This is a genomic window from Lysinibacillus sp. NPDC092081 (assembly GCF_044755845.1).
Lineage (GTDB): Bacteria > Bacillota > Bacilli > Bacillales_A > Planococcaceae > Lysinibacillus.
The window spans coordinates 1-57,671 of sequence record NZ_JBIVRU010000007.1 but is presented as its reverse complement, the minus strand read 5'-3'; the positions used below and the strand labels follow the sequence as shown (position 1 = coordinate 57,671).

53 protein-coding genes, 1 pseudogene and 2 riboswitches (1 of these 56 running past the window's edge) are annotated in these 57,671 nt (G+C 34.5%); of the genes and pseudogenes, 37 read left to right on the top strand and 17 right to left on the bottom strand.

Annotated features, from left to right (window positions below):
* From ACIQLB_RS12655 to ACIQLB_RS12635, 5 genes and pseudogenes are all read left to right on the top strand, one after another.
* Positions 1-869, top strand: the 3' portion of a protein-coding gene (locus ACIQLB_RS12655) for an Lsa family ABC-F type ribosomal protection protein (RefSeq protein WP_400726032.1). 610 nt of this gene lie to the left of the window's left edge; 869 of the gene's 1,479 nt are visible here — the last part of the coding sequence; the start codon falls outside the window, past its left edge; it ends in the stop codon at positions 867-869.
* A 546-nt stretch (positions 870-1,415) separates the two neighbouring features.
* Positions 1,416-3,395, top strand: coding sequence for a Na+/H+ antiporter (locus ACIQLB_RS12650; RefSeq protein WP_400726029.1), 1,980 nt, complete (start codon positions 1,416-1,418; stop codon positions 3,393-3,395).
* Between the two features lie 462 nt (positions 3,396-3,857).
* A pseudogene (locus ACIQLB_RS12645) lies at positions 3,858-5,284 on the top strand (ABC transporter permease).
* Positions 5,285-5,294: 10 nt separating this feature from the next.
* Positions 5,295-5,981, top strand: coding sequence for an ABC transporter ATP-binding protein (locus tag ACIQLB_RS12640; RefSeq protein WP_400726026.1), 687 nt, complete (start codon positions 5,295-5,297; stop codon positions 5,979-5,981).
* Positions 5,982-6,030: 49 nt separating this feature from the next.
* Positions 6,031-6,300 (top strand): hypothetical protein, encoded by a 270-nt coding sequence (locus ACIQLB_RS12635; protein ID WP_400726023.1) that lies wholly within the window; start codon positions 6,031-6,033, stop codon positions 6,298-6,300.
* Positions 6,301-6,704: 404 nt separating this feature from the next.
* Here ACIQLB_RS12635 and ACIQLB_RS12630 read toward each other — a convergent pair whose 3' ends face one another.
* Complete coding sequence (locus ACIQLB_RS12630; protein ID WP_400726020.1) at positions 6,705-6,866, bottom strand: hypothetical protein; 162 nt, start codon at positions 6,864-6,866, stop codon at positions 6,705-6,707.
* Positions 6,867-7,197: 331 nt separating this feature from the next.
* On the opposite strand from ACIQLB_RS12630, the gene ACIQLB_RS12625 reads away from it, so the two are divergent.
* Together ACIQLB_RS12625 and ACIQLB_RS12620 are read left to right on the top strand one after the other, a co-directional pair.
* Positions 7,198-7,860, top strand: coding sequence for a response regulator transcription factor (locus tag ACIQLB_RS12625; RefSeq protein ID WP_400726017.1), 663 nt, complete (start codon positions 7,198-7,200; stop codon positions 7,858-7,860).
* Positions 7,853-9,310 carry a HAMP domain-containing sensor histidine kinase gene (locus ACIQLB_RS12620; RefSeq protein WP_400726014.1) on the top strand — a complete coding sequence of 486 codons (1,458 nt, stop codon included), beginning with the start codon at positions 7,853-7,855 and terminating at the stop codon, positions 9,308-9,310. Before ACIQLB_RS12625 ends, ACIQLB_RS12620 begins: the two co-directional genes overlap by 8 nt.
* A gap of 164 nt (positions 9,311-9,474) precedes the next feature.
* Here ACIQLB_RS12620 and ACIQLB_RS12615 read toward each other — a convergent pair whose 3' ends face one another.
* A complete protein-coding gene (locus tag ACIQLB_RS12615; RefSeq protein ID WP_400726012.1) occupies positions 9,475-9,981 on the bottom strand; it encodes a MarR family transcriptional regulator in 507 nt (168 codons plus the stop codon).
* 158 nt (positions 9,982-10,139) lie between these two features.
* Here ACIQLB_RS12615 and ACIQLB_RS12610 point away from each other — a divergent pair, with 158 nt between their 5' ends.
* From ACIQLB_RS12610 to ACIQLB_RS12565, 10 genes are all read left to right on the top strand, one after another.
* Positions 10,140-11,150 carry a quinone oxidoreductase family protein gene (locus ACIQLB_RS12610; RefSeq protein WP_400726009.1) on the top strand — a complete coding sequence of 337 codons (1,011 nt, stop codon included), beginning with the start codon at positions 10,140-10,142 and terminating at the stop codon, positions 11,148-11,150.
* Positions 11,151-11,493: 343 nt separating this feature from the next.
* Positions 11,494-11,991 carry a S4 domain-containing protein gene (locus ACIQLB_RS12605; RefSeq protein WP_400726006.1) on the top strand — a complete coding sequence of 166 codons (498 nt, stop codon included), beginning with the start codon at positions 11,494-11,496 and terminating at the stop codon, positions 11,989-11,991.
* An 857-nt stretch (positions 11,992-12,848) separates the two neighbouring features.
* Complete coding sequence (locus ACIQLB_RS12600; protein ID WP_400726003.1) at positions 12,849-13,703, top strand: hypothetical protein; 855 nt, start codon at positions 12,849-12,851, stop codon at positions 13,701-13,703.
* Between the two features lie 675 nt (positions 13,704-14,378).
* Positions 14,379-15,041, top strand: a complete 663-nt coding sequence (locus ACIQLB_RS12595) for a lipoprotein BA_5634 family protein (protein ID WP_400726001.1) — start codon at positions 14,379-14,381, stop codon at positions 15,039-15,041.
* 22 nt (positions 15,042-15,063) lie between these two features.
* A complete protein-coding gene (locus tag ACIQLB_RS12590; protein WP_400725998.1) occupies positions 15,064-15,771 on the top strand; it encodes an ABC transporter ATP-binding protein in 708 nt (235 codons plus the stop codon).
* Between the two features lie 2 nt (positions 15,772-15,773).
* Entirely contained in the window at positions 15,774-17,753 is a 1,980-nt protein-coding gene (locus ACIQLB_RS12585) for an ABC transporter permease (protein ID WP_400725995.1), read from the top strand.
* 85 nt (positions 17,754-17,838) lie between these two features.
* On the top strand, positions 17,839-18,537 hold the full coding sequence (locus ACIQLB_RS12580) for a response regulator transcription factor (protein WP_400725992.1): 699 nt from the start codon (positions 17,839-17,841) through the stop codon (positions 18,535-18,537).
* A gap of 1 nt (position 18,538) precedes the next feature.
* Positions 18,539-19,777 carry a HAMP domain-containing sensor histidine kinase gene (locus ACIQLB_RS12575; RefSeq protein ID WP_400725989.1) on the top strand — a complete coding sequence of 413 codons (1,239 nt, stop codon included), beginning with the start codon at positions 18,539-18,541 and terminating at the stop codon, positions 19,775-19,777.
* A 201-nt stretch (positions 19,778-19,978) separates the two neighbouring features.
* Complete coding sequence (fic, locus tag ACIQLB_RS12570; RefSeq protein WP_400725985.1) at positions 19,979-20,581, top strand: protein adenylyltransferase Fic; 603 nt, start codon at positions 19,979-19,981, stop codon at positions 20,579-20,581.
* 452 nt (positions 20,582-21,033) lie between these two features.
* Positions 21,034-22,080 (top strand): DUF418 domain-containing protein, encoded by a 1,047-nt coding sequence (locus tag ACIQLB_RS12565; RefSeq protein ID WP_400725982.1) that lies wholly within the window; start codon positions 21,034-21,036, stop codon positions 22,078-22,080.
* Between the two features lie 82 nt (positions 22,081-22,162).
* Here the strand turns inward: ACIQLB_RS12565 and ACIQLB_RS12560 are convergent, their stop codons facing one another.
* From ACIQLB_RS12560 to ACIQLB_RS12550, 3 genes are all read right to left on the bottom strand, one after another.
* Positions 22,163-22,552, bottom strand: a complete 390-nt coding sequence (locus ACIQLB_RS12560) for a DUF3021 family protein (protein WP_400725980.1) — start codon at positions 22,550-22,552, stop codon at positions 22,163-22,165.
* Between the two features lie 15 nt (positions 22,553-22,567).
* The gene (locus tag ACIQLB_RS12555; protein ID WP_400725978.1) at positions 22,568-23,083 is read right to left on the bottom strand and encodes a hypothetical protein; all 516 of its coding nucleotides are present in this window, start codon (positions 23,081-23,083) and stop codon (positions 22,568-22,570) included.
* Between the two features lie 81 nt (positions 23,084-23,164).
* Entirely contained in the window at positions 23,165-23,632 is a 468-nt protein-coding gene (locus ACIQLB_RS12550) for a LytTR family DNA-binding domain-containing protein (protein ID WP_400725975.1), read from the bottom strand.
* A gap of 273 nt (positions 23,633-23,905) precedes the next feature.
* Here ACIQLB_RS12550 and ACIQLB_RS12545 point away from each other — a divergent pair, with 273 nt between their 5' ends.
* The 4 genes from ACIQLB_RS12545 to ACIQLB_RS12530 are packed head-to-tail and all read left to right on the top strand — an operon-like array spanning position 23,906 to position 26,266.
* Positions 23,906-24,547: a stalk domain-containing protein gene (locus ACIQLB_RS12545; RefSeq protein ID WP_400725972.1), complete on the top strand. Its 642-nt coding sequence runs from the start codon at positions 23,906-23,908 to the stop codon at positions 24,545-24,547.
* A gap of 11 nt (positions 24,548-24,558) precedes the next feature.
* Complete coding sequence (locus tag ACIQLB_RS12540) at positions 24,559-24,801, top strand: hypothetical protein (protein WP_400725970.1); 243 nt, start codon at positions 24,559-24,561, stop codon at positions 24,799-24,801.
* A 13-nt stretch (positions 24,802-24,814) separates the two neighbouring features.
* On the top strand, positions 24,815-25,714 hold the full coding sequence (locus ACIQLB_RS12535; protein ID WP_400725967.1) for an FAD:protein FMN transferase: 900 nt from the start codon (positions 24,815-24,817) through the stop codon (positions 25,712-25,714).
* Entirely contained in the window at positions 25,715-26,266 is a 552-nt protein-coding gene (locus ACIQLB_RS12530) for a ferric reductase-like transmembrane domain-containing protein (RefSeq protein ID WP_400725964.1), read from the top strand.
* Positions 26,267-26,321: 55 nt separating this feature from the next.
* Here ACIQLB_RS12530 and ACIQLB_RS12525 read toward each other — a convergent pair whose 3' ends face one another.
* Together ACIQLB_RS12525 and ACIQLB_RS12520 are read right to left on the bottom strand one after the other, a co-directional pair.
* Positions 26,322-27,557 carry a sensor histidine kinase gene (locus tag ACIQLB_RS12525; RefSeq protein ID WP_400725961.1) on the bottom strand — a complete coding sequence of 412 codons (1,236 nt, stop codon included), beginning with the start codon at positions 27,555-27,557 and terminating at the stop codon, positions 26,322-26,324.
* Positions 27,557-28,228, bottom strand: coding sequence for a response regulator transcription factor (locus ACIQLB_RS12520; protein WP_400725958.1), 672 nt, complete (start codon positions 28,226-28,228; stop codon positions 27,557-27,559). Before ACIQLB_RS12520 ends, ACIQLB_RS12525 begins: the two co-directional genes overlap by 1 nt.
* A gap of 165 nt (positions 28,229-28,393) precedes the next feature.
* On the opposite strand from ACIQLB_RS12520, the gene ACIQLB_RS12515 reads away from it, so the two are divergent.
* Positions 28,394-29,284: a DMT family transporter gene (locus ACIQLB_RS12515; RefSeq protein ID WP_400725955.1), complete on the top strand. Its 891-nt coding sequence runs from the start codon at positions 28,394-28,396 to the stop codon at positions 29,282-29,284.
* A 36-nt stretch (positions 29,285-29,320) separates the two neighbouring features.
* Here the strand turns inward: ACIQLB_RS12515 and ACIQLB_RS12510 are convergent, their stop codons facing one another.
* Positions 29,321-30,007, bottom strand: a complete 687-nt coding sequence (locus tag ACIQLB_RS12510) for an ArsR/SmtB family transcription factor (protein ID WP_400725952.1) — start codon at positions 30,005-30,007, stop codon at positions 29,321-29,323.
* Between the two features lie 91 nt (positions 30,008-30,098).
* On the opposite strand from ACIQLB_RS12510, the gene ACIQLB_RS12505 reads away from it, so the two are divergent.
* Entirely contained in the window at positions 30,099-30,407 is a 309-nt protein-coding gene (locus tag ACIQLB_RS12505) for an antibiotic biosynthesis monooxygenase family protein (protein ID WP_400725949.1), read from the top strand.
* A gap of 296 nt (positions 30,408-30,703) precedes the next feature.
* On the opposite strand, the gene ACIQLB_RS12500 is transcribed toward ACIQLB_RS12505, so the two are convergent.
* A complete protein-coding gene (locus ACIQLB_RS12500) occupies positions 30,704-33,058 on the bottom strand; it encodes a M13-type metalloendopeptidase (RefSeq protein ID WP_400725946.1) in 2,355 nt (784 codons plus the stop codon).
* Positions 33,059-33,401: 343 nt separating this feature from the next.
* Between ACIQLB_RS12500 and ACIQLB_RS12495 the strand changes: the two genes are divergently transcribed.
* Entirely contained in the window at positions 33,402-33,641 is a 240-nt protein-coding gene (locus tag ACIQLB_RS12495; RefSeq protein WP_400725943.1) for a DUF2812 domain-containing protein, read from the top strand.
* Between the two features lie 431 nt (positions 33,642-34,072).
* On the top strand, positions 34,073-35,272 hold the full coding sequence (locus ACIQLB_RS12490) for an MFS transporter (protein WP_400725940.1): 1,200 nt from the start codon (positions 34,073-34,075) through the stop codon (positions 35,270-35,272).
* A 198-nt stretch (positions 35,273-35,470) separates the two neighbouring features.
* Here ACIQLB_RS12490 and ACIQLB_RS12485 read toward each other — a convergent pair whose 3' ends face one another.
* The 4 genes from ACIQLB_RS12485 to crcB (ACIQLB_RS12470) form a co-directional block, all read right to left on the bottom strand.
* A complete protein-coding gene (locus ACIQLB_RS12485; protein WP_400725937.1) occupies positions 35,471-36,751 on the bottom strand; it encodes a Na+/H+ antiporter NhaC family protein in 1,281 nt (426 codons plus the stop codon).
* A gap of 108 nt (positions 36,752-36,859) precedes the next feature.
* Positions 36,860-36,966: riboswitch (SAM riboswitch) on the bottom strand.
* 269 nt (positions 36,967-37,235) lie between these two features.
* Complete coding sequence (locus ACIQLB_RS12480; RefSeq protein WP_400725934.1) at positions 37,236-37,583, bottom strand: hypothetical protein; 348 nt, start codon at positions 37,581-37,583, stop codon at positions 37,236-37,238.
* 31 nt (positions 37,584-37,614) lie between these two features.
* On the bottom strand, positions 37,615-37,944 hold the full coding sequence (crcB, locus tag ACIQLB_RS12475; protein ID WP_400725931.1) for a fluoride efflux transporter CrcB: 330 nt from the start codon (positions 37,942-37,944) through the stop codon (positions 37,615-37,617).
* Entirely contained in the window at positions 37,941-38,303 is a 363-nt protein-coding gene (gene crcB / locus ACIQLB_RS12470) for a fluoride efflux transporter CrcB (RefSeq protein WP_400725928.1), read from the bottom strand. Before crcB (ACIQLB_RS12470) ends, crcB (ACIQLB_RS12475) begins: the two co-directional genes overlap by 4 nt.
* 638 nt (positions 38,304-38,941) lie before the next feature.
* Between crcB (ACIQLB_RS12470) and ACIQLB_RS12465 the strand changes: the two genes are divergently transcribed.
* Positions 38,942-39,115 (top strand): hypothetical protein, encoded by a 174-nt coding sequence (locus ACIQLB_RS12465; RefSeq protein ID WP_400725925.1) that lies wholly within the window; start codon positions 38,942-38,944, stop codon positions 39,113-39,115.
* A gap of 303 nt (positions 39,116-39,418) precedes the next feature.
* Here ACIQLB_RS12465 and ACIQLB_RS12460 read toward each other — a convergent pair whose 3' ends face one another.
* Entirely contained in the window at positions 39,419-39,709 is a 291-nt protein-coding gene (locus ACIQLB_RS12460; RefSeq protein WP_400725922.1) for a VOC family protein, read from the bottom strand.
* Positions 39,706-39,840: a VOC family protein gene (locus ACIQLB_RS12455; protein WP_400725919.1), complete on the bottom strand. Its 135-nt coding sequence runs from the start codon at positions 39,838-39,840 to the stop codon at positions 39,706-39,708. The genes ACIQLB_RS12460 and ACIQLB_RS12455 overlap by 4 nt, the downstream gene beginning before the upstream one ends.
* Before the next feature lie 566 nt (positions 39,841-40,406).
* Here ACIQLB_RS12455 and ACIQLB_RS12450 point away from each other — a divergent pair.
* Positions 40,407-42,149: an ABC transporter ATP-binding protein gene (locus tag ACIQLB_RS12450; protein WP_400725916.1), complete on the top strand. Its 1,743-nt coding sequence runs from the start codon at positions 40,407-40,409 to the stop codon at positions 42,147-42,149.
* On the top strand, positions 42,146-43,879 hold the full coding sequence (locus ACIQLB_RS12445) for an ABC transporter ATP-binding protein (protein WP_400725913.1): 1,734 nt from the start codon (positions 42,146-42,148) through the stop codon (positions 43,877-43,879). Before ACIQLB_RS12450 ends, ACIQLB_RS12445 begins: the two co-directional genes overlap by 4 nt.
* A gap of 71 nt (positions 43,880-43,950) precedes the next feature.
* Here ACIQLB_RS12445 and ACIQLB_RS12440 read toward each other — a convergent pair whose 3' ends face one another.
* On the bottom strand, positions 43,951-44,322 hold the full coding sequence (locus tag ACIQLB_RS12440; protein WP_400725910.1) for a hypothetical protein: 372 nt from the start codon (positions 44,320-44,322) through the stop codon (positions 43,951-43,953).
* A gap of 174 nt (positions 44,323-44,496) precedes the next feature.
* Between ACIQLB_RS12440 and dacB the strand changes: the two genes are divergently transcribed.
* The 4 genes from dacB to lepB all read left to right on the top strand — a co-directional run bounded on the left by dacB (position 44,497) and on the right by lepB (position 49,208).
* Entirely contained in the window at positions 44,497-45,930 is a 1,434-nt protein-coding gene (gene dacB / locus ACIQLB_RS12435) for a D-alanyl-D-alanine carboxypeptidase/D-alanyl-D-alanine endopeptidase (RefSeq protein WP_400725907.1), read from the top strand.
* A gap of 824 nt (positions 45,931-46,754) precedes the next feature.
* A complete protein-coding gene (locus ACIQLB_RS12430) occupies positions 46,755-47,690 on the top strand; it encodes an LCP family glycopolymer transferase (RefSeq protein WP_400725904.1) in 936 nt (311 codons plus the stop codon).
* 333 nt (positions 47,691-48,023) lie between these two features.
* Positions 48,024-48,134 (top strand): transcriptional regulator, encoded by a 111-nt coding sequence (locus tag ACIQLB_RS12425; RefSeq protein WP_400725901.1) that lies wholly within the window; start codon positions 48,024-48,026, stop codon positions 48,132-48,134.
* 516 nt (positions 48,135-48,650) lie between these two features.
* Positions 48,651-49,208, top strand: coding sequence for a signal peptidase I (gene lepB, locus ACIQLB_RS12420; protein ID WP_053483949.1), 558 nt, complete (start codon positions 48,651-48,653; stop codon positions 49,206-49,208).
* A gap of 58 nt (positions 49,209-49,266) precedes the next feature.
* Here the strand turns inward: lepB and ACIQLB_RS12415 are convergent, their stop codons facing one another.
* Positions 49,267-49,473: a hypothetical protein gene (locus ACIQLB_RS12415; protein ID WP_400725897.1), complete on the bottom strand. Its 207-nt coding sequence runs from the start codon at positions 49,471-49,473 to the stop codon at positions 49,267-49,269.
* A gap of 215 nt (positions 49,474-49,688) precedes the next feature.
* Positions 49,689-49,788: riboswitch (purine riboswitch) on the top strand.
* 67 nt (positions 49,789-49,855) lie between these two features.
* On the opposite strand from ACIQLB_RS12415, the gene ACIQLB_RS12410 reads away from it, so the two are divergent.
* The 5 genes from ACIQLB_RS12410 to ACIQLB_RS12390 form a co-directional block, all read left to right on the top strand.
* Positions 49,856-51,046 (top strand): MFS transporter, encoded by a 1,191-nt coding sequence (locus ACIQLB_RS12410; protein ID WP_400725895.1) that lies wholly within the window; start codon positions 49,856-49,858, stop codon positions 51,044-51,046.
* A 105-nt stretch (positions 51,047-51,151) separates the two neighbouring features.
* Positions 51,152-51,436: a hypothetical protein gene (locus ACIQLB_RS12405; protein ID WP_400725892.1), complete on the top strand. Its 285-nt coding sequence runs from the start codon at positions 51,152-51,154 to the stop codon at positions 51,434-51,436.
* A 503-nt stretch (positions 51,437-51,939) separates the two neighbouring features.
* The gene (gene fabD / locus ACIQLB_RS12400; RefSeq protein WP_400725890.1) at positions 51,940-53,208 is read left to right on the top strand and encodes an ACP S-malonyltransferase; all 1,269 of its coding nucleotides are present in this window, start codon (positions 51,940-51,942) and stop codon (positions 53,206-53,208) included.
* A gap of 37 nt (positions 53,209-53,245) precedes the next feature.
* On the top strand, positions 53,246-56,518 hold the full coding sequence (locus tag ACIQLB_RS12395; RefSeq protein WP_400725887.1) for a condensation domain-containing protein: 3,273 nt from the start codon (positions 53,246-53,248) through the stop codon (positions 56,516-56,518).
* 20 nt (positions 56,519-56,538) lie between these two features.
* Positions 56,539-57,671 (top strand): AMP-binding protein (locus tag ACIQLB_RS12390; RefSeq protein WP_400725885.1); only part of this gene is annotated, 1,133 nt, incomplete at its 3' end.

Below are 57,671 nucleotides of genomic sequence, written 5' to 3'. Positions count from 1 at the left end.
ATTTTGATCGACAGCAAGAACACGAAGAGGCAACTAATGAGCGTCTACAAAAAGACATAGGGAGATTAAAACAGTCTTCAAAGCGTACATCAGGTTGGTCAAGTCAAGTGGAAGCTTCCAAAAATGGAACAACGAATTCAGGTTCTAAGTTAGACAAAGGTTTTGTAGGACATAAAGCAGCGAAGATGATGAAGAGAGCAAAGAACCTTGAAGCTAGGCAACAAAAAGCTATTGAGGAAAAGTCAAAACTGCTAAAAAATGTGGAAAAAACGGAATCATTAAAATTAGAATCATTGGCGTTTCATTCAAATGAATTGATTGTTTTGGCCGATGTGTCTGTTCAGTACGATAACCAAATAGTAAATAAGCCAATTAGCTTTAAACTGGAACAAGGTGACCGAATTGTGCTTGATGGAAAGAATGGAAGTGGGAAAAGTAGTATCCTCAAACTAATTCAAGGAGATTCGATACAGCATACAGGCTCCATGAATGTAGGTTCAGGTCTCATTATTTCCTATGTCCAACAAGATACTTCCCATTTGAAGGGATTGTTATCGGATTTTATTGAAGAGCATGGGATTGATGAAACGTTATTTAAATCTATTCTACGTAAGATGGACTTTGACCGAATTCAATTTGAGAAAGATATTTCTCATTATTCTGGTGGACAAAAGAAAAAGCTGCTTATAGCCAAAAGTTTATGTGAAAAAGCGCATATCTATATTTGGGATGAACCGTTGAATTTTATTGATATTTATTCGCGTATGCAGATTGAAGAGCTTATTCAAAAATTTAATCCCACAATGGTGTTTGTTGAGCATGATCGGGCATTTCAACAAACAGTTGCAACAAAAACTATATCTATGTAGTTAAATAATATGTAAGAAAAGAATCCATTTTGATCATCTTTTTTCAAAATGGATTCTTTTATTTATTGTTTCTTAGGAAAAATAATTTAGTTAAAATCTATACAAAAATGATGCCTCTATTACTGGAAACAATGATGTATTCTTATTCTCCATTGTGATTGCAGTGATTGGATTAGGACTGGGTTTATGTTTAAAAAGCAAAAAAAAATCGAAGCTTCCAAATAAACCTTCAAGTTTTAGCTTGATTATTTATTATACGGTTGATTTAAAAGAGTGATCCTTGCTAATAATTATTTTATTAATGAAAAGCCGTTTCGCTATTAGAGAAACGGCATTTCACTGTACCTAACCTAGTAGAATGGTTCACTCGTGGGTGAAATATTTAGGGGTAAATTGAGTCAGTGAACAAATACTGATTGTGAAAAGTAAATAATTTACTATTGTGAACAGCAAACAAATATGAAAATTGGTTTACAATTAGGAGGAATTAGGTTAAAACTTGGTTGACCTTGAAAAATAATATTACTTAGAAAAAGAAGGTCGTATATGGAGCTCTTAATATCGATATTAATTCTACTTGTATTATTATTAGTGACAAATGTCCTGGCACATTATATTTCTTTCATCCCGATTGCTCTAATTCAAATTGCAGTTGGCATTCTAGTTGCTTTAGTAGCAAAGGATTTTACCATTGAAATTGAAGCGGAATGGTTTTTGCTATTATTTATTGCACCATTACTTTATCATGATGGAGCACATTTTCCTCGTGAACAATTATGGAAAATGCGATTACCGATTTTAGGCAACGCTATTGTATTAGTATTATTAACGACTATTGTTGGTGGTCTGTTTGTGCACTGGATGATTCCGTCGATTCCTTTAGCGGCTGCCTTTGCTTTAATGGCTATTTTATCACCTACTGACCCAGTGGCGGTAAATGGCATCGCCAAACGAGTTCATATTCCAGATCGTATAATGAATTTAGTTCGTGGGGAATCTTTAATCAATGATGCATCAGGGTTAATCGCGTTTAAATATTCAGTTGCGGCGATTGTAACGGGTTATTTTTCATTGAAATCAGCAACAAGTGATTTTCTTTATATGTTTTTTGTTGGTTTACTTATAGGGATTTTCGGTGCATTAGCAATATTTTGGATACGACTTCATCTTCGCCGTATTGGCATAGTGGATTCAACATTTTACGTCTTGCTACAAGTTCTAACACCATTTATTTTATATTTGATAGCAGAAGAAGTATTTCATGCTTCAGGGGTAATAACAGTTGTAACAGGTGGAATTATTGCGGCAATTGTGAAAGAAAAGACCGAAAGTTTCATTGCACAGGAACAGGTGGTAACAGAACATGTTTGGTCAATTGTGACCTTTACATTAAATGGGGTTATTTTCCTCCTGCTAGGGCTACTGTTACCTTCTGCCACAAATTCTATACTAGTAAGCGAGGAAATTCACAATAGTATCCTTATTTTATATGTGCTAGGAATTGGCTTGATGGTGTTAGTCATCCGTTTTGTTTGGGTGATGTTCTTTCATGTAGTAGATAAAAAAATATTTAAGAACGAAGAAACAGTGACCATTAAAGATCATATTGTGACAACGCTTGTTGGCGTTCGAGGTACGATCACGATGGTAGGTATATTATCATTACCTTTAGTAACAAATCAAGGAGAATTATTTCCAGATCGTCAATTACTTATTTTCTTAGCTGCAGGTGTTATTTTATTCACCTTGATAATGGCAACCTTATTTTTACCTTTATTAAATGATCAAGAAAAAGCCCAACAGCCAAATATAATGAATGAAAAAAGAGAAATGTTAAAACATGCGATTCGTAGTATTCAACGTGAAACAGTTGAAGAAAATGCTGCTATAGCTCTAAAGTTAATGAATCAATATAACGCAATGTTAATGAATGTTGAGAGAAAACAGTCAGAAGAAGCATTTCAAGCATACAGGCAACAAATGTTGGAAGCTAGAAAAATTGGGATGGAATTAGAAATAATTTATACGAGGCAATATATAGCTGAACTTGGATTAAATGAATCTATTCAACAGGAAATTGATTATATTCTTAAAGAAAGAAAAGATATATTAAATAATCGAACATTTACTTTGTTAAAACGTCGTTTACGTCATTTTTTACGTGAACGGAAGATGAGCAAACTACCAGCCAATGTTGTAGAACAAATTAATAAAGTAAAGAAAGGTTTAAAAGATTATGTGACATTATCAATTATAAAGCATGTTCAAGAAACGAATGAATATTCTTTAGATATTGCGCAAAAAGTGGAAATGTACTATCGTCACTTACAATTTTCATCTTATAAAATGGATTCTTCAGAGCAAGAGGAACAAAAAGAATACTTAGCTTTAATAGCCATTGAAGCACAAAGAAATCTTATAAATGAATGGTATCAGGCCGGTGATATAAATAATGAATTAGCTAAAGAACTAAGAAGATTTGTAAATAATTTGGAAAGTGTTATTTTACTTGAAGAGGAAGAATAAATGGTGGCTGCCTAGCATAATTTGCTGGGCTTTTTATGTGCTTTGTTACTTTGAGTTAGCTACGACTAATCAGTCAATAATGCAATTGGTAATCGGTGCTGGTACAACTATTGGAGGAATTTTTGTTGAAAAAGTATAACTATCTTCAGTTACCTGGATAGGCTAGGTTCATCGGAAATAGGTATAGTACATGGTGTAATTACTAATAGATAAATGAAAATACTATTCTTTCTAATTATAAATAGGAAGAATAGTATTTTCTATTTGTTTGTATTGATTTATCAATTGTAATCACCTGCACATTTATTTACTGAAATTGCTACTTTAAAGCATTCCTCACAAAATATAGCTCGAAAATTGATTTACGTAAACTCCCGTATTTCTCTAGATAAACTACGCAGTATCTCCATGTAAACTACAGATTATCCTTCTATAGTTGAACTATCAAGGAGGTAATAAAAAATGAATTTTATCAAACGTGCATTTTTAAGTGTTAAAGCAAGGAAAGGAAAATCGCTAATATTATTTACTGTATTTCTAGTAGTATCTAATCTAGTATTAGCGGGTTTTGCAATCCAAAATGTCGCACAAAAGGCGAATGATCATGCTAGACAAACATTAGGTGTAGACGTGAGTCTTAGAATCGATGAAGAGAAGCTTATGGAAAATGTGGCGAAACAGCGAGAAGAGAATCCGAACGGAAAAATAAAGCATCCGGAACTTTTGGTAGAAGAAGCAGACCAGTTAGCTAAATCACCCTATGTAATAGACTACAACTATATTAAAAGTGACATGCTTGTAGCAGATGATTACGCACCTATTAATAGTGAAAAAGATGATGAAGGGGTAATTGGAACAGTAGGTGGTAGTAACTCTGGAAATATGAAAATGCCGAATACATTTATCCAAGGTGTAAGAAGTTCCTATTTAATGCAAGATTTTACAGATGGAACGAATGAAATTATTGACGGTCGTCCAATTACATCAGAGGATGCGAATAAGAAAGTAGCGCTGATTGAAAAACGGTTAGCCGAACAAAACGAGCTTCAAGTTGGTGATAAGTTAAAGATTAAATCACCTGATGAAACATCGAAGGTTGAGTTAGAAATAATAGGGATATACAAAAATTCCGGGATAACTGACTTTGAGGAAAACTTACCAGCTATGATGCATCCGTCGAACAAAATATACGCTACTTATGACTCAACGACAGAAATGAATGAAGAAAGTGATGAAAAGGGTGTATCTATTAACGAGCAATTTACTACTTAAATGATCCAGAAAATATTGAGGATTTTAAAGCAGACGCAAAGAAAACAAATATTAATTTCGATCTATTTAAGTTAGATGCGCATGATGCTTTATATCAAAAAATGGTTGGCCCTATCGAGAATATTGCTGCTACTTCCAAATGGATTGTCTATTTAGTATCCATTGCAGGATCAGTTATATTAGGTCTTATTATTATGTTGACCATAAAAGAACGACGGAAGGAATTAGGTATTCTACTGGCCATCGGTGAAAAAAAGAGGAAATTAATAGGACAACTGTTAGTAGAAGTACTATGTATAGCTGTACTAGCATTTGGCATTTCTATCATTACCGGTAAAACAGTGTCTCAAAAAATGGGAGACAGTTTATTACAACAAGAAGTTATTGGTGTCGAAGATCAACAACAAGAATCAAATACTTTAGGATTCTCGTTTGGAATGGTGAATAAACAAGATAAAGATGTTGAACCTATCGACAATATTGATGTAAGTATATCATCACAAGATGTATTGAATTTAGGTGGGCTAGGGTTATTAATTGCGATTTTATCAACACTTCTTCCAGCATTATCAATTCTTCGCTTAAATCCAAAAGAAATACTATTAAAAGATGGGTAGGAGGAGTCATATGAACATCATATTACAATTTAAAAATCTAAATTACTATTATCAAAGTAATAATGGGAAGAATACTTTATTAGAGAATGTCAGCTTTACCTTTGAAACAGGGTGTTTCTATAGCATTTTAGGTCCTTCAGGTTCAGGGAAAACAACAGCACTTAGTTTAGCAAGTGGATTAGATAACCCAAAAGAAGGGCATGTACTCTACAAAGGAAATGATATACGGAAAATAGGTTTAGATAAATATAGAAATAAGTATGTTTCGATCATCTTTCAATCATATAATCTCATTACGTATATGACGGCTCTTCAAAATGTCGTTACAGCAATGGAAATTACGGGGGTTAAAATAAAAGATAAAAAGAGAAGAGCTCTTGATTTATTAGAAATGGTTGGCTTGTCGGAAATCGAAGCAAAAAGAAAGGTTTTACAGCTTAGTGGTGGTCAACAACAGCGTGTAGCCATTGCTCGTGCATTGTCTAGTGAAGTAGATTTATTAATTGCGGATGAACCGACTGGTAATTTAGATGAGAAAACTTCGGATGAAATTGTAAAATTGTTCAAAGAACTAGCTCATAAAGAAAATAAATGTATCATCGTTGTCACTCATTCCCAGGAAGTCGCTAAACAGTCTGATAAGGTAGTTTATCTTGAACAACGAAATTTGGTTTGTAAAAATTTGGAGAAGAAATAGCAATAAAATTTTATTATTATAGATGAAATATTAAATTGGAGTGAAGAAAATGTGGACAAAAGTAGCAGCATCCATTGGCTTAGTATCTATCGGAATAGCAATTGGTTTATTTGCGAACTTGGTGAATTTAGGTGAAGACTCGGATCAAAATGAAACCAATATGTACCAAGATCATAACACGTATTCAGAAGAAAAGATTCCTGATCAGCGGCAGTGGGAATCTCCAAATCCAAGAGGAGAAATGACACCAGAACAGTGGGAGGAGTTCTCATCAAATTCAGAAGAAGATATGATACAAGGTTCTACATCTCCTAATTGAATTTTTTTCATACATTAAATTCTATAATACTATAGCCCGACAAATGTACCTTCAAGCAAATGAACTATACCCTAAATATTAGTTATGAATAACATACGTTCCCCTTAGGATAAACAGGTGAAAATTAAAACATGTTTATCTTAGGGGGAACTTTGTGTCTTAATCAAAATTTTATGTAAGAAATCTACCAGTAGAGATTTTTAGAATGGAAGCTCTTAAAAAGACTATATCCTTATTGGTAGGAAAGTAATGAAGGAGGAAGTATAAAAATCTTATGCTAAAGGATGAAATTATTATGATCATAAGTAGAAAATATTAATTTTACAAATAAATCTTTAAACGACAAAAGAAGAATCCATCTTTTTTCAAAATGGATTCTTCTTATTATCCTATTAAAAATACTTTTAAGAGATTTTAATCATTATCATATTAACAAGTGACTTCATACTCTTAAAGAAGATATCCTCTGCTCCTAATGCTTTAAGCGATACGTATGTTAAACACGAACACAATAATAATGTAAAAACGACCAATAATATCAATGGACGTAGATCAATTTTATACATAAAAGCTTCTCCTTAGTTGAATAAGTTGAAAGAAAATCTAGACGTGCTCATCCTATTGAAAGTACACATATAATAGAATCAATTTTCTTTCTCAACTAATGTACATGACCAATATGGTATCTGTGTGGAGATATTGAGGTGTTTACGTAGAGAAGTTGAATCAAATCTTTCCATCCAGTCGATTGTGGTGATCTCATTGATGTTACAAAACAAAGTCGTAAAGAACTTCCATATTTGTAATTGAGATTGTCTAATACAATTTTAAAAAGTGAGGCATCTTCACATAAACTACAAATTGAACGGTTATAATGGCTACGAGGGGGATCTATCGATGAACTATCATATTCTTGTAGTAGAAGACGATTTAGAAATTCAAGAATTAATTAAACAGTTTTTAATGACACAAAATTATACTATTGAGGTTGCCTCAGATGGTCTAGAGGGAATGAAACGATTTAATTCTCAAGCCTTTGATTTAATACTTCTTGATGTCATGATGCCAAACCTTAACGGGTTTGAAGTTGCCAAAATGATGCGTAGTGAGTCAAGTATACCAATTATTATGTTAACCGCTTTAGAAGAAGAACAAGATCAAATGAAAGGCTTTGATCTAGGGGTTGACGATTATATAACAAAACCATTTTCATTTCATGTGTTGATTAGACGAGTACAAGCGGTTTTAAGAAGAAGTTATGGTAATAATAAAGAGAATCATTTAAGTTTTAATGAACTACATGTCGATCGTGATGGATATAAAGCTTATGTAGATATGATTGAAGTACCATTAACAACTAAAGAATTCGATATTCTACAACTACTACTTCATAATGAAAAAAAGGTGCTTACTAGAGAAATCATCATTGAAAAAATTTGGGGCTATGATTATGCAGGAGAAACACGAATGATTGATACACATATAAAAAATTTAAGAAAAAAATTAAATATACCCTACATTAAAACAGTAAAGGGTATTGGATACAAAATCGATGAATAGGATTGTCAACATCATGAAGATGAAAAAAATAACCTATAAACTCTTTATGATTACGTCTCTTATATTGTTATCTTTTGCAGTCTTGATTTATTTAACTTTATACTTTTTTCTTCCAACTTTTTATGAACAATATAAAACTAATCAGCTGCAATCTGGAATAGAGGAAATAATCCATAATTCTAAGAATTTAACATTAACAAGTGCGATACCGCTTTTTGACGACTATATCAAAAATAACAATGCCTTCATTTACCTACAAACTAAAGAAGGAACTATTATATATTCGCCTAATTTTTTGATGCAGGGAATTTCGCAATCATCGTATGCTCCTGCAAAAGCTGCATTAATACAGAATGAAACTCCTAGGAATGCATATTTTGTTACTTTGCCGATTCAATTTCTAGATGAAGGTAATTTGACGGTTACTGTAATGGCGACATTCCAACCTATTGATGAAGCGTCGCAGGTCTTAGTACGTTTTCTACCTTTTATAAGTATCATTGTAGTAGTTATTGGATTGGGGAGTGCCTATTTATATTCAAGGTTCATTACAAAACCGCTCATTTATATAAATGAGGGCGCGCAAAAAATGGCAAACCTAGATTTTTCCGAAAACATCGTAGTTCGTTCAAATGACGAATTAGAGGAATTATCCAATAGCTTGAATGAAATGTCGAATAATTTGCAACGGACTATGATCGATTTACAAAAAGCAAATGAGCAATTAAAAGATGATATTGAAAGAGAAAGGAAAATTGAAACAAAACGTAGGGAATTTTTCGCAACTGTTGCACATGAATTAAAAACGCCTCTCACTGTAATGAAAGGATATTTAGAAGGGATGATTTATAATATCGGTCCTTATCAAAATCGTGATCTCTATTTAGAAAAAAACCACAAAATAATCGAAAGTATGGAACAATTGGTTCGGGAAATTTTAAGTATGTCTAAACTAGAACAAGATACCTTTAAACTGGAATTGGAAGAAGTCAATCTTTTAGAATTATTGGATACAATAACGAAAGATCTAGGTTATTTTGCTTCTCAAAAAGATATTCAGATAATAACACAAATTTCTCCTTACATGAATGTAGATACAGATCGTGACTTATTAGAAAAAGCCTTGAAAAACATAATCCATAATGCGATTACGTATTCACCGCAAGGAGAAACAGTGTTTATAGTGGTAACTGAGCTTTCAAAAGAAAGTCAGATTGAAATAAAAGTGATTAATACAGGTGTTAACATTAAAGAAGAAGAAATCCAACAATTATTCGAGCCATTTTATCGAATCGAAAAGTCAAGAAATCGAAATACAGGTGGAAGTGGTCTCGGTCTATATATTGTAAAACAAATTTTTGAATCCCTATCTGTTACCTATTCAATAACTAATAGCGAAGATGGCGTCCAATTTTTAGCCAATATACCTTATTTCGATTGTAAAGATTAAAACGTAAATAGAGGAATTTTTTCTTCGAAATAATCAGGCGTTGAACTGCTTCATTAGACAACGGAAACAATAAAAATGTTTTAAACGGCTTGAGTCCTGAATTCTAAAGGACTCAAGCCGTTTAATCGTTTCTGGTAGCCGTAAGGAAGGTAAGTCGAGGTAGTTTACTCCTCTAATTGAACCAATGATTGTTTTAAGATGTCTTCTAATACTTTAGTTAAAAAATCCAATTCATTAGAGTGGTATTGATTTAAAAAATGAATTACATTCTTCTCTATATGCTCATGGAGATCCTTGTGAACCTCAAACAATTCATATCCGAGTGGTGTAATAGAAAAGAGAATTTCCTTTTTATTATCAGGCAACTGCTCTTTTCTTATGAGGTTCAAACTCTCTAACTTGCGCGTGATTTTTGAAACGGTTCCTTTTGGAATTTCCATTTCTTTGGAGATCGTAATGCCATTAACAGGCCCGAATTTTCCAATTGCATCTAAAACATGTAACATCATTATCGTTATATTCGGCAAAAGTTGTCTTAAAATTGGATTTTTAACCTTTCGGGCCATCCACTGCTTTTCCTCGTCATCTCCGTCTGTAAATCTTTTCGAAACTTGCTCAGTTAATTTAATGATTTGAAAAACAAGAGCATCCTTTTCTATGTTATCGTACATCGTTTATTCACCTTTTCATTAGTTTATTAAGAAATAACTCTGTTTCTATAGTATACAAGAAATAAATAATTTCATAAAGTTTCTTGGAAACAATATTGACATCGATTCATAAAATGGTAATATGGTTTCTAGGAAACAATTTTGGAGGAGAGGATAAAATGAGAGCTCAAGAAAAGATGCAAGCCGTTCGTATTTATGAATATGGCGGTCCCGAAAAAATGCAGTTAGAATGGCTGGATATCCCTAAAATAGGTACAGATGAGGTGCTCGTCAAAGTAAAGTTTGCCTCTGTGAATTTCCTTGATATTCAGATGCGTCGTGGTGACCTGGTAAAGCAAAAATTTTACGGAAAGGAAGCAGGTTTCAATAATAACCTGCCAATTACGATTGGTAGTCAATGTGTGGGCGTTATTGAAGCGGTAGGTGAAAATGTTGACCATTTAAAACCTGGAGATAGGGTAATCTGTGGAGGCGGGGGAACCTATGCAACCCATGTAGTTGCTTCAGCAAAGAGAATGGTTCCAATAAATATAGATATTCCTGATCAACAAGCAGCAGCCGGACTGACACAGGGGTTTTTAGCCTATGCCTTTACACATAAAGCTTATCCTATTCAAGGGAAAGAATGGTGTTTAATTCAAGCAGCAGCTGGCGGACTTGGAAGTTTAATATGCCAAATGGCAAAGCTTCGAGGAGGAAAAGTAATTGGTGTAACATCAAAAGAAGAAAAGGCGAAATTTGTGCTTGAAGCTGGTGCAGATATCGTTTTGATTTCCACTAAAGAGAACATTCCTGAGAAAGTTAGAGAAATAACAAATGGAGAGGGTGTCCGTGTGGTTTATGACGGGGTTGGAAAGGATACCTTTGAATCAAATTTGAATAGTCTTGGTTTAGGAGGTTACCTAGTGATGTATGGTCAGTCAAGTGGATATGTTCCGCCATTTGATATAATGAAACTCCAAGAAAAAGGGTCTCTATTTTTAACAAGAACAAATGGACTTCCGTATATGAAATATTGGCCCGAATATATGGAAAATTTTCAAAAGTGGGTAGCAGATGACAGTATTTCTATAAAAATAGACCATGTGTATCCCTTAAAAGATGTAGCCAAGGCACATTCTAAAATGGAAGGTAGAAATTCGGTTGGAAGAATTTTGTTAAAGCCTTAAGTAATTGATAACGAGAAAGGGTATTCCATTTGTATTTTTGTGTAATTATATGGTAATACAGGAATAATTGCGTTTAGATAGAAAAGATACAAGAGAACACGTATGCCAAACTTTACTTTGTAATGATCACCAAATTGGATAGCATTGCCCTCAAAAATGTTTTTTCAAGGGGGTAGTATCCCATTTTTCTCATTACAAAGGAACCGAGCAACCCTGTAGCCTCAATGCGTCAGGAGGTCCTTGTGTAGGATCTCCTTTTTTATTTATTCAATAAATATTACATTGTTCTGCGAGATATCCAAATAGATGCTTGCGTACCTTTATCTTAAGGGGTGAAGGATTAATGTTAAATAGTACATTCCACTGGAAGCTTTCTCAAATATCAGAACGAACTGTCAAGAAGCACTGCAAAATGTGTGGGGAATTATCTGTTTTTACGGATACAAATGTACGAAGGCATAACGCAAATGGAAAAAATATATACCAATATGCAATATATAAATGCGAAAATAATCATACGTGGAACAAAAAGTTAGCTATTTATAAAACGTTCTCAGAGCATATTGCTGAAGTTGAGGAGCAGAAAGAAGAAACTTCAATATTATCAACGATTCCGATAATCAGCTTAGTAGAACAAGGAATAAAGGTGATACACATTGTACTAGATGATGTGATTGGAAAACATCGAGTTGATAAAGTGCTTGCAAACCAAATTGAGGATTGGAGTCGATCACAGATCATCAAAAAAGTTGAAAAAGGAACGATTCAATTAAATAATCAAATCATTAAACCTAGTGCAAAATTGTCAAAGGGTGAACGCATTTCTATTATCATTGACTAAATAAATTACTTTCAAGGTCGCAACATGGTGAAGGGAGACAATCCCTACACGGCTGTGACCTTTTTGTTTGAAGTTAACTTAGGGAGGGAGAAACTCACATGATATAGCAATGGGTAGAGTCATTCAATCATAATGGCTATTTGAATAGTTCTATATTAAATCTTAGGCGCTTTCACTATGTTTATTACAATTTTCCCCTTTTTCGTCTAACGACATCAACTGCTCGTTAAATGATCATGGGGAAATTCAGTTAATTCTAAAGGTAAGTCAGAAATCTCTATTCTCACGAAAAAGTAAGAATAGGATAATAAATAGTTAGATAATAGTCATTCACCTGTATAGGATAACTCGTCTATAATTCAGACATTCAGCTTAAAAGGGGCAATCCAATGAAAAAGTTATAGGTTTAGTTTTAACTAATTGACCTGCATCGGTAAAAGCGCCACGTCCTGTGGCATTACCGAAATGACCGATATCGTGTCGGCCCTCGCACTGGCCTAAGTACAAAGCCGATTCCGGACACAATTATGCCGAGGTATAACTAATTAACCTTAAATTGGATTTTTTTGAAAAAAGATGAAACTTATTGTGGTAATTCTCGTCTACTAACCGAATCCTAATTTTAGGAGGTAAATATGTGGATTATAATACAATCTAACAACTTCAGTATTTTATGGATTAATTGATGACAAAGCTGCTCTTTGTGGCTTGAAAATAAAAGATACTTGGAAAGCTTAGTTTTTTTACCGCAAAGGATAAGGATTATGCAAAAAGTTTAATGAATTGACGAAACGAATTAATAACAAAAAGTATCAGTTGATTAAGGATAGGAAAAAAGAATTAAAGGGGTCAATGCCATGAAAAAGATACTTTTCACCTTCATGCTTTTAAGTTTCAGTATACTAAGTGCGTGCACTGATAAAGAAGAACCTGTGCCGAACAAGTCACAAGAAGAGCAGTCTAATACGCCGAATAAGTCACAAGAAGAACAACAACCTAATGTGCCAAACAAGCCACAAGAAGAAGAACGTCAATCACATGAAAATCAACAGGAACCGCCCAAAACGGAAAACACAGTAGCATCTAATACACAGGCTGGGGCACTAAAAAATATTAAGGACCAGCTTAAAACTAATTTACCTATAATTTTACCAAAAGGGCTTCCGATCACAAAAGGTACATTTTTAACGGCAACAACGAAGGCAGAAGCTAACCAAGTTGAAGTACTGTTTTTTGAAAGTAAAGAGTATTTGCCAATCAATGATAGGAAGCTTAAAAATTCACAGACAGCGACGATTATTGCAAGACTAGTAGTAAAACAATATCAGAATCCTAAAGAAGCTAATGAGCAAATTTCATATCAGAACTTTAGTCAAAATGGTGGTCAAAAGGTTGATCTTGGTTATAACTTTAAAGGTTATCAGGATGCGGGAGTTGGCTCGTTATGGACTGGTTGGAATGAGGGAAGATGGGCATTAGCGACACATACACGAACAGACAATCCAGAAGCAGGTTTGAAGCTTGCTAAACAGGCAGTCCAATTTTTAGAAGCACATATGCTTCCTATTCCAAAACAAAATGGTTTTGTGCGCTTAGATGTTTATAAATCAGGAAATACCATTGTTTGGCAGGATGAAAAACTTGTCTATACGCTTGATTCAATCAAAGAGCCACTAAAAGCACTTGAAATTGCCACAGCTTTTTACCATTAACGAATTCTAATTAGAATGATGCAATAATCCGCTTAACCTAACTAAATTAGTTATGTGTTGAGGACTCCGCTCATATGGACGCTTCATACTATTATGTTTTAATTAAAAGTATTGTGATGGAGAAATTTAGTTTGAGATAGATTCGCTAAGACGGATCAAAACTTTTTATATATGTTAAGAGCCTGAGGTTGAATCAACTCAGGCTCTTTTCGAGTAAGAAGCTTGTTGGATAAAGCAACTTGCAAAAAGTTCATTCCGCCATTATTGCTAATGAGTGAAGTTGCATGGAAAATTGATTTTTGTTCTTAGCGCCATGGCAGTAGTGGATATTGCAAGAACAAGTAAGATATTTCCACATCAGGACGTAAGCTGCAACACATAATAATCCAACATTTGAAGTAGTATATTACGCAGTAACGAATGTGTATGTAAGGGGCAGTACCATAAAATCTAATATTAACTCCATTTTGATTAAAATTATTCGAAATGGAGCTTTTTTTATTTGCTGTTAAATAAAGGTGGGGGAAACTTCTTCTTTAATCAAAACTAAACGATGTATTCCTTTTATTCTTACAAATGAGTAAGAATAGAGACTAAATAGTTAGACAACAGTTATTCAAATTTAAAGAATATCTAGTCTATAATTTAGACATCAAGGAAATAAGGAGAAATAAAATGAAAAAAATAATAGGCTTAGTTTTAGTTATCGCCATTTTTATTGGTATAGGATTTGGAGTAAAACGTTTTATTGAAGGTCCACCACAATCAGTTAATGGAATTTTAGTGATCGGCTCAGAAAAGGACGTTAATAAAGTTAAGCAGTTGTATAAAAATAAAACTAAACAAACAATTGACTACAAAATGAAGTTCATAGTAACAAAAAAAGGTGAATCAAATTTAAAGTATGCAGTTATTAACAAAACTACTGCTGAACAATTAGTTAAGAAAGGAATTATTAGAGAAAGAAAAGATCCAAAGAGTGAGTCTATCATTTCAGAACCTGTTCATGAAATTAAAGAATTACCCGGTTCACTGAATTTGTTCTATTCTTTAAGCGATGGGGATATGGAATATCACCAAATAGATTTGAATGGACAAATGATACCTGTACATTATATTAAACATCAAGCGTGGATCGGATATATTCCTATGGATCTTGTTATTCTAAATGATCAAACTTATGATGCATTAGCTGATTCAGAGTCTATGCTCACATTGTTTCAGTTAGACAGTGGATTCGATTATAAAGATAAAGAAAAGACAAACCAAGTTTTCAAAGAAATAGAGAGCGTCTATCCAGATAGTGAAGGCAAAGTAAATTTTGTAGACATACATTGAAAATGATGAGAGGAAGGGTTATATGGAAGTTGTACGAATGGAAAATGTAGTGAAAAGTTATGGTGAAGGTAATAACAGGGTAGATGCATTAAAAGGGATTGACCTTTCAATTCAGCAAGGTGAGTTTGTCTCAATCGTCGGTGCTTCTGGTTCTGGGAAAAGTACACTGCTGCATATTTTAGGCGGGTTGGATCATCCAAGTTCGGGAAAGGTGTTCATTGGGGACAATGATATTTATAAATATACAGATGATGAGCTTTCCATATTCAGAAGAAGAAAAGTCGGATTTATTTTTCAATTCTTTAATTTGATACCAGTATTAAATGTTCAGGAAAATATTGCTTTGCCCACGTTATTAGATAGTGAATCTATAGATATGGAGTATCTAAATGAAATTATTAATATCCTTGGGCTTCAAGAACGCATGAATCACTTGCCTTCCGAACTATCTGGAGGGCAACAGCAACGGGTTTCAATTGGTAGGGCGCTTATTAATCGTCCGCATTTGATTCTTGCAGATGAGCCAACTGGTAATTTGGATACTCGAAATACGAAAGAAGTTATGGATTTATTAAGATTCACGGCAAAAAAATACAATCAAACCATTGTCATGATTACTCACGATTTAACGATAGCATCGGCTTCTGATCGGATCATCACAATACAAGACGGTAAAATCATTTCTGATCAGCGACTGACTGAGAAAAAGTCACAGACTGGAGGACAATGATTTTGATTCGTAGTTATAATCAATTAGGTACTAGGTATTTAAAGAGGAATATGAAACGAACCATTTTGACCTTGGTTGGAATCATACTCTCTGTAGCGTTAATTTCTACGATTGGACTATTTATGAAAGGCTCACAACTTACCCAAATTGAGAATACCAAAAAGTTAAGCGGAGTTTCTTTTCATGTAGGTATTTCAGATTATGATGAAGAGCTATTAAATAAAATCAAATTTAATCCCCAAATTGAATCGTTTGGCTTCATGTCTCAGGGAGACATCGTTCCAGTTGGAGATGTTTCTGTGCAAATGAATTTCGCGGATCAGCACGCCTTGAAATTTTTAACCTATAGCCTTCTTGATGGCAAATTACCAACCAATGACCATGAGGCCGCTGTCGATTCCTGGGTACTTCCTTATATAAAAAGAGATCTTCAAATCGGTGATTCATTTGAACTGGAGGGAAAAGCATATCAACTGGTTGGTTTACTGAATAATAGTGAGTTTACACAGAAAAATAAAGAGGGCCGATTATTAACATATAAAAGTGAGTTTGCTATTGGAGAAGGAAGGATATTAATTGAAATTAACGAGAAAGCAGACTTTAATGAGGTTTTAGACGAACTAAAATCAATGACTGAAGACAATAACATTGATATTAATACTCAATTGATTCAAGCTTTGAAACCGGAATCGGATCAATCGCTTCTGGCCATTCTTGTTATTGTTGTCACTATAGTTGTCATTTCTACAATTGTTGTCATTTATAACGCCTTTCAAATCAGTGTCGTGGAGCGGGTGAAGCAGTTTGGCTTGTTGAGAAGCATCGGTGCTACGCGAAAGCAAATTAGACAAATTGTTATGAAAGAAGCTGTTGTGTTGGCTGTTATTGCTATACCAATTGGGATTGTATGCAGCTTATTGGCACTTGCTTTTCTCCAAACTATGTTCTTGATTTTATTAGAAGATGGTCAGGTTATTTCGATATTCAATGTCGATTGGAAGATCATATTAATCAGTTCGATTCTTACCCTGATAGCTGTTTTAGCGTCTAGTTATTATCCTGCTTTTTTCGCTGGCAAAATATCCCCATTGCTGGCAATCAGCAGTAGGCTGTCAATTAAAAAAGAGGCAATCAGAAAACAAAAGAATACCGTTTTGAAAAAGCCTTTATCTTTCCCATTGAGCATGGCCTTGAAAAATGTAAAAAGAAATAAAAATCGTTATATGGTTACCATTTTATCAATTATTATAAGCAGTGTATTGTTTATTTCTTTTTCATCGTTGATGGATATCGCATTTTCATCCAAATTTATGAACGATCCTTCCACTAAATCGGATCTTACAATCTATCTGCAAAATGACAATCAAGCTTCTTCTGAGAACCTGCCAATTATGGATCAGTTAAAGTTAATTCAAAATGTATCCGAAGTTTACGATCAGGACTTAAGTTTTAAAATTGTATTGAAGGATACAGCTCAATCTCTCGCGATTGTTGAGGACATTCAGAAGACTATTGGAAATAAACACTCCATTACAGTGGTTAATCACATTGAAGAGAATAAAGTCAAGGAGGAAACTGTTCTCGTTATCAAAGTTCTTGTCTATGCTTTTATTGTGGTTATTGCTTTAATTGGCAGTTTAAATATCCTCAATACGATTACTATAAGTATCATGATTAGACGAAAAGAACTGGCTGCACTAAAATCCATAGGCATGTCTCAAAGGGATTTGAAAAAAATGATTATCTATGAAGCACTGATTTACGGTTTTTCTGGAAGCTTACAAGGCATTTTCTTCGGTTGTATACTTTCATATATTATTTATTTGGCTGCTTCCGGTGTCTTGAAGGTTGCATGGACGATTCCCTATGAGGCTTGTTTCATTACATTTGCTGCCGCTTTGTTCATTAGTTATATATCTGTTTTGCTACCGCTACGAAGAATCCAGCAGGATAATATTATAGATACGATAAGAGAAGAATAATACGAAGGGCCTGGCTATTTATAGTCAGGCTATTCTGATTTGGCGGTAACTGCTAATATGGAGTTAGAGGAAGGAGAGGCTATATTTGAATAAAATATTACTGGTTGAAGATGATGAGGCTCTTGGTTTAGCCATCGAGTTTTCATTGAGAAATGAAGGGTACGAGGTGATTAGAGCCTCTAGTGTAAAAGAAGCGAGAATCCAGTTTGATCATACTATTTTTAAGTTGGCTATATTAGATATTAACCTTCCCGATGGAAATGGCTACGATCTATGCATGCACTTTAAAAAACAAAACGATGCCATGTCTATTATTTTCTTAACCGCCCTTGATGAAGAAGCGAATGTAGTAATGGGACTAGATATTGGTGGGGACGATTATATAACAAAACCTTTTCGAGTTAGAGAACTTATGTCGAGAGTAAGAGTGCAATTACGTAAACAAACTAAGTTAGAAGAAGCTTCATTGATTTTAACATCTGAGAATATAAAAATGGATATGAACCAAGTCAAGGTTTATAAAAATCAAGAACTTGTCCCATTAACGAATTTAGAATATAAGCTTCTGTTAACTTTTATGCAAAATGCTTACAAAGTATTAAAAAGAGATGAAATTCTTCAGAAAATCACGGAAGGTGATGAAGTTTTCTTTGATGAAAATACGTTATCTGTATATATAATGCGTTTAAGAGACAAAATTGAAGATAATCCAAAAAGTCCACAGTTTATCATCACCCAAAGAGGACTAGGATATCGCTGGGACAAGGATGTGAGCAAACAGTAACATGATAAAAAATACCGAGATAAAAGGCTATATGATTGTAATGTTCACTTTGTTTTTTCTATTTATGATCTACCAGTTTATGACACACCAACTATTTTACGATCATTTAAAAAGTGATTCTATTGCAACCTGGGGGGAAATTACCGCCAGATTGGTTGAACAAAATCCTGAGAATGAAGCAGAAATTATGAAAGTCTTAACAAGCAATTCTTCAGATTCTAATACGTATCAGGAAAAAGGAAGAGAAATCTTTAGACAATATGGAGTATATGAAGATTTGGAAACAGAGTTTTTTCCACTTTTAAATAACCATATTTTTAGCCATAATCAGTCAATTTTTTGGGGGTTGATTTTTCTTGGATGTCTATTGTTTTTGGCAAACTACATACAATACACTATTTTCTTCAATAAAATCAAACAACTTACTTCGACTGCCAAAAAAATAATCGAAGGGGATTACTCGGCTACAATAAATGAAAATAAAGAAGGCGATATTGCCAAACTAGTAGTTTCTTTGCGTTCCATGAAAGATATTATTAGAAAAAGCATGAGTGATTTACTTGAAGAGAAGAAGTTTTTAGGTCAAATATTACAAGACATATCCCATCAATTAAAAACACCACTTTCGACGATATCCATCTACAATGAATTGTTATTGAATGAAGACTTACCCCGTCAGCAGCAAGTTCAATTATTGAAAAATAATGAAGTTCAAATTAGCAGAATGAATGTCTTGATTCAAAACTTGTTAAAAGTAGCAAAAATTGATGCAAGAGCTATTTCATTTGATAAAGAACCTTTAAACTTGGTGGAAACGATTCATGAAGTTTTGAATCGTTTGGAAAATATGATCAATGAAAGGGACTTGTCAATTGACTGGGATGAGCCGGAGGAAATAGTAGTTGTCCACGATAAATTATGGATGCAAGAAGCTTTGGTGAACTTGTTAAAGAATGCGATTGAGCATTCCAAACATGGTGGTAAAATCACACTTCAACTCAAAGATACACCCATTTATACGGAACTTGTGATTCAAGACTTTGGAGAGGGGATTGCAGTTGAGGAATTACCACATATCTTTAATCGATTCTACAAAGCAAGTAGTTCTAAAAAACATGATTCGACAGGGATTGGCTTGGCGTTAACAAAAGCGATTATCGAAGCACATCAAGCCCTGATAAAAGTTGAAAGTGAGAAAAATGCCTATACAAAATTTACAATAAGCTTCATAAAATTTTAGAATGAATGAGTATACTTACAATAATCTCATGGGTGGTTTTCGTTTTTAGTGCTATAGCTGGTATCTATGCTATTTATGCTATAATCAAAAACAATCATACAAAGAAATATCTCTTATGGCTGCAATATTGTAGGCAGTCATAATTTACTTATACTTTCTAGAAAGTGCGAAAATTAAAAAAGAATTAAGGGGAGTATGACGATGCTTGAAAATAAATTAGGTATCACAAATCAACTTGAATTGAATCGAACAGAAGAACGGCTTTCAAAGAAGAAAGCTAAAGAGTTATACGATTCAGGGAAAATAAATAACTTAGAAGTAGGCACTTTCAAGGGTCTTTCTGAAATTCATCGCTATCTATTTGAGGATATTTATTTCTTTGCTGGAAAGGTTCGAGAGGTCAATATAGCAAAAGGGAATTTCCGATTTGCTCCAATCATGTATCTTAGAGCATCTTTAGAGCATATCGATACGATGCCACAAACAACTTTTGATGAAATTGTTGAAAAGTATGTTGAAATGAATATCGCTCACCCTTTCAGAGAGGGGAACGGTAGAGCTACTAGAATTTGGCTAGATTTAATCTTTAAAAAAGAACTTCAAAGGGTTGTTGAATGGAATAAGATTGATAAGGAAGATTACTTGTTGGCGATGGAACGTAGTCCGATTAGAGACGTTGAAATTAAGCAATTGCTCCAACAAGCATTATTAGATGAAATTAATAGCCGTGAAGTTTTCATGAAGGGTATTGATATTAGCTACTATTATGAGGGATATACTGAATATGATATAGAAGATTTATAATAGAAAGGGCTGAAATTCAGTCCTTTTTTACTTTTTAATAGGGGCAAAAAAGGAGCTAACTAAATAGCTCCTTTTATTTATGATTAAAACTAAGATGTTAGGTATCTTTGATTGAAATGTGCGCGAAATCAAAAGAATAGTTTTGGACACTGGCTTCTTTAACACAGGACCAACCTTGTATTTATTTTTCTTCACTTTCTTAAACACACTTTTAAACGTATCCGACCTCACTCTCATCCCACACCTGAAGGAGTAGGCTTTCCCGTTTGGAAAATCAAGTTTTACAATTTAGTAAGATTAAAAGTCATATTGTAAGGGAACAGTCATTCATTTATCAAAAGATAACGTTTATGTTTAAAGTATTAAAAATAAGGAGCTGGCAAAATGAAAAAAACAGTAGCTTTTTTATGTATTAATGCTAAAAAATATAGTTTTCTATTAGGAGATTCTGAATGAATAAATTAAATACGTATGAAAGAATAGACACTATGGATTACTTACGAGGGTTTGCCTTGCTGGGGGTACTTCTTGTGAATAGCTTTCAGGTTATGGATTCGTCCAACTATAATGAATTACACGGAGTATTATATTCTATATTCAACAGGGAATTTTACCCTATTTTATTCTTCTTATTTGGATTTGGGTGTTATCTTTTTATGAATCGATCCAAACAAAAAATAAACAATAGATACCTTTTGTATTTCCGCAGAATCGGTTTTTTATTTGTACTAGGACTGATTCATACATTATATGCACCGCCAGGGATTACCGATGTATTAATGGTGTATGCAGTACTTGGCCTGTTTATGGCAATATTTTTTAAAAGAAGTAAATGGAACAACTTAATAATAACGATTTCACTAATAGCCTTATCTATTGTTACAGCTTTTTATCAACCGTATTATGGTGAGAGAATAGAATGGCTAGATTTACTATCCAACATAAGTAAATGGTTTGCACCGATGATGCTAGGTTTTACGATGGGGCAATTTAATTTTTTTGAAAATATGCATGGGAAATTAAAATATATTTCGGTTTTTTTAATAGTTAATATTTGTACTTATGTATCTTTATTTTATATAAAGCTGTCAATTGACATTACTCCCGCAGGAACAGAAATGCTAGAAGATTATATTGTTCCTTTTATGATGATGAGCAGTTTCCTTATTATTTTACAATGGGATAGAGCAAAAATGATATTATCTCCATTAAAATTTTATGGACAAATGTCTTTAACAAATTATCTTGCGCAAAGTGCCTTACTAATTGTATTTAGCTTCCTAATTGGTATGACACCTATTCATTCATTAATAGTGTGTTTCTTAATCCACGCTATTTTAATTACTTTTAGTATAGTATGGAAAAGTATTTTAAAATGGGGCCAGTTGAATTGTTATTACGATACTTTACTTATTGGGCGAAAGTTCCGAATAAGAAAAAAATCATTAAAGAGAGTTTTAATGAAGCTTGATTTACCTAATTACCGTAAAATATGCTGAAAAAACAAAGTTTAAGTTTATATTCGTTTGCGTGATAGGGCATTAAGGGGTCACTAGACTAAATGTGACCCAATGCATCCCTTTAAAAATTTCTTATCTGTTTTAATAAGGCATTAAGTTCATTCGCCTCTTTTTTAGTCTTAATAAGTGTTATGATCCAAGCAAACAAATAGAGTAATAAAAAACCACCAAGAAAATCTACGCTTAGAAAATGATCTGTCCACTTGTTATATAAAGATATAGAAAAGACGACTAGGAACATCATGATAAAATGGATTACTAAAGCAAATAAATAGTTAATTTTTTCTACTTCGAAAATGAATGTAAAAATACCTGCACAAGCTGAGATTATTAATACACTAATAATTTCAGCTTCTGAAGAAATAATATTTTTGTTTCTCGATAGTAAAATTATCATATAAATAAATGCACCAGTGCCTAAACCTGAAAATAGTCTATTTTTTAATTGCAATCAAATGTCTTCCTCTCAAAATAAGATAGGCTTGTTTAATTCTTTTTGTACATAATATGTATAAAGAATTCCCCCGAAGAAAAGTCCTATAGATAGTCCACTTATGGCAGAATAAATGATATTAAATGAAATGTCATTATAAAATGATGGCGAGATGCCTAAAGTTACATTTAAGAGATATTTCACTAAAAAATTTATTAGGATAATGATTAATGGAAGATAGCACTTCTTTCTGATGATGACTGATTCCTGTTTGGAAAAAGTTTGATATTTTTTATACAATAAATACCCAAGTAAAGTTCCGGGAAATATGAAAAAGAAATAGCTAATCAAACAAAATTCTAAGTGCGAAAATTGAGTGATCATTTTTTCAAATCCCCAAACCATAAATATGAAAGGAACTAAAAACATTTTAGATAAATTGATTGGCTTTTCCTGGGAAATAGCGATGCCTCTTTTTATTAAAATAAATAATAATATCCACACCCACAGTGGCGTTCCTAAAAGTACTTCTTTAATAATGTTATACATTCTTTATTGCCTCCTTTGATGTTATTCATAATGGCATCAAAGAGAGAATAAAGAAATACGTATAAACATATGTGGTGAAAATCAATACATAAGTGGGCTTTTAGAATATCTTGTTAGTGTCTTTTTCAAAGAAGATACATATTTTCTTGACACAATTACTTTCTCTTCATTCGAGAGAATTGCTTCAAGATTGCCATTAGGTTTAACCGAGAATTTATTTAAAAAATGAATGTTGATAATGATCGTTTTTGAGATTCTGATGAAGTTATTGGGAAGATCATGCTCCAATTTGTATAAAGGGCTTTTTGTTTCAAAAATAATATCATTTGTGTATATAAATATTTTTCGTTCAAGATATTCTAAATAAAATATATTGGAATAGAGAATTTTTTCTTGTTCGTTTTTTGATGTAGACTTTGCTAATAAATAGTTGTCAGGGTTTTTTTCAAGAGTTGATACGATATCTTGAATAAAAGACGTTATTTTGTGAATGTTAAATGTACAGGATTCTTCTTTAAGTTTTTCAATAATTTTAATGTTAACCTTCATTTAAGCGATGTATTCCTTCCAAAATTGAGTCTTAGTAATTTAAAGTGAATATAAAGAGTATATCAAAAGTTACTCTGATTTTTATAATGTAGGATAGTTTTTACCAAGATAATGTATACAAAAGAATAATAGATTTATGAACTAAGCCATTTCTATGCAGAGGAATCTGTCCGTAGAAATGGCTTTTTGTTGTATATAAAAATTTGTTTGAAAAATTCAGTCAAGTATCATTTTTAAAACCTACAATGAAGTCAAAGGAAAGGAGTTTTGTAGATGAAGATGAAAAAAATTAGTCTTGTTGTAGTTCTAATATTGGCAAGTTTTATAACAAATGACGTAGTCGTACATGCAGATGATGACAAACACGAAGATAAAAAACATGAAAAGTATAAGGACTATAAGGACGACGATGACGAGCACGATGAGAAATATTACTATGACGATGAAAAAGAAGGCGAAACCTACTACTTTCAAGAAGCTGTAAGTGCAAAAGGTACTTGGAATATTTGGACACGAACAGTTGCTGCAGATAAAGAAGTGCTACCTTTTACAAGCTCTCAAAAGGTCACGTTAAAGGTAGAAGGTACAAATAAGGAGCAGAGCTTTTTTGTTATACCAAAAGATGGGGAATTTTTTGTACCAGGAAAAGCAGTAGCACAGGTTCTAGGAGCAAAAGCAACCTTTTACAAAGTAAGTAAAATTTTAGAGATCCAAAATGAAGCAAATGAATTAATTTACCGAGCTGGGACTAACGTTGTTTATGATAACAATGTGAAAACACCATCTCCTGCACAAGTATTTTATATGAATGAGGAATTATATGTACCTATTAGTACAATAACGAATGGCTTAGGTTATATAGCAGAGTGGCAAGAAAATAATCAAACCTTTGTCTGCCAGCCAATTACAAATTAGGGGGAAGCACTATGAAAGATCCGAAAAAGGCAAAATGGGTATTAGGTGCGTCAGGGATACTTTTATCTGCAGCGATACTAACCCAAATTAACAGCCCAACAGAAGCCGAAACTACACGCACAAATAATATTCAAGAAGTAGATCAGGAAAATATGACGAAAAAAGAAAAAGAACTAGTTCAGCTAGATTGGACAAACTTTGAAATTACAAGTCAACCTGCTGTTAAAAGCGAGCGCAAAACGAAAAGAACTTAATGGAGTTGATCGTATGGATACACTAGCTTTGCAAATAATGAATACTGAATTTTATATAGCTATGCCAAAAGGTGTTCATTTCGTATGGAAAGAAAAAGCCGAGAAATGGCTTCAATACGTAGCACAAGAATGGTCAAGATTTCAATCGAATAATGAATTATCACAACTAAATGATTTAGAAATTGGAGAAACGCTACGCATTAGTTCGTTACTATATGATTGTTTAGTGCAAGCGGATCGATATTATCAACTTTCTAATGGTTTATTTTCACCATATCTTAAACGCCAATTAGAACAGCATGGCTACAATCAATCTTTCCCATTTGATGAAGCTAAAAGCAAGGCATTTCAAAATAAACCTCTGCTTGCAGATCAACCATTTCAATTTTTCGGTGATGCGCAAGTAATGAAGATAGCACAGCAGGAAATTGATTTAGGTGGATTTGCTAAAGGATATGCCATTGAAAAATTGGCGAATTGGCTTGAAGAAGAAGTATCTCCTGATTTCGGACTAATAGACGGGGGAGGGGATATGAAAATGTGGTCTTCCGGGGAAAAGACTTGGACAATCGGTGTTGCAGATGCCTGGGATATCGACAAGGAAATTAGCTCGATTAAGATGCAAACAGGTGCCATCGCTACATCTAATCGAGTTTATCGAAGCTGGATGCAAGGAACGATGAAGAAGCATCATTTATTAAACGGACAAACCGGTGAAATTGCAAATACAGAAGTATTACAAGCTTCAGTCGTAACGCCCTCTTTAAGTGATGCAGAGGTTGGGGCAAAGCTGTGCTTTCTTATGGATGAAGGTGAATTGCAGCAATGGTTCGAAAATAATTGTCAACAAAGTGCCCGCTTCCTTGTTAAAGATGGGCAAGCACCAAATTGGATAATGGCGGGGGTGAAATAAATGATCATCAGTACGTGGGAATGGATTCGATTATTAGGGTTTTTAGCGTATTTTTACTTTACAATTTCCATTATATTTGGTTTGTTGAGAAAATCATCATTTGTCAAATCCCATAAAAATTTAATTTATCATCTACATCAAAATGCGGGATGGCTAGGGTTAATTACCGTAATCGCGCATATGTTAGTGCTTTTAATCGATCATTATGAGCCATATAGCTTAGTAGGGATTTTAATTCCTTTCTCAGCAAAATATCAGTCTCTACCATCGGCTCTTGGAACAATTGCATTTTATTTATTTTTAATGGTGATCATGACATCGGATTTATGGATTCGAACAATGAATCGCAACTTATGGAAAAAACTTCACTTTCTTGTGTTACCAGCATGGGCATTATCACTTGCTCATGGAGTGCTAATTGGAACGGATACAGAAAATACGTTGATTATCATGTTTTATATAGTTTCTGGAGGGATTACCATGTTAGTACTGGCTGCTAGAACAATAAGCCAGTTCATGAAAAAAGTAAATATTTCAACGTCACAACAATAATTAAGAAGAAGCGGGGCTGTTTAAAAAGCCCCGCTTCTTCTATGTTGAACAATATTTATATTGGGAATTCAATATGAAATATAGTGCCTTTATCGACTTTACTTGTCGCATAAATTTTTCCCTCATGCTGTTCCACTATTGCCTTTGCTATGGCAAGACCTAAACCAGTACCATTTCGTTGACGAGCAGCATCACTTCGGTAGAATCGTTCAAACACTAAAGGCAATTCCTGTTCAGTCATCCCAACTCCACTATCAGCAACAGTAATTTTTACAGAGTCTTGATTTTTTAAAAGTGTCAGTGTTATTGCTCCACTATTTGTATATCTTATCGCATTGTCTAATAGAATATAAAGCAGCTCTTGTATTTTTGAAGCATCACCAAGCAACTCGATGTTTTCTTGTATTTCAGTAGAAAACTGTATGTCAGGAGGCATAATCCTTTGGAATTTCGTGCTCACTTTTTTAAGTAAAGTTGATAACGGTATGATTTCTTTTTGAATGGAAACCTGCTGCTGATCATGTCTTGCTAAGAACAGTAGTTTTTCTATGAGCTCTTTCATTATTTCAGCCTCATCTTTTAAATCCGCAATCAATTCTTTTCCAAAAGGGCTTAATTGCTTTGCTTCCTCATCTTCTAAAATTTCAAGTGAACTATAAAAAATACTCAATGGTGTTCGTAATTCATGGGATGCATCGGATACGAATTTTTTTTGTTTATCGAACGACCATTGAATAGGGATCATCGCTTTACCCGCCATATAATAAGCCAGTAGACCGATTAAGACCGTTGAAATACAAGTTAATAATATTAGTAAATACTTTGTCATTTGGAAAAAATGATGCTGTGACGTCACAGATTTACCAACGAAAATATAGCCTGCTACTGTATCATCGTTGTAAATTGGCTTTTTCAAAAGTAGAAAATGCTCTTCTTGCCATTCATAATGCTGTACGAGTTCCTCATTTGGATTCCTATTGCCAAACGCTTTTTCAATCTGATTCTTCAGTCCCTTGTAAGATTCATCACCATGGACAAACTTATGATCCTTTGTGTAAATATAGTAAAAAAAACTGCGATTTGGGTCATAATTTAAAGTTTTAGTATCTGCATGAACATGTTCAAAGAAATCATGCTCTTGTCTACCATAAAAGTCTTCTAATTCGTTTATTTGTTGATTTTCCATTAATTTCATGAGAGAGAAGTATAGAACAATAACGAATAGTGAAAATAACAAAAAGTAAAGCGTTGCATACAAAAAGGATAATTTCTTTTTCGTTTTATGAAACATTAGTCTTCCCTCAGTTTATAGCCAATACCTCTAACATTTTGAATACGTGATTTGGATTGACTATCATCAATTTTTTTTCGAACAAGCTTGACTAAAGCATCTAAGGAATTATTTGAAACATCGTAATCGTAGCCCCATATATAAATACAAATTTGTTCTCTAGTCAGTACACGACCTTTATTGATAAATAAATATTCTAACAGTAAAAATTCATTTTTTGTTAGATCTATAACCTCATTATTGTATAAAAACACACGGGAATCTACATTCAGCTGTAAATGATCTATCTGGATGACCTGTTCTATAACTTTATCTTTTCTTCGTAGTAATGCGCGAACTCTTGCTAACAGTTCCTCTATTTTAAATGGCTTTACTATGTAATCATCTGCGCCACTATCAAGTCCTTTAATGATGTCTTCTGTGTCGTCCTTCGCTGTTAGCATTAAAATACTACCATTGAATCCAGTGTTTCGTAGCTGCTGGCACACTTGAATTCCACTAACGTGCGGCATCATCCAATCTAAAATAACAAGATCGAATTGCTCTGTAAGCGTATGGTCTAGCGCTTCCTGCCCATTCTCCGCTTCTGTCACATGGTGAAATTCTTTCTTTAAAATATGAACGATATTTCTTCTTAATCGTGCATCATCTTCTGCTAGTAATATTTTCAAGGCAGTTTCCTCCTATTACCTATATTCAACTAAGTATACGCATAAAAAATGAAATGAAACTGAAAATAAAGTTCCTTCCTGCACTATATGTATTTCATACTTCGATAAGAGTTGAAGTTTTTCCTATCTATAATGTTCTTAAATATAGAAATAGGGGGACAAATAATGAATATTTATAAATTTACAGCATTGTTAGTTTTAGCAACATTTTTAATGGGGTCTTCATTTGCCATTGTTAAATTGGGATTGCCTTATGCATCTCCACTGTTATTGGCTGCACTCCGCTTTATACTAGCAGGGATAATGATGGCTGTCATCGTGATAGCGTTAAAAAGACCTCATCCAACTTCAAAAGAAGGCTGGATGAAAATTTTAACGATTGGAGCATTTCAAACTACCGGTGTAATGGGCTGTATTTTTTTAAGCTTAAGGACAATTACAGCAAGTGAATCCTCTATTCTAACATTTACGAATCCTTTGCTTGTAGTCATATTTGCTACAATATTTACGAAAGCACGTTACCGATTGTATCAATGGTGTGGTGTTTTCTTGGGGTTAATTGGTGTTACGATTACAATGGGTATGCAGATTGAAGGGGAAATCGGCATTCTTTTTGGTATTCTTTCAGCTGTATTTTGGGCAATTGCGACACTACTAGCTAAAAAATGGGGCGTTTTATTTGATACATGGGTGCTATCAGCCTATCAAATGCTATTTGGTGGTTTACTACTTTTATTGGCAAGTTTCGTGTTAGAACAACCATTCTTTACTGTGAATGTTCATTCAGTATTCATTATATTATGGCTTAGCATTTTCTCGTCAATTGTTCAATTTGCCGGTTGGTATTATCTTTTACAAAATAGTGATCCTGGAAAAACGAGTGCCTTTTTGTTTTTAGCTCCATTTTTCGGTGTGATAACAGGCTGGATACTATTAAATGAACCATTAAAACCATCGCTAGTCGTAGGAGGGCTGTTTATAATTACTGGTATATATTTTGTGAACCGTAATTTTACGGCTAACGTCAAAAAAATATCCGCGGAGAGTCGAGTATAAACTGTCCGCGGAAAGAAGGCAGTGGCTTGTGTTAGTTTATACATCTAACTGAAAAACTTCTTTAAAGCCAGCCCTTCCTTTTTCAGTCACTTTTATGGCACGAATAGATGGGACACGAGTCACCCATCCCAAGCTTAAAAAATGTGTAAGCATTCCTTGACCAAGAGCACCTGCTAGATGATAACGTCGTTCACTCCAATCCAAACATGCATGGGAAAATGATCGACGCTTTCTTTTTAAATCATCTAAATCAAGACCGAAATCCGTAAAAAATTGTGCACCTTTAGATGTTATGAGAAACTGCTTTTCTTCTAATTTTAGATAGCCTGCGTTAACCAATGATTCTGTTAATCGAACGCCTAGTTTACCAGCTAAATGGTCATAGCAAGTTCTTGCACCCTGTAGTAATTTCATTTGGCTAGATTGTTTTAAGGAGCGTACTTCAGGTGGTGGAGAAATCGCTAGGAAGGATTCTAGTAAATGAGCAATTTCTTCGTCTGCTAATTGAAAATATCGATGACGACCTTGTTTCTCTACTTTCACAAGTTTACCATCTACTAACTTTGCAAGATGAAAGCTAGCAGTCTGGGGCTTAATGGCTGCCATATAAGCTAATTCACTGGCAGTATGAAAACGACCATCCATCATACTAGCAAGCATTGTAGCTCTTGAAGTTTCTCCAAGAAGCGAAGCGATTTCAGCCATGTTTGGATTAATACCCATTTGTCACAATCCTTTCTGCATTCCACATTTCGATATTCGTAAAAGTATTTATCGTTTACAATAATACATATTGAGGAGGGAGTAAATAGCTATGGACACATATTATGCCGTAATTTTCACATCGCAAAGAACAGACGAGGATGGAGAAGGCTATGAAAAGATGGCAGATGTAATGGATGAACTAGCACAAAAACAGCCTGGTTTTCTCCGTGTAGAAAGTGCCAGAAATGCTGAAGGGGAGGGGATTACTATATCCTATTGGGAATCACTAGAGGCCATTCAAGCATGGAAAGAAAATTCAAAACATCTAGTTGCACAGCAATTCGGAAAAGAAAAATGGTACATGCAATATAATGTGGAAATTTGTAAAGTCATAAAAGATTATTCTTTTACAATGTGATTTAAACGTCAATTATTTCAATGATATTCCGTAATCAGGTGAGATTGTTTAATAAGCGTCGCTGTTCTTATTAAATTAACGAGGGCTCTCGTAAAATTCCGATTCAAGAAATATCGAAACAAAAAGACAGAATTTAATCTACACGTTTTGTAGATTAAATCTGCCTTTATGTTTTAACAGCAACAATCTTTGAGAAAACAGCCTTGCTCTAAAAAGGACTTCCTAGACAGCCTCTTTATCTTTATACACGGATGTAAGAGCTATCGAATCGGAATAAGCTCTATCTGCTCTGATTTTTACCAGATGGAAACTCGATCTTCCGGGGCTACATACATGCCATCTCCAAGCTTAATTCCATAGGTATCATAGAATTGTTGGAAGTTCACAATTGTGCGGTTTACTCGAATTTTATTGGCTGAATGTAAATCGTTTTTGCTCAGATTTGCTGCAAATTCTTTTGTGGTTGTGGATTTCCAGATTTCTGCATAGCTTTCGAAATATGCTTTATAATCTGGGTTACTCATTTTGGATACAACTTGCAGAGAAGCGGCCATTCCGCCCAAATCGGCGACATTCTCGCTTAGTGTAAGCTGACCGTCGCTCAACACACCCGGAATAATCTCAATGTTATTATAGAACGCAATCAGTTCCTGGTTTTTCTCTTTGAATTTCTTAAAGTCCTCTTCCGTCCACCAGTTATTTGCATTTCCATTTTCGTCGTATGCCGATCCGTTGTTATCAAATGCATGGCTGATTTCATGGCCAATGACCATGCCAATGGCACCATAGTTTTCTTCAGGTTTAGCGTTAATATCATAGAAAGGCGCTTGAAGAATACCGGCAGGGAACGTAATTTCGTTATTAAAAGGATTGTAGAAAGCATTTACGGTATATACGCTTGTACCCCATTTTGTTCTATCCACCGGTTTTCCTAGCTCGGCTTTCATGTTATCAATGTATGTTTTGTTTACTGTTAAGGTATTAGAGAACAGCGAACCACCTTTTTCATATGTCTTGATCGCTACTTTATCTAATGTCGTATCCCACTTATCTGGGTAACCGATCTTAACAATCATCGTATCCAGCTTTTTAATTGCTTTAGCTTTTGTTGTTTCTGACATCCAATCAAGAGCTTTGATTCTTTCCTCATACGTAGCAATTAACTTCTCTACCATTTGCTCAACATCTTTTTTAGCTTCTGGTGAAAAATGTTTCTCGGCAAACATTTGCTCCAAATATCCGCCCATTGTGCCAGTTGTCTTGGCTACTGCGATTTCCTGATCTGTTTTTTCTCCTGTAACGCCGTATAACGTTGCGTCAAACTCTTTAGCAGCATCTCCGAATTCATCTGACAACAAACCGCCTGCTTCCATAAGTAGGTGCACTTTGGAGTAAGTTTTAAGCACGTTAAGATTAGTTTCAGTCAAGAGTTCCGCGCCTTTTTGTGCCAGCTTCACATCGAATACGATCACTTTATCAGCACTGTCGACTTTCATCGATTTCAAGACTTGTTTCATATCTACTGTTTTGAACATGTCATCGAATTGTTCAATTGTATACGGATTATAGTATTTATTGACATCACCTTGTTCATGAGGTTCAAGCGATACGGAAGCTAAGCTTTTCTCCATTTCGTAAACATTCTCGGCAAGTGCTTTCGCAGCAGACTCTTTCTCGCCCGATAACACAAGAAGTCTGGTCATATATTGAATATAGGCTTTTTTCGCTTTCGGGTCTTCCGTGTCAAAGCTGTTTTTATCCAGACCTGTAGCTAATCCAGCGTAATACAAAGCATTTTTACTGCTGTTCTTTGCATCGTTCATGATTGCAAAGCTGAATAATGAGCTTTGACCCGATTCTTTCTCCAGGGTAAGATCAGCTTGAACAAGTTCATCAAGCGTTTTAGCCCCGTCAATTGCCTTTACATATTTTTGAATGGGTTCAATCCCTTGTTTATTTCTATTTTTTTTATCCAACGCCGTCGAATAGAAGTCGGCAATTTTCTGTTCTTTTGTTCCTTCTGCCAATTGTTTGCCAACGAGCTCATCTATTATTTTTTCTATTTTATTGTTATTTTGCTTATACAGCTCGGAAAATACGCCGCCCATGATTTCTCCAGCCGGAATTGTCGATTTATTTAACCATTCCTTATTGATTGCTTCATAAAAATCGTCATTTAAACGGGAGCCTTCAAGCGCCCACACTCTGGCGATAATTTTATGGAATTCATCGATCGTAATATTGTCATTTGCGCCTAATGTGCCGTCAGGGTTGCCCGTCAGTACGCCTGCTTTTGCCAGTTTATCGATATCTTTCTTAGCCCAAGTGGGTACATCGGTGAACTCGACGCCAAATGTTCCACTGCGCTGATCATTTCCGACAGGCTCTGGCAATTCGCCGAATGCCCTACTCAACATGACTAAAGCTTCAACCTTCTTAGCTGGCTCATTCTCTCTTAAATCTTCTTTTTTAGAGCCTTGCATAACGTATTCTTTACTAATTCCTGGATGATAAGCGTCTGCTGCCATCAACAAGGTTTTAACGATCTCTCCTCTTGTCGCTGTTGGCGACGTTTCATCGGCATACACCGATACGCTAACTGATAGGACCATTATTATGGTCATGAGTAAGGATAAAAACTTCTTTTTCATCTTCGTGCTCCTCTACAGTAGATTTGTATAAATAAAGATAAATGAGTAGAATTTATCATTTCTACCATTTATATTCCATTATAGTTGATTTATTTCAGTTTGAAAATATGTAAGGAGCTTTTTCATTTTCAAGAGAGCATTATCTAGTCTAGAGCTTTTAAGCTAGAGCGATACCACAAGTAAGGTCATTTTTTTAGTTAAAAATTCCACTATAATAGTATCACTGTAGAGTGAATTGTAAGGGTCAAATAAGAACGTCCTGATATGGAAGAAAAATCGATATAATTAAAATATAGATTCAATTGTTGAAACGTTTGTGTTCTTTACTGTAAATTTTTTTACTTTGATCGAAATTGGCGCATACTCCATTGAATTCAACTTGGATGGGGAAGTATCAGATGATTATTTAGTTATTGACCATTTTTATATTCTTTATGTATTTATAGTAACAATCTATACGAAAACAGCCTTTAGTATTGATTATCGTAAATTACGGAAGGATGAAGAAGAGGAGTATTTTGAACTATTTGCTTACGGTGGCTGGACACATGTTTGCTCAAGCACTGATATGCATATTTTTTAGGTAGCTTCAGAAACAACACCTATTTATAAGGACCTATACACTATATGATGATGCCATGAGGGAGGTAAATAAGACAATTAAACTTTTAAGTGAATGGTTACAAACCTCAAACTGTACGGTAATTTTAACAAGTACAAGCTTATTTAACTTGTTTCACAATATTAATTAATAGTATAAAAATACGAGAATCTACTGTAATTTCAATAAGAAATAATAGTAGGTTGTTTTTATTTTATCTATAATAAGATGCAGGTGGATTTTATACCATATTTGTTAGTAATGGACTGTAAATATTTTGTGTAAATGACAATCCAACCTTTTCTTTTAGCGTATCATTTCGATTTGAAATATGATTGAAGGAATGATTTTGATTTTGGGGAAGGGTTAACCCATTATTTTTTGTAATTCATATTTGTTTCGGAGGGGATAGTTTGATTCAAGGTTCTTGGAGAGCATTGGTATGGATTGGATTATCAGAATTATGTGCTTTAAGCTTGTGGTTTAGCGCATCAGTGATTGCACCCGAATTAATTGAAATTTGGAACCTTAGCCCCAATTCAGAAGCTTGGCTTTCAGCTTCTATTCCTATTGGCTTTGTAATAGGATCATTGTTTAGTTCATATTTTGGGGTTGCGGACCGCTTTAATCCCCGAAAAGTTTTTGCAACTTCAGTTTTTCTAGGTGCACTATTAAATGTCTTGCTAATTTTCGTTAATTACGCTTTTTTTGGTATTCTACTTAGAATTTTAACTGGAATAACTCTCGCTGGAGTCTATCCAATAGCTGTGAAAATTTTATCACAATGGTTCCCCCAAAAACGTGGGTTTGCAATTGGAGTCTTAATAGCAGCAGTAACATTAGGATCATCATTACCACATTTTGTAGTTATGTTTTTTTCTTCGTTAAATTGGAAACTCGTGATAATTAGTACTTCAGTATTGGCTTTATTATCGGCTATAATAGTTACTTATATTTTAGAAGATGCTCCGATTTTACCCAATAAAACGCATTTTTCTTTAAAATTAATAAAAAAAGTAGTTCTGAATAAACCAGTAATGCTTGCGAACTATGGCTATTTCGGCCATATGTGGGAATTGTATGCGATGTGGACATGGCTTCCTGCATTTTTGACAGCTAGTTTCTTAACCTATTCACCAGATATTCCTCATTGGTTCATTGCATTATCCTCCTTTATTTCAATTGGAATTGCTGGAGGGATTGGTTGTGTGATAGGGGGACTAATCTCAGATAAAATCGGAAGAGCCAATTTAACGATTATTTCTATGTTAATTAGTGCTATCTGTTCGATCGTAATAGGCTTTACATTTGGGCAGTATATTTGGTTAACCTTATTAATTTCCATGATCTGGGGGATGTCTGTCATATCTGATTCCGCCCAATTTTCTGCTGCAGTTTCAGAAATAGCTGAAGGTGATTATGTAGGTACAGCCCTTACATTTCAAATGTGTATTGGGTTCCTCTTTACTATATTTTCTATAAATCTAATCCCTATTATTCAGAGGATCATTGGTTGGGAGTGGGTCTTTACAATTTTAGCGATTGGACCTATTCTCGGAATTGGATTTATGGTCAAATATAGACGTTACGAATTAACTAACGAGAAAGTATAATTGTAACTTTTAAGTATTGACTCTATCAGATCGTTTGAATTTTTTCTATAAGCTGGGGAACGTATCCTAAGCGCTATCAAAATTTTTCACAAAAAATGAATAGCCTCAAATAAAAAATCCAATTGTTTTGATTAATCTTTTTTCAAAACAATTGGATTATTTTAATGGTAAATCAATATTTTTTAAAAGGGATGAAGTTCAGGCTTTCTTTTCTTTCGGGTATCCGATAAGGATAGCGATGATTCCGCAAATTCCTATAAGGATTGGATAGAAAGAGTATTGCAGCATGCTCACTGGCGAAATTCCGGCTACGCTCGCGGCTGCCAGGAATTGGGCTCCGTATGGTAGAATGCCTTGGATCGTACAGGAGAAAATATCTAATATACTTGCGGACTTTCTCGGCTCAATCTCATACTGTTCAGCAATATTTTTTGCCAGTGGACCAGCAATTAAAATAGCAATCGTATTATTGGCCGTCGATAAATTAGTTAGCCCTACAAGACCGGCAATACCAAATTCAGCACCTTTTTTCGATTTAATCCTTTTTGTCGCAAGGTGAAGCAGAAAGTCAATTCCTCCGTTAAACTTAATAACCTCCACCATGCCAGCTATTAATATCGCAAGAAATGCCATTTCATACATGCCTGCCATCCCTTCACCAATCTTCTGGAAAAGGCTCATTAAATGATAGCTGCCATCCGCTAAGCCAACAGCTCCGGCGAGAACAATCCCAAACGCCAGAACTAGGAAAACGTTCATTCCAGCTAACGCACAAATAATGACCAAAACATAGGGAACAATTTTTACCCAGCTATAGCTTAAATGCTCCACTTGTGCCGTTTCACCCATTGTGATAATCCCTAAAATAATGCTCGTTACAATAGCTGCCGGTAACACAATCCAAAAATTCACCTTAAATTTATCCTTCATTTGTGCGCCTTGTGAACGAACGGCAGTAATTGTTGTATCCGAAATAAAGGATAAATTATCGCCAAACATCGAACCGCCAACAATCGCTGCCATTACTAAAGCCATGGAAAGGTCGATATGCTCGCTTACCCCAACTCCAATTGGCGCCAGTGCAACAATCGTTCCCACCGATGTACCCATTGACAGGGAGATAAAGCAGGCAATGATGAACAAGCCTACGACAAGCAGGTTTGACGGGACGACTGATAAAGCAAAGTTAACAGTGGAGTCCACTGCCCCCATGCCTTTTGCTACCGCTGAAAAGGCCCCAGCCAAGAGAAAAATAACAACCATCAGCATGACATTTACATTTCCTGCGCCTTTGCAAAAAATATCAACCTTTTGCGCAAACGATTCTTTTCGATTCATTGCCAGAGCCACAGCGCCTGAAATGGAAATGGCTACAATGACAGGGAAGGCATAAAAATCACCTGTAATAACCCCTGAACCAATAAATAAAATCAAAAAAACAACAAATGGGATCAGCGCCCATGGATTCGCTTTCTTCATTGTTTACCCCCAACAAATAAAATTGGACACGTCTTTTGTCCATTTCTTTTTACGAAAAAAGGCCTCATCTTGAAATAACAAGAAGAGGCCTTATATTATAAAACACTCCTCTTATCTATCAAGCCTTTGCCTGCTGGATTTGGCACAGTAACTTAAGCATAAGTTCCGCTGCCGAGATATCATCGGGCCAGTCCCTCCATCTCTCTTGATAAGAAGCAAATATATTATTTTTTTTCACAATAATAAATATTATAATAAAAAATCAATATTTGCAACATTTTTTTAATCAAACCTTATTTCAAAGCTACAATAATTAAGGGAATTGAACAAGTAAGAGGATTAGGGGGTAGGAAAGTGGCTGCTGTTGAAGGGTTTAATATTCTTACGCAGCATAATTTGATTTAACAATTGAAAGGGGGAAATAAAATTGTGTCGCAACAATTGCCACTTTAAAAGTAGGCGCCATTGAGAGATCGAGAGGCGCCTAAAACATTTGTGGTAAAAATTCATTCATAAAGCGTTGATTTTTACGTAGCCATATTTTTAAAATCATACGATGTGTTAGGAGTCGTTGTCTTTTATGTGGTCTAGCCTTTGCCTCTATTAAACTTTGTAGTAGAATACATGTTTCTGTCGCAAATGCTTGAGGGTCAACGAGGACATCAAGTTTATAATTAATTAACTGAGCTGCTTGAATCTTTGCAAGTAATTGTGCAAAGCGTGTATTCATTTCTGGAAAGTTTTCTGCTAGTTCTAGGTCGATTAAAGTATATAGTGTTTGTTCAATTTCAGCTTCGAGTGCTTGTAATTGTTCAATTGATGGCTGTGTCACAAAATCACCTCTAGTATCTCATAAATTGCTGCTATCCAAGGAAAAAGCCGAGTGCAGCGAAAAGTAAACCGAATAAAATTGTAGTGCATATATAAATTATTGCTTGTCTCCATTTTTTTTGCTCTAAGAGCTGCAAACATTCAAAACCAAATGTTGAAAAGGTCGTATAGGCTCCTAAAAAACCCAGCCCTATAAAATGCCAAATCCAATCACTTGGATGTAATGCAAATAGAAAGCCAAGCGCAAAAGAACCCGTTATATTAATAAAAAATGTTGCCCATGGGTATGTATGGACAATCAATCTTCCTAGATAAAATCTTGTTAGTGCACCCAAAAATCCACCGATACCAATAATTATCATAAGATGCGCCCCTTTGCTAGTTTAAGTCCTAGCCATGCACAAGCTAAACCGCCAAATACACTTACTAAAATATAAAGAACGGCTTGTAACCACTTACTATCCTGCAAAAGTAATAGCGTTTCTAAAGAAAATGTCGAAAAGGTTGTAAAGGCACCAAAAAAGCCGGTACCAATTCCTAAAATAATAGGTGTACGCTTTGTAAACGTTGTAAATAGCCAAGCTAAACAAAAGCAGCCAATTAAGTTTATGCAAAGTGTCGCAAATGGAAAATCACCGTTATTTGAAAGTGCTAGACCAAGGCTATATCGACAGATGGCACCCAAAAATCCACCAATTCCAACAGCTAAAAATGATTTCAAAGTAAAGACTCCTTACTAAAATGTCTATATTGAAAAGTGTATCATGAGACACCCGTTTTAGATATATTTCTATAGCTATATAAATTCAAAAATATCACCGTTTTACTAACTATGGATCAAATGTTTTCGTTCTATAGTTTATTTTGACTTTTTGAATACTATTTTATTATATTGTCGACTAAAATTCTTATATTTCCTGCCAAAATACTTTGTAGTTAATGTCCCTATATCATCTCTTTATATGTATATAACTAACAAGGAAGCATTATCTAAGTAGTTCTGAACGAGAAACTCTTTAGGTATTCAAATACTATTACACCGTCGACTGATAATCCGATAACGGTTAATCCGTTGACGGAAAACCCGCTAACGGAAAAACCGTCAATAGTAATTAATAATTAATAATTAATTACTAAATAATAAATTACTAAATAATAATAATAATAGAGCCGGTGCCTTGAAAAGCACACTGTAAAATTCAAAACAGTAACCGATGTTTCAGTTTGGCGTTCGTGTCTCTTATATTCAACTTGCACCGAGGGATGTTGGAGTGAGCAAAGATAGACGGCATTTTTACACCCTTAATGGAAATCAAGGGACAGTCTCCGTGTTTGCTATTCTTTAATTTTATTGGGAAGATGAGCGATAAATTAAAGTTAGGCGATAAATTTAGAAAGTTAAGCAATAAATTTAAAAAGTTAGGCAATAAATTTAAAAAGTTAGGCAATAAATTTAAAAAGTTAGGTGATAAATTTAAAAAGTTAGGCGATAAATTAAAGTTAGGTGATAAATTAAAAAAATTAGGGCGATAAATCTAAAAATTGTTCCGATAAATTGATTTGGACCCTATCAAACTAGCTTTGTTCGTTAGGGTCTTCCAGCAATGATTCAATAACATGTTTTAATTGAAAAATTTGTATTTAACACAGTAATCGTATTGTCAATTCGTGGGGAATCAAGGATACTACTTACCGATTTTATTTCTTTCATCGTAAACTTGATTCTTTTTTTACCAAGTAGTGTAACAGGCAAACGCTTTTTAAAATTAATAATAGGTGAATGATTCGAAATGACTTCGAATGTGTCTGTTGCAATCATGTCATAATTTATTATTACTATAATTGACCTTTAACGTTGTCAATGACAGTATCAAAGTCTTTGTTGGAATCGACACTTTCCGTTATTGTGAAAATATACCCATCTGGATCTTCTATAGTTAACTCTTTTGCATTCCATGGTTGAATTGTCGGTTCTTGAATGATATTTGTTTTATTTTCCAGTGCGGCTTGATAAATACTATGAATATCATGAGAGAATAAATTAATAATGACTGAGTCAGAAGTGTTGACTTCTTCATCCTTTAACAGCATCAAATCTTGGTACTTTGTTCCTCTTAAATGTGTCATTGAAGTTGTTTAGCATCTGGAAAATCAAATACTGAATTGAAACTTAGTACGTTTGCATACCATTCTTTTGACTTTTTAATATCTCTTACTTTTAGCTTCACGAATAAGGGCATTTGATAAAATTCATTCATGTCTATTTCCTCCTTTAGGTTAATACAAACTAACCATAAAGGTTTACGTAGCGTTAAAGTCAATATAAAAAATTTTAGTATTTTATGCTAAATGTAAGGTTCTCCGAATGATTTACTCCTGGATATTAAATTTAGCAATTCGTTGCTTTAAAGCGCTAATTATTTCTTGAAAAACGTAAAAAATAACAGCAAGCTGGTTGACAAATATTTCTAAGATGTGATAATCTTCAAGAACACTATAACAAATTTTAGTAAAGGAGGGCATGACGATGTTAATTTTATCAGTATCATATCAAAGCACAACTGCATACATTGTCCATGTCTTCTAACATATTATTTTACATTGCAATAAAAGGCATGGGTAACTCCTTGCCTTTTATTAAGAGACACATGCTCTTTTTTGGGGGTATGTGTCTTTTTTTTGTTGCAAAAAAGGGTTGTAGTGATAACAAAAAAGGGAGTGTATGTGTATGCGAAACAAAGTACAAAAAATGATTTTCATCAAGAAATTTATGGATAGTGGGTAGCACAGCTTTAACAGCACTAGAGAAAGAAGGTTATAAAGTATGTTTGATGTTTTAAGTAAATTAAGCTGGTTTTTTAAGAAATACTGGAAGCAATATACTATAGCCGTTTTGCTATTAATGATAGCAAGTGGTTTAGAAGTTGTTCCACCGTATTTACTAGGGTCAATTATTGATATATTGACTGCTGGAGAAATGACATCAGCTCTTTTAACGAAGTATATTTTGATTTTTGTGTGTATCATGATTGGGGGTTATGTCCTTAATTTTGTGTGGCAATTCAGATTATTTGAAGGGGCTATTAACCTAGAGAAAATTTTACGCCGCAACCTTATGCAGCATTTTTTGCGCATGACACCAACGTTTTATGAGAAAAATCGTACCGGAGATTTAATGGCACGTGCGACGAATGATTTAAACGCAGTGTCGTTGACTGCTGGCTTCGGGATTATGACACTGATTGATTCCACAATCTACATGGGCTTTATTATTTTTGCCATGGGTTTTATGATTTCGTGGAAGCTTACTTTTTTTGCAATGCTGCCAGTGCCGATCATGGCCATTCTTATTCAATATTTAGGGAAGATTGTGCATGAACGCTATATGAAGGCGCAAGATGTTTTTGGAGAGCTAAATGATAGTGTTCTAGAGTCGGTTGCAGGTGTGCGAGTTGTACGGGCATACGTACAAGAAAAAAAGGACGAAACAGATTTTGCAGAGATGAGCGAGATTGTCTATGAAAAAAATATGCATACAGCAAAAATTAACGCCTTATTTGGACCGATTACAAAGGTCGGTACTGGGATTAGTTATGTTGTAGCACTTGGCTATGGTGCTCATCTAGTAGCGACTGAGGCTATGACAGTAGGGCAGCTTGTAACGTTCAATGTTTACTTGGGGCTAGCAGTTTGGCCAATATTTGCAATTGGGGAACTTATAAATGTGATGCAGCAAGGTAACGCTTCTCTTGATCGTGTACAGGAAACGCTAAACTATGAGGCGGATGTTCGGAATATTGTGGATCCACAAACGATTATGACGCCAAATGCGATTGGCTTTGATGATTTAACATTCCAATATCCGATGAGTCAGGTGAAAAACCTCCAGGAAATTTCATTGTCGTTGAAAAAAGGGCAAACACTTGGGATTGTTGGTAAAACAGGAGCGGGTAAAACGACCTTCTTGCGACAATTATTACGCGAGTATCCAATCGGCGAGGGTCAGCTATCGATTGATGGAGTCGATATTACTGCACAAACGAAGGAGCAGTTACTCGACTGGATTGGCTATGTTCCACAGGATCATGTTCTATTCTCACGTACCATTCGCGAAAATATTTTATTTGGAAAAGAAGATGCTACACAGGCTGAATTGCACCAGGCGATTCGTGCAGCATACTTTGAAAAGGATTTAAAAAATTTACCAATGGGCCTTGAGACACTTGTTGGTGAAAAGGGCGTATCTCTTTCAGGTGGTCAAAAGCAACGCGTTTCAATTGCACGTGCGCTTATTAAAGACCCTGAAATTTTAATGCTTGATGACTCACTTTCTGCTGTAGACGCCAAAACAGAGTCAAGAATTATTGAGAATATACAGCGAGAACGACAAGATAAAACGACGATTATTACTACGCATCGTTTATCAGGAATTCAGCACGCCGATTTAATTATCGTGCTAGATGAAGGCCAAATTGTAGAGCAGGGAACACATGAGCAGCTTCTTGCACAACAAGGATGGTATAAAGAGCAATTTGACCGTCAACAGCTAGAAGGAGGTGCCTCATGAGTACGAGTCAACGTTTAACACGCTATGCAATGTATTTTAAAAAACCGATACTACTTGGACTGTTTTTCTTAACAATCGCCGTCTTTACGGAGCTTGTTGGGCCGTTTATTGCGAAGCATATCATTGATAATTACATGACAATTGGCCGTATTGAATTTAAACCAATCACTTGGCTATTACTTGTCTATTTAATTTTAGCAATAGCTACAGCTGTTTTACGCTATTTTATGTATATCTATTTACAAATGGGTGCCAACCGTGTTGTACAAAAATTACGTAAAGATGTATTTGAACATATCCAAACATTGCCAATTCAATACTTCGATAATTTACCAGCAGGGAAAATTGTAGCCCGTGTAACGAATGATACCGAGGCTGTTCGTAATTTATATGTTCAAGTACTTTCAAATTTCGTTACGAGTTTAATTTCTATTGTGGGTGTTTATATCGCACTCTTCATTTTAAATTGGAAGATGGCATTCTTAGCATTGGCTATGGTACCAGTCGTTTATTTATGGATGATTTTATACCGTAAAGTTGCTTCGAAATATAATGATGTTATCAGAACGAAAATTGCCGATATTAACGCAATGATTAATGAATCGATTCAGGGGATGACGATTATTCAAGCATTCCGTCGTGAGCAGCAAATGACGAAGGAATTTGATGACATGAATAATGAGCATTATGCATATGAACGCAAGCTGCTTTTCCTTGATTCTGCAACTTCCTTCAACCTTGTTAATACATTAAGACTTCTTATGTTTACGATCTTTATTTTTTACTTTGGCACACAGTCATTTACGGCAACGGAAGTTATTTCTGCGGGGACATTATATGCCTTTGTCGATTATTTAACGAGATTATTTAATCCGATCACGAATATCGTCAATCAATTTTCTCAGCTTGAGCGCTCACTTGTTGCAGGAAAGCGTGTTTTTGAGGTGTTAGATATTAACGGGGAACCAGTATCTGAAAAAAGTTTACCTAGATATAAAGGAAATGTGGTGTTCGAAGATGTTTCCTTTGCTTATAAAAATGATGAATACGTATTGAAAAACCTTTCATTTGAAGCACATCAAGGTGAAACTATTGCCTTAGTAGGTCATACAGGATCTGGGAAAAGTTCTATTATGAACTTATTGTTCCGTTTCTATGACCCATCTAAAGGGAAAATTACAATTGATGGAATTGACATCACTTCTGTACCTCGTCAAACAATGCGTGAACATATGGGTATTGTTCTACAGGACCCATACTTATTTACAGGTACAATTGCTTCGAACGTCAGCCTGAATAATCCTAAAATTTCGCGAGAGAAAATAGAAACTTCATTAAAGGCAGTTGGTGGGGAACGTGTTTTGGCGAACTTGCCAAATGGCTATGATGAGCCTGTTATTGAGAAGGGGAGCACACTGTCATCTGGACAGCGTCAGTTAATCTCCTTTGCGCGTGCCCTTGCCTTTGACCCGGCTATTTTAATTTTAGATGAGGCTACTTCTAATATCGATACAGAAACAGAGGAGATTATTCAGCATGCGATGGATGTGCTGAAAAAAGGACGTACAACATTCATTATCGCTCACCGACTTTCTACTATTAAGAATGCAGATCGTATTCTTGTTTTAGATCGAGGTAAGATTGTTGAGCGTGGCACACATGATGAGCTATTAGCACAGGGCGGCATTTACGAAAAAATGTATCAAATGCAGGCGAATTCATTGCAATAATAATTTGAATGGGTACAGGGAGAATGATATAAATGAAGCCCCACTTTATGAAAAAAAGTGGGGCTTTCTATTTAAGATTTTACATTTTTAAAGACATTGACAACAAAGAACAGTACTGAAATTGCTACTGCGATACCGCCACCAGATACAAAGAGCTCAAATAACCAGTGCGGTACATCTATATGGACCATCATCATACCGACTAAGAGGAACGGTAATCCGAGATTATAAAACCAAAATTGCGCTTTGGCCAGTCCTGTCTCGGCTGCTTCTTTATATACGGAATAAATTAAGCCGATTAAACCAGTTGTTAGCCAACCTACTACACCGATGTGTACATGTGTCGCCGTCCATTCGAGTTGAATTGTATAATGCATAAACAGTCCAAAGGCCAAAACAATCACTAAATATAAGACTGAAATCTTTATCCATTTAGCACCCATTTATAAACAACTCCTTTCCCGAAATGATTTAGCTAGCTATTACAGTGTATTCTTGTCGAATAAAAAAGATGACATATTCTTCTTTGTAAAATAAAAAAGTGTTATATTGTAAAATGCTAATTTTTTCCGTAGAATAAAAGCGTGAAAAGTAGAAATTTGCCAATTGGAGGGTCTATGAAAAAGAAAATTAATTTTTTAATAATGATTTTAATGGTCTGTTACTCGACCATCATCTTTGTTGAGAAGGCAGGTGCTAGTGAGCAAATGATGACAACAAAAGTGAATAGCATTATTGCGAAGAATTGGAAGAACAACGAGTACAGCATTACCGTACGAGATTTAGAAACAGGGAATGTGCTCTACAATAATAATGGTGAAAAAATGATACGCCCTGCTTCTACGCATAAGCTTTTAGTTAGTGCCGCTGCATTGGATTTATTAGGACCTGATTATCGCTTTGCTACGAAGACATATGTCGATGGATCAATTGAAGATGGTGTACTTTACGGTAATATTTATTTACAGGGCGAGGGAGATCCAACGCTTTTACCTAGTCATTTAGAGTCATTCGCCAATGGCCTGAAAAAAATGGGTATCTCTAAAATTACGGGTTCCTTAATCGGGGATGATACTTGGTTTGATGCAGATCGCTTACCGAAGGGTATTGTACCTCAAGAAGAGGATCAACCTTATGCTTCACGTATTTCAGCGTTAACGATTTCGCCAAATGATCAATATGATATTGCAAATGTGCAAGTGAAAGTCACAGGCTCAAAGGTTGGCACTACGGCTAATGTTCAGCTTGTTCCGTTTGCAAGTACTATCCCAGTTGTTAACAAAACAAAAATTGTTAAAAAGGGTGAGAAAAGCACTGTAAAAATTACAAGAGAATATGGTACAGATCGAATCATTGTAACGGGTAATTTACCAGCAGGTTCACAGAAAAGTACATATGTCACTGTCTATGATCCAACCCTGTATGCACTCGATGTATTTCGTGAAAAATTAGTAGCAAAAGGGATCCAAACAATACCTCTTGAAACTGGGAAGGTACCTGAAAATGCACAGCGAGTAGGTATTTCGTATTCAAAGCCATTAACTGATATTAACTTTAAATATTTAAAGTTAAGCATTAATGGCATGGGTGATATGTTGACAAAACAACTTGGACGAGAGCTACTCGGGGAAGGAAGCTGGTCCGCTGGCATCCAAGCAATTCGTACATATGGTAGTGATAATGGGCTTACTATGGAGCAGTGGTATTTTGAAGATGGTTCAGGTTTAAACCATCAAAACCGAGTAAGTAGTATGCAAGAAAGTCTATTATTATATAAAGTTCGAAGTAAATCCTGGTATTACTCATATTTAAATGCACTACCGCTAGCAGGTGGAAAGGGCAGCCTTGTTGGTGCGACTTTAGAAAATCGGATGAAGGGCTATAGTGTATCTGCTAAAACAGGCTATATTTCTGGAACATATGCTTTAAGTGGCTATGTAAAAGGAAAAAGTGGCAAGTGGTATATCTTTAGTATTTTGACACAGGCCAATAAAACTTCAGCTATCCCAACTATTGATGAAATTGTCAAACAGATTGCTAATGAAATGTAAGGATGATTGCATATTATTGCAGATTCAAGAAAAACTAATGCAAGGCACAAGACAAAAGTGTATAAACAAAAAGGTCGTTTCAGTGTGGAACGGCTTTTTTAATGGAAAAACATATGGCCCATCATCTTTACTGTTTTACGACAGGTGAATATTCTCACTCTGTATTTGGGATTTTGTGTACCACTTTTTAATAGCAAAGGTGAAATTATTGCTTCTTTAACCTTAGCTGGCCCAGTTTATCGGAAACCAACGGCTGAGAAACTTCCTGAAATGGTGGAAATTATCCAATATGCAGCGATGAGTATTCAACGATATTTCGATCAATATAGCTTTAAACTTTATAATGATTAATCTATAACTTCTTTCAGCGGGTGTCCAAACATCTGCTGCTGACGCTTCGCTTTCGCGCAAAAAACATCTGCGGCTGACGCTTCGCTTTCGCGCAAAAAACATCTGCAGACCTAAGCACAAAGCCGATTCTGGACGCAATTATGCAGAGGCATAATTGATTGATGTCTGCTAAAAAAGCTCAGGGCACTGTAAAGCTGTTGAGCTTTTTGCTATCTTTTATTAATTTTGTGAGGTTTCTTTTCTAGTAAAATTTCGTATAAACATAGTGGAATTATGTAAGTCGCTTTTTTATAAATTTAGCTGACACTAATAAAGAGGGATCATTTACAAATCAAAGAATACTTTATCGTATATTTAGTAAATACTAGTGTACGTCTTTTTTTCGTCCAATATGCATATAATTAGCCATATTAACTTTTTTCCAACTTAAAACGTCAAAAAGAGGGGTAAATTTTGCAAGAGAGGACTTATGTATGGAAAAAAATATCAAACGCTCTAAGGAAAAAAAGAGCAAGAAAAAAATTTGGCTTTGGATAGTAGGTAGCTTATTAACAATTTTTTTAATTTTTATAGGTACTGCTTATTACACTATCCATAAAACGATGAATAAAATAAATACACCATTAATTGAAACGACAGGTGATGACAATAAAGAAAAAAAAATAGTTACAAAGAAAGACCCATTTTCTGTGTTATTGCTTGGAGTGGATCAACGTAAAAATGACAGTGGACGTTCAGACACGATGATTGTTATTACGGTGAACCCTGAAAAACACACGATGAAGATGCTCAGTATACCTCGAGATACTCGTACAGAAATTATTGGCCACAATTCTGTCGATAAAATCAACCATGCCTATGCATTTGGAGGCGTCCCAATGGCGGTGAATACAGTTGAGCATTTTTTAGATATACCAATTGATTATTATGTGTTTATTAATATGGAGGGCTTCCTGCAAATTATCGATACAATTGGTGGCGTAACAATTGAGAATGACATGGATTTAACCTATGACTCCTACCATTATCCGAAGGGGGAGGTCACTTTAGACGGTGATAAGGCACTAATTTTTTCACGTATTCGTTATGAAGATCCACGTGGTGATTTTGGTCGTCAAATTCGCCAACGACAAATTATTGAAGCGGTTCTGAAAAAAGCCTCGTCGACACCTTCTATATTGTTAAAGGCTACAGATATGCTTGATGTAGTAGGAAAAAATGTTCGTATGAATTTTACGATGAAGGACTTAATCCAACTACAAAGTATTTATAAAAAAATGGATGGTAATATTGAACAGTTGTCGTTTAAAGAGGGAAATGGCAAAACAATTGACCACATATGGTATTTTATCCCTGAAGAGACAGAGCTAGAAAAAATCAAATCGGAATTAAAAGCCAGTTTGCAATAAATACTTAGGAGTGACAATTTGAGTGATAGCTGTAAATCTTTTGACAATGAAGGGAGGGAGAACAATGAATGGGAGGACCCAGGTGCTTAGGTATACAGCTCTAAATAATTGCATGCAAAGCTATGTGCCTAAGCGTAAAGTTCAAAAAAAACCAGTCAGTTCCGCTATACGTCATTTACAACTATTGTGCTTAAAAATTTTCATGTAAAACATAAAAAATCATTCAGGTAGGGTGCATGCCTAGTTGAATGGTTTTTTATTTCATTCAAATGTTTGAAATATCAGAAAATTTAGTGTATAATTGCATTAGAAATGGTTGAGGGAGTGATTGTGATGATCATAGGCACAATTTTATTAGCAGTTGCATTACATACCGGTATTGTTTTAGCAGTAGACTTAATGAATGAGCAACACCACTCTACTACGCAAAGTAACCATTCATAATCGAAAAACAAAAGAATAGAATGCATATAGGCAAAGCTATTAAGAAGCTTTGTCTATTTTTTTGTGGCTCGTCACCAAAAATTGGGGATGACATTTGTTAAAACGTATCCGCGGATTTTGGCCTGACCTAATCACTTTCGGACCTGAGCAGTTCTTCGGTTAACCTGATCAAATCTTGGCCTGACCCGTTCGGTTTCTCCTAGGATCTGATCAGATTTCCGGCTGACCGGATCAGATCTTGAGCCGACCCGATCAGTTTTCTTTTGGAGCTGAGCGTTTCTTTGGTTAATGGTTTTCACATGGGCTACAGCGTCACAGATGAAACCATGGAGCGAAACGAGTAGGGGGACCGCCTTTGTTTATTGGCGTCCCCAGGAAAGCGCCCGGTCGGAACGAAATCAACCTCACATTCTGGTGATGAGCTATTTTGGTAAACTTGAAACAATTTATGTGATTAATTCGTCAAGATACTGTAGAAAATGTTATACTATAAAAAAACAGTATCGGGGAATGAGCATGCAACAAGAGAGAACAAGTTTCAAAAAAGAATTAATATCCTATCTTAAAATTATTGTAATTACAGCTATTATTGTTTTAGGCTGTAAGCAATTTTTATTTGCACCGATTAAAGTGCAAGGTGCTTCTATGTACCCAACTTATCATGATAAGGATCTTATTATTGTAAGTAAAATGAGTAAAATTGACCGCTTTGATCAAATTGTCTTTCAATCACCAACAGAAGATGAACTATATATTAAACGAGTAATTGGCCTGCCAGGTGATACAGTTGAAATGAAAGACGATGTTTTGTATGTAAATGGCAAAGCTTATAAAGAAGATTATGTGAATCGTCAAACAGATGATCCTAATCAATTACGTATTACAGAAAATTTCACGTTAGAGCAATTAGTAAATGAAAAAAAGGTCCCTGAGGGTAAGTATTTTGTACTGGGGGACAACCGTTTAAAAAGTTCTGATAGCCGCCATTATGGCTTGATTTCTAAAGATGCCATCTATGGTGAAGCTAAATTAACAATATATCCGTTTAGTCGTTTCCATATCGGTCCAAAATAAAATAAATTGGGACTTTCAGTAAAAAAAGAGGCACTTGAGGGGCCTCTTTTTTACTTTTTTAGTTTGCTGATAATGCTTTGCAAACTTTATAAGCGGGGTAATAGATACAAACTGTTGAATTTTCAACAGTTTCTTTTATGGGGACTTGCTGTTTGCTCGCACTAGGAGAAATGATTGCTGGTTTATCGATTGAGAGCTCTTCTACTACTGGTTCTACACCATAAAACAACAATAAAAAATAGCATACTAAACCTACTATACGCAAACAATCACCTCGCAATGTTTCGTTATATTAGTATGTATGGTCAAACTTAAAAAAATATAAGCAAAATCTAAAATTTCTCTCTCTTGAAATGATTTTTTATTAGGTAAGCGTTTGCATTTCAATGATTGAAAGTGCTATAGTGAACCGATTTTATGGATGATAAGGAAGAGAGAATATAAAAAAATGTTGTCATGCAAAATTCAATATGCTAATATATCTAACGTAAATAGTTGATCTGTATAACCTCAATGATATGGATTGAGGGTCTCTACCAGGAACCATAAAATCCTGACTACAAAAATTTTGCTTTATTTTTGTAGTCAGGATTTTTTTCTTTTAAATCTCCCTACAAAAATGAAAGTGTAATAGAAGGGTGATTACTATGAATTGGAGAGTGTATATTCTTGCCGTTACTACCTTTGCGGTAGGATTGGTGGAATTAATTGTAGGTGGTATATTGCCAACAATTGCAGAGGATTTAAATGTGTCCTTAGCAACAGCGGGACAATTAATTACACTATTTGCTCTTGTCTATGCAATATCTGCGCCTGTCCTTTTATCATTAACTGCAAAAGTGGAAAGGAAGCGTCTTTATCTTATTTCTTTATTTATTTTTACTTTAGGTAATCTGATGACGTTTTTTAGTACGACATTCTTGATCGTCATGATTGCTAGAATTTTCACAGCAATGAGTACTGCCTTGGTCATCGTTTTATCCTTAACGATTACAACAAAAATTGTTGAACCAAGACATCGTGCAAAAGCTTTAGGGCTTGTGTTCATGGGTGTCAGTTCTGCACTTGTCATCGGTGTGCCAATGGGGATATTTGTGGCAGAAGCATTTGGATGGAGAACTGTGTTCTTAGGAATTGCGCTTCTTTCAACTGTATCTATGATTCTTATTGCGTTACTGCTTGAAAAAATGCCAGTTGTAGAAGTTGTGCCATTAAAGGCTCAAATGAAATCATTAGCCAATTTAAAAATCTTAAGTGCACAATTAATAACACTATTTATGCTGGCTGGTCATTATATGCTTTACGCATATTTAACACCATTTTTAGTAGAAGCATTTGATATGAGTGCCTCTTGGATTAGTATCTGTTATCTAATCTTCGGAATCGCGTCTGTCAGTGGGAATGCTCTAGGTGGTTGGCTAAGTGACAAAATTGGTACTGGTAAAGCCATTCTAATTATTGTCTCTACATTTGCCGTTGTATTATTTAGTATTCCTTACACGATTATTGCTTTACCACTCTTTTTAGTCGTAACAGTTTTATGGGGTGCACTTAGCTGGGCACTTACACCTCCACTACAAAGTTATTTAATACAAGCTGATCCGAAAACATCGGGTATTCAACAAAGCTTAAATACAGCTGCATTACAAATCGGTATATCCATAGGTTCAGCTGTCGGTGGAGCTATGTTTGCTGTTACAGGATCGGTTACGCATTTAGCTAGCTTCGGTGCCATTTTAGTTTTATGTGCGCTAGGTTGTGCTATTTTCTCTTTAAAAAGAGCGCCAGGTTCACATGGGGCTGAGCTAGAGCTGAAATCGGCCTCCAACAACTCCTAGTTTAGGGTAGAATTGTTTGGATGGAATATCCAGAAAATACTGCTGAAAAAGAAGGACAATGATATATAGAGATAGAATGTAAGTTTAGAGGAGGTTGGTAAATACATGCAGATAGATTTAACAGAATTTAAAGGATCAAATGTGAAAGTTGTCGCAACGATTGACCAGACGCTTTATCGGAATGTGGGTGCTATTATTTTATATGAAGAGGATTCACACACTTTATCTGTACGAAAACTAAAACGAAAAATCGCTGATCAATATATACCAACAGATGAACTCGAAAACTTTCTGTTCGACTCTCAAGCAGATGCTATAAAATTTACTCATAAGCTTACTAGAATGAGTGCACTTGATTATTTATTAGTATCGAATAAAAAAGCTAAATGATATAAGGTTAATTGGGATTGTCCAAAATTAAAAGAAGAGTTAGATACTATCGTTAATTCAACAATCCAGAAATATACAAAGGGCATTTTGAGTAATTAGATTCAAATGCCCTTTGAATCTTTTGATTTTTGATAAATTATTTTACTAACCAATAGAAGTGATAGACTTCTATTGGCTTTTTTTAGTGAAATAGTTAATAATTATGAACACCCCTTGCTCTACATTTCTTGAATTGTTTTCCTCAATTATTTTAATTTCCTTCTAGGTGAATTGATACTATTAACAATTTTATTTAGTTACTTCCAAATGAAAAGAACTTTTTAATAATAATTTATTAAATGTATATTAAATTTTTATGTTTGAATTTTTTTAGTTTTAGATATATATTTAATATATAGAATTTTTTGACATATTTAACTAGAAATATATAATGCATTAAGTTGTCTAATTTCACTATTTTTATGTAACCATTTAATCATTTAATCATTTAAACGAGGTGTTTTATGACAATATCAATTGTATTTCCAGGACAAGGTTCTCAATTTCCAGGGATGGGAAAAAACCTATTTTACCAGCATCAAACTGCACGAACTATTTTTGAAGAAGCAAGTGATTACTTACAACTAGATTTAAAAGAATATTGCTTTGGTAAGCATACTGATCAATTAATGCAAACAAAGTATACTCAGTTGGCTGTATTTGTGGTCAGCTATGCTACATTTCGTATTTTACAAGAGAATTTGGATCTACATCCCCGTATTTTGTTAGGACATAGTTTAGGTGAATTGACTGCTTTAGTTTCTGCAAATACATTTTCTTTTACTGATGGATTGGAAATTGTCAGGACTAGAGGAGAATTAATGCAAGAAGCGTCTATTGGTGACTATAAAATGGCTGCGATTATAGGACAGGACTCTTCAGATGTTCAAGCTCATTGTGAGAATATATCTAGAAAAGATAATATCGTAGAAATTTCTAATTATAATTCAAGAGATCAAACTGTAATTTCAGGCCATGAAGATGCTGTAAAGCAAGTGGTAAAACAAATACAAAAAACTGGTGGAAAGGTGATCTATTTAAATGTAACATCACCATTTCATTCTTCAATTATGATAGAGCCTGCCACTTTATTCGGTAAATATATCAAAAAATTCAGAATTAGGAAGCCGGAAGTTGATGTATTGTCCAATGTATCGGGTGATACACATCAAGATATTTTAATTCATGAGATGCTCTCTCGTCAAATTGTTCAACCAGTTGATTGGGTTGCTTGTATGAATTTTTTACATCAACAAAATATAACTGACATTATTGAAGTTGGCCCTGGAACGTCATTATCAAATATTTTAAAAAATCACTTGCCAAATGCTCAAGTGTATTCTATTGGTGAACTTACGGAGCTGGAACAAGTAAAGCGACAATTAACACTGATTTCTCCACATAATCGCTTTTTAAAAAAATGCATAAGTATAGCTGTTAGTACGCAAAATAAAGGTTTTCAAAATTCAGAATCACAAAAAATGATACTACATCATTATAAAGAATTAGTCGAGATGTATGAAAAATTACATAAAAATGTAATTTTGAATGAGGAAATGCAACAAATTCTATTTCATTTTACAGAAATACTAAGGTTAAAATGTATTTCTAATGAAGACTGGCAAGAAAGACATAAACAATTAGTTGTCATAGCAGAGAATGATAGATCTTTAGTAAATATTTTAATAAATCTTAATGAGGAAATTATGAATTCTATTTATTCTAAAAACTAATTTTAAATTTTAATTGTTTATGATTGGAGGAGCCATTTTGGAGAAATATAGTAATTTAGTGGAGGTTATACAAAACGCAGCACAAACAAATAATGGAATTCGTTTTATTGAAGGACAGGATTTAGATCAATATATTCCTTATGTTGAATTGTATGAAAGATCTTTAAGATTACTGCATAGCTTACAATCACATGGAATTGAACCTGGAGATGAATTAGTCTTTCAATTTAATGATAATTGTAAATTCATTGAAACGTTTATAGCTTGTTTGCTAGGGGGCATTGTAGCCGTACCTATACATCTTGTACACACCGAAAATGAACGAAAGAAACTACAAAATGTATGGCAAATATTAAAAAATCCAAAAATTATTACGGAAAGTCCTTATATAAATGAAATAGCAATGACGTTATCTCTTCAACCTACATTTATTTTAAACTATGAATACTTAAGCCGTGAAATGCAGCGGGGAATAATTTATAAGGTTGAAGCAAATGACATTGCTTATATTCAATTTTCATCCGGTTCCACAGGTGCACCTAAAGGATGTATTTTAACACATTACAATTTGATTACTAATGTTCAAGATATGATAACGGCTTCTCATATTACTTCAGCAGACCAAACATTCAGTTGGATGCCATTAACGCATGACTTAGGTTTAATTGGTTTTTTCTTAACACCTCTCTACTTAAATATCACACTAAACATTATGTCCACGGCGCTCTTTATTCGACGACCAATGCTCTGGATGCAGAAAATTTCCGAATATAGAGTAACAATAACCGCATCACCCAATTTTGGTTATCGATTTTTTATGAAACGCATGAAGGTTGGAAAGATATTCGATTGGGATTTATCTTGCGTTCGTTTAATTTTTAACGGTGCAGAACCTATTTCACTAACTACAATTTTACGGTTCATAAATTCTTTAAAACCCTACAATCTTAAAGCAAATACCATGTATCCAGTATACGGAATGGCTGAAGCATGTTTAGGAATAGCGTTTCCTAAGCCTGGCTCATATATCCAATTTGGTTATTACAACAGAGAACAATTAGCAATTGGACAATCAGTGCAAATTTGTCAATCTTCAGATGAAAAAGCCATTGCACTTATCTATGAAGGTTATCCTTTAGATTCTCTGGCCCTTAAAATATGTGACGATCAGCAAGTAGAAGTAGGGGAAGGTGTTGTCGGTCATATATTGATTAAGGGTAACAATGTAACAAAGGGATACTATCAAAATCCAAAAGACACTGAGAAGGCATTTACAGGTGATCTTTGGTTAAAAACTGGAGATTTGGGCTTCATAATTGATGGCAAAATTGTCGTTGTAGGACGTTCTAAAGATGTAGTGATTGTGAACGGACAAAAATTTCATTCATATGATTTAGAAAATCAAATAGGAGAAGCGGTAGATATAGATTCGGAAAAAATCATCATTGTAAGTGTTAATATTTCAAATGATTATGAACAGATTATAGCCTTTATTCAGTATCATCAGGATAAATTATCAGACTTTTCGGATATTGTCAAATCAGTTCAAAAAACAACTATGCAACAATTTGGATTTTCATTTGATGCGGTATTGCCAATTAGAAAAATTCCTAAAACAACAAGTACAAAAAAACAACGTTTTCTAGTAAAAGAGCACTATCAACTTGGTCAATTTGATGAGATTCAAGAAGAGCTACAAAGTTTAATGATCAATGAATGTAAGGAAGCAGGACAAGAGAGAGCGGATTCTGAACTGGAAAAAACGCTATTAGTATGCTGGGAAACAATACTAGAAACAACTAACGTTGGAGTTGAAGATCATTTCTTTGAAGTAGGCGGAGATTCATTAAAAGCAACACAATTGGCTATTGAAATTGAATGTCAAATGGGCTTAGATGCACCACTTTCATTAATATATTCACATCCAACAATTCGCGCACAAGCTACTCAATTGCAAAAACAGCCGAAAGCAACTTTATGCACAATTCCTATTGAAAATAAGCAACCTTATTATCCTTTATCTCCTTCTCAAAAGCGAATCTATATACGAAGTAAATTTAAAGATAGCGACACAGCATTTAATGTACCTGTTGCCATTCAATTAGATGGAAATATGAACATTCAAAAATTCGAATCTGCAATAAATAAACTGATTACACGTCATAGTATCTTACGAACATCATTTTTTGAAATTGATGGTATTCCTTACCAAAAAATACATGAACAATTAGACTTTCAATTAGAAACAGGATCTATAACTCTTAATGAAGTAGAACAAACAATTCAGTCTTTTATCCGATCATTTGAATTACAAAAGCATGGTCTTTTTCGAATTGGTTTGTATCGTATAGAAGAAACAACTCATTTATTAATTCTTGATATGCATCATCTTATTTCGGATGGTACTTCTATTAGTTTAATTATGGAAGAATTAGATGCTCTTTATGCAGGTGAAGTCTTGGAGCCTTTGGTAACCCAGTATAAAGATTATGCATTATGGAAGGATCAAACTTCAAAAATAAGTGAAGAAGAGCTTGTTTTCTGGATACAGAATATGAGAAATATAAAAAAATTAAATTTGCCACTGGATTTTCCAAAAACGTTGGAAAATAGATTCGAGGGTAATCGCGTGTTTTTTGAAATTCCGCCAAAACTTGTACATGGTCTTCAAAAAATAGCGCATCAATACGATGTTACGCCATATATGGTTCTATGTTCTGCTTACCAAGTTTTCCTTTATCATTATTCAGGTCAGAACAATATAGTATCAGTTGCTCCATTTGCTGGAAGGAAAATTCATGAAATACAAAAAATGATTGGACCACTCCTAAACGTCGTACCTATTTGCAGCCATTTGGAAGAGGAAATGACTTTTAAAGTAGTTCTTGAACAAATGAAATCTTTTTTAATTGGGGCTTATGCGTGTCAAGATTTCCCTTTCGAGAGGTTATATGACGAGCCAGAAATAGCAAATGAGATACTAAGTTCTATTTTTCAAGCAAATATGTTTGTATTTCAAAATTTTAAAAAACCAACTTTTAATAAATGGGAATATAAAATCCTAGACATACCTAATCAAACTGCACAATACGATTTATTGCTGTCTATTACCACAAGTCGACAGCAAATGAGTGCCTTTTTTGAATATTCTAAAGCAGCTTATAAAGAAGAGACAATTTTACGTTTCATTGATAGCTTTCATGAAATTCTTAATCAATTAGTTTCAAATCCATTACTACCACTAAATGAGATTCTAGTTAGTGAATTACAGGTTGAGGATAAAATTGAGATTCTTTCATTTGAATTTTAAAGATTAGGGAGGCATCAACAATGAATAACGGGATTATATTAAATTCAGTTAGAAAAGCAAAAGTGTATTGGCTGGAACATTTTTCTGAAGAATCAACGATCAATTCATTTTCAAGAAATAGCATTTCTAAAAGTAAGATAAATATAGCAAGATTAAGCAAATCTTTTTATTTACCAGAGGACCTTTCAGGGAAAATGATGAAATTAACTGAAGGCAGTATACAAAAATTATTTGTTTTTATAAATGCTTTCATCATGATTGCTTTAAAAAAATATACCTCTGAGGATTTCATTACAATTGGTGTCCCAATTCAAACTGCTTCTTCTGAAAAAATAATCCCACTACAATTATCTATTTCTGAAGGAGATACTTTTGTAGAGGTATTAAATAAGTTCAGTCAACAATATGTCAATGGGATTGTGAATCAAAGTTTTTCTATCCGTCAATTAAGTCAAGAATTACAATTAGAAGCAGATGCTCCTGGTTTAGGGGTCTTTGATATAGCTGTTTCACTTTCAAATTTATATTCAGGGCAAAGCATACTGGAAACCAATCCTACACTGTATATTGAGTTTACTTATGAAAGTTCGTCTGAAATTAAAGTATGTTTTAATTATAACTCGGCTTACTTTATGGAAGATGAAATTCAAACTATTTTTATAAATATCATGTCCTTAGCAAATCAGTTGATAAAAAATCTCGATATGCCCTTAGGTGGAATTTCTTTCTGGGATGAAGAAGAAACTACTGTATTTTTAAAGAAAAGAGAACAATTGAATTCTCCTATACTATTACAGACTGTCCTATCGCAATTTGAAGAACAGGTAAGCCGAACACCAAATCACATTGCCATTAAAACAGGTGAATATCTTTTAACTTATGAAGCTCTATATGCGCAGGCTGATCAAGTTCGAACAAGTCTACAAATGCAAGGAATTACACCAGGTATGCGTGTAGGGGTGATGATGGGGCGTACACCTGAAGTCGCTGTAGCGTTATTTGGTATTTGGAAAGCGGGTGCTATATATGTTCCACTAGATGGGACCTTACCAGCAGAGCGCCTTCGATTCATTATTGAAGATGCAGACATCGCACTCATTTTAACGAAGGAAGAACAAAATCTTGAAATACCTTTACCAGTCCCATGTATGAC

Bases quoted from the DNA above. Each gene is read 5' to 3' on its own strand.
- ACIQLB_RS12650 (WP_400726029.1), top strand. From the start codon at position 1,416: ATGGAGCTCTTAATATCGATATTAATTCTACTTGTATTATTATTAGTG.
- ACIQLB_RS12640 (WP_400726026.1), top strand. From the start codon at position 5,295: ATGAACATCATATTACAATTTAAAAATCTAAATTACTATTATCAAAGT.
- ACIQLB_RS12635 (WP_400726023.1), top strand. From the start codon at position 6,031: ATGTGGACAAAAGTAGCAGCATCCATTGGCTTAGTATCTATCGGAATA.
- ACIQLB_RS12630 (WP_400726020.1), bottom strand. From the start codon at position 6,866: ATGTATAAAATTGATCTACGTCCATTGATATTATTGGTCGTTTTTACA.
- ACIQLB_RS12625 (WP_400726017.1), top strand. From the start codon at position 7,198: ATGAACTATCATATTCTTGTAGTAGAAGACGATTTAGAAATTCAAGAA.
- ACIQLB_RS12620 (WP_400726014.1), top strand. From the start codon at position 7,853: ATGAATAGGATTGTCAACATCATGAAGATGAAAAAAATAACCTATAAA.
- ACIQLB_RS12615 (WP_400726012.1), bottom strand. From the start codon at position 9,981: ATGTACGATAACATAGAAAAGGATGCTCTTGTTTTTCAAATCATTAAA.
- ACIQLB_RS12610 (WP_400726009.1), top strand. From the start codon at position 10,140: ATGAGAGCTCAAGAAAAGATGCAAGCCGTTCGTATTTATGAATATGGC.
- ACIQLB_RS12605 (WP_400726006.1), top strand. From the start codon at position 11,494: ATGTTAAATAGTACATTCCACTGGAAGCTTTCTCAAATATCAGAACGA.
- ACIQLB_RS12600 (WP_400726003.1), top strand. From the start codon at position 12,849: ATGAAAAAGATACTTTTCACCTTCATGCTTTTAAGTTTCAGTATACTA.
- ACIQLB_RS12595 (WP_400726001.1), top strand. From the start codon at position 14,379: ATGAAAAAAATAATAGGCTTAGTTTTAGTTATCGCCATTTTTATTGGT.
- ACIQLB_RS12590 (WP_400725998.1), top strand. From the start codon at position 15,064: ATGGAAGTTGTACGAATGGAAAATGTAGTGAAAAGTTATGGTGAAGGT.
- ACIQLB_RS12575 (WP_400725989.1), top strand. From the start codon at position 18,539: ATGATAAAAAATACCGAGATAAAAGGCTATATGATTGTAATGTTCACT.
- fic (WP_400725985.1), top strand. From the start codon at position 19,979: ATGCTTGAAAATAAATTAGGTATCACAAATCAACTTGAATTGAATCGA.
- ACIQLB_RS12565 (WP_400725982.1), top strand. From the start codon at position 21,034: ATGAATAAATTAAATACGTATGAAAGAATAGACACTATGGATTACTTA.
- ACIQLB_RS12555 (WP_400725978.1), bottom strand. From the start codon at position 23,083: ATGTATAACATTATTAAAGAAGTACTTTTAGGAACGCCACTGTGGGTG.
- ACIQLB_RS12550 (WP_400725975.1), bottom strand. From the start codon at position 23,632: ATGAAGGTTAACATTAAAATTATTGAAAAACTTAAAGAAGAATCCTGT.
- ACIQLB_RS12545 (WP_400725972.1), top strand. From the start codon at position 23,906: ATGAAGATGAAAAAAATTAGTCTTGTTGTAGTTCTAATATTGGCAAGT.
- ACIQLB_RS12540 (WP_400725970.1), top strand. From the start codon at position 24,559: ATGAAAGATCCGAAAAAGGCAAAATGGGTATTAGGTGCGTCAGGGATA.
- ACIQLB_RS12535 (WP_400725967.1), top strand. From the start codon at position 24,815: ATGGATACACTAGCTTTGCAAATAATGAATACTGAATTTTATATAGCT.
- ACIQLB_RS12530 (WP_400725964.1), top strand. From the start codon at position 25,715: ATGATCATCAGTACGTGGGAATGGATTCGATTATTAGGGTTTTTAGCG.
- ACIQLB_RS12525 (WP_400725961.1), bottom strand. From the start codon at position 27,557: ATGTTTCATAAAACGAAAAAGAAATTATCCTTTTTGTATGCAACGCTT.
- ACIQLB_RS12515 (WP_400725955.1), top strand. From the start codon at position 28,394: ATGAATATTTATAAATTTACAGCATTGTTAGTTTTAGCAACATTTTTA.
- ACIQLB_RS12510 (WP_400725952.1), bottom strand. From the start codon at position 30,007: ATGGGTATTAATCCAAACATGGCTGAAATCGCTTCGCTTCTTGGAGAA.
- ACIQLB_RS12505 (WP_400725949.1), top strand. From the start codon at position 30,099: ATGGACACATATTATGCCGTAATTTTCACATCGCAAAGAACAGACGAG.
- ACIQLB_RS12500 (WP_400725946.1), bottom strand. From the start codon at position 33,058: ATGAAAAAGAAGTTTTTATCCTTACTCATGACCATAATAATGGTCCTA.
- ACIQLB_RS12485 (WP_400725937.1), bottom strand. From the start codon at position 36,751: ATGAAGAAAGCGAATCCATGGGCGCTGATCCCATTTGTTGTTTTTTTG.
- crcB (WP_400725931.1), bottom strand. From the start codon at position 37,944: ATGATAATTATTGGTATCGGTGGATTTTTGGGTGCACTAACAAGATTT.
- ACIQLB_RS12465 (WP_400725925.1), top strand. From the start codon at position 38,942: ATGAGCGATAAATTAAAGTTAGGCGATAAATTTAGAAAGTTAAGCAAT.
- ACIQLB_RS12460 (WP_400725922.1), bottom strand. From the start codon at position 39,709: ATGACACATTTAAGAGGAACAAAGTACCAAGATTTGATGCTGTTAAAG.
- ACIQLB_RS12455 (WP_400725919.1), bottom strand. From the start codon at position 39,840: ATGAATGAATTTTATCAAATGCCCTTATTCGTGAAGCTAAAAGTAAGA.
- ACIQLB_RS12450 (WP_400725916.1), top strand. From the start codon at position 40,407: ATGTTTGATGTTTTAAGTAAATTAAGCTGGTTTTTTAAGAAATACTGG.
- ACIQLB_RS12445 (WP_400725913.1), top strand. From the start codon at position 42,146: ATGAGTACGAGTCAACGTTTAACACGCTATGCAATGTATTTTAAAAAA.
- ACIQLB_RS12440 (WP_400725910.1), bottom strand. From the start codon at position 44,322: ATGGGTGCTAAATGGATAAAGATTTCAGTCTTATATTTAGTGATTGTT.
- dacB (WP_400725907.1), top strand. From the start codon at position 44,497: ATGAAAAAGAAAATTAATTTTTTAATAATGATTTTAATGGTCTGTTAC.
- ACIQLB_RS12430 (WP_400725904.1), top strand. From the start codon at position 46,755: ATGGAAAAAAATATCAAACGCTCTAAGGAAAAAAAGAGCAAGAAAAAA.
- ACIQLB_RS12425 (WP_400725901.1), top strand. From the start codon at position 48,024: ATGATCATAGGCACAATTTTATTAGCAGTTGCATTACATACCGGTATT.
- lepB (WP_053483949.1), top strand. From the start codon at position 48,651: ATGCAACAAGAGAGAACAAGTTTCAAAAAAGAATTAATATCCTATCTT.
- ACIQLB_RS12410 (WP_400725895.1), top strand. From the start codon at position 49,856: ATGAATTGGAGAGTGTATATTCTTGCCGTTACTACCTTTGCGGTAGGA.
- ACIQLB_RS12405 (WP_400725892.1), top strand. From the start codon at position 51,152: ATGCAGATAGATTTAACAGAATTTAAAGGATCAAATGTGAAAGTTGTC.
- fabD (WP_400725890.1), top strand. From the start codon at position 51,940: ATGACAATATCAATTGTATTTCCAGGACAAGGTTCTCAATTTCCAGGG.